41 protein-coding genes (1 of these 41 running past the window's edge) are annotated in these 57,671 nt (G+C 44.4%); 20 read left to right on the top strand and 21 right to left on the bottom strand.

Features of this window, described 5'->3' with window-relative positions:
• Positions 1-142 precede the first annotated feature (142 nt).
• Genes AB6C75_RS05750 through AB6C75_RS05765 form a run of 4 tightly spaced genes read right to left on the bottom strand, consistent with a single transcriptional unit; the run spans position 143 to position 4,746 of the window.
• On the bottom strand, positions 143-2,299 hold the full coding sequence (locus AB6C75_RS05750) for a c-type cytochrome (RefSeq protein ID WP_372047640.1): 2,157 nt from the start codon (positions 2,297-2,299) through the stop codon (positions 143-145).
• Positions 2,296-2,910: a cbb3-type cytochrome c oxidase subunit II gene (locus AB6C75_RS05755; protein WP_009844942.1), complete on the bottom strand. Its 615-nt coding sequence runs from the start codon at positions 2,908-2,910 to the stop codon at positions 2,296-2,298. The genes AB6C75_RS05750 and AB6C75_RS05755 overlap by 4 nt, the downstream gene beginning before the upstream one ends.
• Complete coding sequence (ccoN, locus tag AB6C75_RS05760) at positions 2,911-4,335, bottom strand: cytochrome-c oxidase, cbb3-type subunit I (protein ID WP_372107263.1); 1,425 nt, start codon at positions 4,333-4,335, stop codon at positions 2,911-2,913.
• A gap of 24 nt (positions 4,336-4,359) precedes the next feature.
• Positions 4,360-4,746 carry a cytochrome c gene (locus tag AB6C75_RS05765; protein ID WP_372107265.1) on the bottom strand — a complete coding sequence of 129 codons (387 nt, stop codon included), beginning with the start codon at positions 4,744-4,746 and terminating at the stop codon, positions 4,360-4,362.
• A 366-nt stretch (positions 4,747-5,112) separates the two neighbouring features.
• On the opposite strand from AB6C75_RS05765, the gene AB6C75_RS05770 reads away from it, so the two are divergent.
• Both AB6C75_RS05770 and AB6C75_RS05775 read left to right on the top strand, forming a co-directional pair.
• Positions 5,113-5,580: a hypothetical protein gene (locus AB6C75_RS05770; protein WP_012600765.1), complete on the top strand. Its 468-nt coding sequence runs from the start codon at positions 5,113-5,115 to the stop codon at positions 5,578-5,580.
• A gap of 9 nt (positions 5,581-5,589) precedes the next feature.
• Complete coding sequence (locus AB6C75_RS05775) at positions 5,590-6,615, top strand: diguanylate cyclase domain-containing protein (RefSeq protein WP_372107267.1); 1,026 nt, start codon at positions 5,590-5,592, stop codon at positions 6,613-6,615.
• A 53-nt stretch (positions 6,616-6,668) separates the two neighbouring features.
• Here the strand turns inward: AB6C75_RS05775 and AB6C75_RS05780 are convergent, their stop codons facing one another.
• On the bottom strand, positions 6,669-9,101 hold the full coding sequence (locus AB6C75_RS05780; RefSeq protein ID WP_065679406.1) for a bifunctional diguanylate cyclase/phosphodiesterase: 2,433 nt from the start codon (positions 9,099-9,101) through the stop codon (positions 6,669-6,671).
• 3 nt (positions 9,102-9,104) lie between these two features.
• Positions 9,105-10,136 carry a PotD/PotF family extracellular solute-binding protein gene (locus AB6C75_RS05785; RefSeq protein ID WP_372107269.1) on the bottom strand — a complete coding sequence of 344 codons (1,032 nt, stop codon included), beginning with the start codon at positions 10,134-10,136 and terminating at the stop codon, positions 9,105-9,107.
• A 370-nt stretch (positions 10,137-10,506) separates the two neighbouring features.
• On the opposite strand from AB6C75_RS05785, the gene AB6C75_RS05790 reads away from it, so the two are divergent.
• The 5 genes from AB6C75_RS05790 (at position 10,507) to AB6C75_RS05810 (ending at position 13,759) form a co-directional block, all read left to right on the top strand.
• On the top strand, positions 10,507-11,157 hold the full coding sequence (locus AB6C75_RS05790; protein ID WP_017098962.1) for a LysE family translocator: 651 nt from the start codon (positions 10,507-10,509) through the stop codon (positions 11,155-11,157).
• Between the two features lie 306 nt (positions 11,158-11,463).
• The gene (locus AB6C75_RS05795) at positions 11,464-12,243 is read left to right on the top strand and encodes a PhzF family phenazine biosynthesis protein (protein ID WP_372107270.1); all 780 of its coding nucleotides are present in this window, start codon (positions 11,464-11,466) and stop codon (positions 12,241-12,243) included.
• Between the two features lie 70 nt (positions 12,244-12,313).
• A complete protein-coding gene (locus AB6C75_RS05800) occupies positions 12,314-12,817 on the top strand; it encodes a YgjV family protein (RefSeq protein ID WP_009844950.1) in 504 nt (167 codons plus the stop codon).
• Between the two features lie 106 nt (positions 12,818-12,923).
• Positions 12,924-13,238 (top strand): cupin domain-containing protein, encoded by a 315-nt coding sequence (locus tag AB6C75_RS05805; protein ID WP_017098960.1) that lies wholly within the window; start codon positions 12,924-12,926, stop codon positions 13,236-13,238.
• A gap of 53 nt (positions 13,239-13,291) precedes the next feature.
• The gene (locus tag AB6C75_RS05810; RefSeq protein ID WP_009844952.1) at positions 13,292-13,759 is read left to right on the top strand and encodes a GNAT family N-acetyltransferase; all 468 of its coding nucleotides are present in this window, start codon (positions 13,292-13,294) and stop codon (positions 13,757-13,759) included.
• A gap of 127 nt (positions 13,760-13,886) precedes the next feature.
• Here AB6C75_RS05810 and AB6C75_RS05815 read toward each other — a convergent pair whose 3' ends face one another.
• Positions 13,887-14,384, bottom strand: a complete 498-nt coding sequence (locus AB6C75_RS05815; RefSeq protein WP_372107272.1) for a fasciclin domain-containing protein — start codon at positions 14,382-14,384, stop codon at positions 13,887-13,889.
• 481 nt (positions 14,385-14,865) lie between these two features.
• On the opposite strand from AB6C75_RS05815, the gene AB6C75_RS05820 reads away from it, so the two are divergent.
• Positions 14,866-15,360 (top strand): GNAT family N-acetyltransferase, encoded by a 495-nt coding sequence (locus AB6C75_RS05820; protein ID WP_372107273.1) that lies wholly within the window; start codon positions 14,866-14,868, stop codon positions 15,358-15,360.
• 105 nt (positions 15,361-15,465) lie between these two features.
• On the opposite strand, the gene AB6C75_RS05825 is transcribed toward AB6C75_RS05820, so the two are convergent.
• The gene (locus tag AB6C75_RS05825; protein ID WP_372049060.1) at positions 15,466-16,119 is read right to left on the bottom strand and encodes a DUF2057 family protein; all 654 of its coding nucleotides are present in this window, start codon (positions 16,117-16,119) and stop codon (positions 15,466-15,468) included.
• A 288-nt stretch (positions 16,120-16,407) separates the two neighbouring features.
• The gene (locus AB6C75_RS05830; RefSeq protein WP_012600756.1) at positions 16,408-17,970 is read right to left on the bottom strand and encodes an arylsulfatase; all 1,563 of its coding nucleotides are present in this window, start codon (positions 17,968-17,970) and stop codon (positions 16,408-16,410) included.
• A gap of 346 nt (positions 17,971-18,316) precedes the next feature.
• On the opposite strand from AB6C75_RS05830, the gene AB6C75_RS05835 reads away from it, so the two are divergent.
• From AB6C75_RS05835 to AB6C75_RS05875, 9 genes are all read left to right on the top strand, one after another.
• Positions 18,317-19,864 (top strand): arylsulfatase, encoded by a 1,548-nt coding sequence (locus AB6C75_RS05835; RefSeq protein WP_029222847.1) that lies wholly within the window; start codon positions 18,317-18,319, stop codon positions 19,862-19,864.
• A gap of 191 nt (positions 19,865-20,055) precedes the next feature.
• The gene (locus AB6C75_RS05840; protein ID WP_372107275.1) at positions 20,056-22,455 is read left to right on the top strand and encodes a tetratricopeptide repeat protein; all 2,400 of its coding nucleotides are present in this window, start codon (positions 20,056-20,058) and stop codon (positions 22,453-22,455) included.
• A gap of 183 nt (positions 22,456-22,638) precedes the next feature.
• Entirely contained in the window at positions 22,639-23,622 is a 984-nt protein-coding gene (locus AB6C75_RS05845; RefSeq protein WP_372049058.1) for an AAA family ATPase, read from the top strand.
• 12 nt (positions 23,623-23,634) lie between these two features.
• A complete protein-coding gene (locus AB6C75_RS05850; protein WP_372107276.1) occupies positions 23,635-24,597 on the top strand; it encodes a DUF58 domain-containing protein in 963 nt (320 codons plus the stop codon).
• Positions 24,598-25,140 carry a DUF4381 domain-containing protein gene (locus AB6C75_RS05855; protein ID WP_372049057.1) on the top strand — a complete coding sequence of 181 codons (543 nt, stop codon included), beginning with the start codon at positions 24,598-24,600 and terminating at the stop codon, positions 25,138-25,140. It abuts the gene before it with no gap.
• The gene (locus AB6C75_RS05860) at positions 25,133-26,212 is read left to right on the top strand and encodes a VWA domain-containing protein (protein ID WP_102249222.1); all 1,080 of its coding nucleotides are present in this window, start codon (positions 25,133-25,135) and stop codon (positions 26,210-26,212) included. The genes AB6C75_RS05855 and AB6C75_RS05860 overlap by 8 nt, the downstream gene beginning before the upstream one ends.
• Positions 26,205-27,929, top strand: a complete 1,725-nt coding sequence (locus AB6C75_RS05865) for a VWA domain-containing protein (RefSeq protein ID WP_372107278.1) — start codon at positions 26,205-26,207, stop codon at positions 27,927-27,929. Before AB6C75_RS05860 ends, AB6C75_RS05865 begins: the two co-directional genes overlap by 8 nt.
• Positions 27,926-29,320 (top strand): BatD family protein, encoded by a 1,395-nt coding sequence (locus tag AB6C75_RS05870; RefSeq protein WP_372107279.1) that lies wholly within the window; start codon positions 27,926-27,928, stop codon positions 29,318-29,320. The genes AB6C75_RS05865 and AB6C75_RS05870 overlap by 4 nt, the downstream gene beginning before the upstream one ends.
• A gap of 78 nt (positions 29,321-29,398) precedes the next feature.
• Positions 29,399-30,304: a LysR family transcriptional regulator gene (locus AB6C75_RS05875; RefSeq protein WP_372107281.1), complete on the top strand. Its 906-nt coding sequence runs from the start codon at positions 29,399-29,401 to the stop codon at positions 30,302-30,304.
• A 196-nt stretch (positions 30,305-30,500) separates the two neighbouring features.
• On the opposite strand, the gene AB6C75_RS05880 is transcribed toward AB6C75_RS05875, so the two are convergent.
• Both AB6C75_RS05880 and AB6C75_RS05885 read right to left on the bottom strand, forming a co-directional pair.
• A complete protein-coding gene (locus tag AB6C75_RS05880) occupies positions 30,501-32,183 on the bottom strand; it encodes an alkaline phosphatase family protein (RefSeq protein ID WP_372107283.1) in 1,683 nt (560 codons plus the stop codon).
• A gap of 180 nt (positions 32,184-32,363) precedes the next feature.
• Positions 32,364-33,152 (bottom strand): formylglycine-generating enzyme family protein, encoded by a 789-nt coding sequence (locus AB6C75_RS05885; protein WP_372107284.1) that lies wholly within the window; start codon positions 33,150-33,152, stop codon positions 32,364-32,366.
• A gap of 136 nt (positions 33,153-33,288) precedes the next feature.
• On the opposite strand from AB6C75_RS05885, the gene AB6C75_RS05890 reads away from it, so the two are divergent.
• Both AB6C75_RS05890 and AB6C75_RS05895 read left to right on the top strand, forming a co-directional pair.
• Complete coding sequence (locus tag AB6C75_RS05890) at positions 33,289-34,620, top strand: anaerobic sulfatase maturase (protein ID WP_372107286.1); 1,332 nt, start codon at positions 33,289-33,291, stop codon at positions 34,618-34,620.
• Positions 34,621-34,707: 87 nt separating this feature from the next.
• The gene (locus AB6C75_RS05895) at positions 34,708-35,784 is read left to right on the top strand and encodes a hypothetical protein (RefSeq protein WP_372107287.1); all 1,077 of its coding nucleotides are present in this window, start codon (positions 34,708-34,710) and stop codon (positions 35,782-35,784) included.
• Positions 35,785-35,898: 114 nt separating this feature from the next.
• Here AB6C75_RS05895 and AB6C75_RS05900 read toward each other — a convergent pair whose 3' ends face one another.
• The 10 genes from AB6C75_RS05900 to AB6C75_RS05945 form a co-directional block, all read right to left on the bottom strand.
• The gene (locus AB6C75_RS05900; RefSeq protein ID WP_009844969.1) at positions 35,899-36,951 is read right to left on the bottom strand and encodes an ABC sulfate transporter permease; all 1,053 of its coding nucleotides are present in this window, start codon (positions 36,949-36,951) and stop codon (positions 35,899-35,901) included.
• A gap of 1 nt (position 36,952) precedes the next feature.
• Positions 36,953-37,429 carry a hypothetical protein gene (locus AB6C75_RS05905; RefSeq protein ID WP_009844970.1) on the bottom strand — a complete coding sequence of 159 codons (477 nt, stop codon included), beginning with the start codon at positions 37,427-37,429 and terminating at the stop codon, positions 36,953-36,955.
• Between the two features lie 9 nt (positions 37,430-37,438).
• A complete protein-coding gene (locus AB6C75_RS05910) occupies positions 37,439-40,642 on the bottom strand; it encodes a response regulator (RefSeq protein ID WP_372107289.1) in 3,204 nt (1,067 codons plus the stop codon).
• Between the two features lie 215 nt (positions 40,643-40,857).
• Complete coding sequence (locus AB6C75_RS05915) at positions 40,858-41,232, bottom strand: hypothetical protein (RefSeq protein ID WP_372107291.1); 375 nt, start codon at positions 41,230-41,232, stop codon at positions 40,858-40,860.
• A 109-nt stretch (positions 41,233-41,341) separates the two neighbouring features.
• Entirely contained in the window at positions 41,342-43,480 is a 2,139-nt protein-coding gene (locus tag AB6C75_RS05920) for an ATP-binding cassette domain-containing protein (RefSeq protein WP_372107293.1), read from the bottom strand.
• A complete protein-coding gene (locus tag AB6C75_RS05925; RefSeq protein ID WP_372107295.1) occupies positions 43,477-45,063 on the bottom strand; it encodes an ABC transporter transmembrane domain-containing protein in 1,587 nt (528 codons plus the stop codon). Before AB6C75_RS05925 ends, AB6C75_RS05920 begins: the two co-directional genes overlap by 4 nt.
• Positions 45,053-46,477, bottom strand: a complete 1,425-nt coding sequence (locus tag AB6C75_RS05930) for a TolC family protein (protein ID WP_372107297.1) — start codon at positions 46,475-46,477, stop codon at positions 45,053-45,055. Before AB6C75_RS05930 ends, AB6C75_RS05925 begins: the two co-directional genes overlap by 11 nt.
• A complete protein-coding gene (locus AB6C75_RS05935; protein ID WP_372107299.1) occupies positions 46,452-48,683 on the bottom strand; it encodes a response regulator in 2,232 nt (743 codons plus the stop codon). The genes AB6C75_RS05930 and AB6C75_RS05935 overlap by 26 nt, the downstream gene beginning before the upstream one ends.
• A gap of 3 nt (positions 48,684-48,686) precedes the next feature.
• On the bottom strand, positions 48,687-50,036 hold the full coding sequence (locus AB6C75_RS05940; RefSeq protein ID WP_017099383.1) for an HlyD family type I secretion periplasmic adaptor subunit: 1,350 nt from the start codon (positions 50,034-50,036) through the stop codon (positions 48,687-48,689).
• 3 nt (positions 50,037-50,039) lie between these two features.
• Positions 50,040-50,402 (bottom strand): hypothetical protein, encoded by a 363-nt coding sequence (locus AB6C75_RS05945; RefSeq protein ID WP_017099384.1) that lies wholly within the window; start codon positions 50,400-50,402, stop codon positions 50,040-50,042.
• A gap of 186 nt (positions 50,403-50,588) precedes the next feature.
• Here AB6C75_RS05945 and AB6C75_RS05950 point away from each other — a divergent pair, with 186 nt between their 5' ends.
• On the top strand, positions 50,589-57,671 hold the beginning of the coding sequence (locus AB6C75_RS05950; RefSeq protein ID WP_372107301.1) for a tandem-95 repeat protein. It continues 14,442 nt past the right edge of the window; only the first 7,083 of its 21,525 coding nucleotides appear in the window; its start codon is at positions 50,589-50,591; its stop codon lies beyond the right edge, outside the window.

The raw sequence follows: 57,671 nt of genomic DNA on the forward strand, positions 1-57,671 counted from the left end.
ACAGCTCGGAAGGATCCTTCAACCGATCACTTTGGCTTTAACTGATCGGCATTAGACACGCTGGTCTCCTTTTAATTGATTAAGCCGTGATAGAAGTAACGTATTGTTGCTGCTTACCGAGTAAATTGAATACGTACAGAACCTAGCGAATGTTAATGTTCTTGTCTCGACTTTCGTACATTTCAGGTGTGGTGTGTAACCCTCCAGCGTAACCTGCAGCTTCAAGAGTTTCTCTTACCTCTCGAACGTGCTCTGCCGTTACTGGTTCCTCTCTATCTCCAAGGTGCAATCGCACGAAGGTGATCAACTCAGCCAATCTTTGATCCGACAGTACATCTTCAAAGCTTGCCATTGGCATGAAGTTTCTGTCTTTGTCGAGATAGGTGGGTTGCAGGCCACGCACGGTTACTGCGATGGTGTTGAATGGATCGCTGTGCATGATGATGCCGTTATTCAACAGAGTAGGGGCGATAGGGTCACGTCCCTTACCATCGTCACCATGACAGGCTCCACATGTCTGGCGATACGTGGTGTAAATGTCAGTCGCGTAAGAGTCTTCATCAAACCCTTTGGGCTGCAACGGAACGGCGTCACTGCTGATGGTGTTGTTGATGTCACCACTGAGTAGGTAATAGGACATCGACTCGATATCTTCACGCGTCATCAGGCTTAGGCTGTTTTTTACTACGTCTGCCATGCCCGCAAAAGCAGTCCCTTTGTCTGAGTGACCCGTGTGTAAGAAATCGGTCAGTGTCGCTTCATCCCAACCATCGACATACAGCTCGTTGGCCGTGATATCGGGCGCATTCCAACCGTCAATCAAGTTACCTTGGAAAATACGTTCGGGTATCAGAGCTTGAGCAATGTTTCGAGGGGTATGGCACTCAGAGCAGTGTCCAAGACCAGCAACCCAATATTTCCCTTGTTGCCATTTCTCAACGTTTTCGACTTCCGATTTAAGTTCTTCAGGCACTTGATAGTCAATCGGGTCGGTATCCATGAACACAATGTTCCACCCGAGCAGACCTAGGCGTATATTCGAGGGAAACATCATGCTGTTGTCGTCATTGCGGCGAGGCACCGCGGTGATTGACTGCATGTATTCCCACAAGTCGAGCATGTCTTGGTCGGTGAGGTATTGATAAGAGGTGTAAGGCATTGCAGGGTACAGGTAACCATTCTTACCTTTGCCTGCAACTAACGCGGCTCGGAAATTATCAAAATCGTAAGTACCAATACCTTCCGTTGTATGGGGTGTAATATTGGTTGAATATACGGTGCCGAAAGGGGTCACAAACGGCAGGCCGCCAGCAAAAGGTTCGCCACCTTCGGCACTATGACACGCGACACAGTCACCGGCATAAGCGAGGTATTCACCACGTTCAACAGACTGAGCTTCTAGGTTCGCGAGTCTTTGCTGCTGCTCTGAGCCCGCATGTCGAATGTAAGCACCCAGTGCGAGTATCTCGTTTTCCGTAAACTGTTTATCAAACGCAGGCATCAGGTTGTTCAAGCCTTTGTTGATAGTGTGTTGTATCTCTTCAATACTCCCTCCGTGCAGCCAGATATCATCTGAAAGATCAGGGACGCCGATCGCCGGATTCGCGACAGAACCATCGGCGTGACAAGACGAACAGTATTTTGCAAACAGCTCTTTGCCGACTTTGACTTTCACCTCTGGAACATCGGTATGGCGTTGATTGATCGAAGCTAAGTAGTAAGAAACCTTAGCCACTTCATCGGGGCGCATTATCTCGCTCCAACCCGGCATCGCGCCATTTCGCCCTTTGGCGATCGAATGAATGATCGCTTCATCACTACCACCATATAGCCATTCTTGGTCAATAAGGTTAGGGAAGTGTTTCTGACCTTGAGCGTTATCGCGGTGACAAGCCGCGCAGTGAGTTTGGAACAAGATTTGTCCGCTGTTTACTATTTCGGGTATGCCAGACAATCCTTCGAGGGTGGTTTCCGTTGTTTGAGAGAATTGCTCGTTTAACGTTGTGCTGGGTGAGCTGAGTTTGTCGTCACTTTGCTTCCAATCGACTAACCCTTCCCATTCACCAAGCCCGGGGTAGAGCACCAAATAGCCAGCAGACAATAGAAAGGCAATAGCATAGCTAACAAAGAGTAGTTTTGGCGGTGGCGCATCTTTTTCTTCAATCCCATCAAAAGTGCCAAGGGTGTGGTCTTGATCGGCTTGGTGATTGCTACGCCAATATTTAACGACAACAGACACCATAAGAACGAAGAAGATTAAGGTTAAAATTACCGCCCATAGATTCCAAAATGCACTCATTGTGATACCTCCTGTGACGTATCTTTACCAAGGCTTTGTAGATAGCGGATCAGAGCTTCACCTTTGGTTTTCCCTCTTACTTGTAATCTGGCATCACCTATTTCTTGGTCAGTATAAGGAACGCCAAGTATGCGGAGGGTTTCCATTTTGTCGCTTATGTCGTCGCCTGACAGAGTCTGTTCAAATAACCAAGGGTAGGCGGGCATGATCGATGTCGGTACGACTTTTCGAGGATCAATTAAGTGAATAGCATGCCACTGGTCAGAATACTTTCTACCTAGGTTAGTGAGGTCCGGCCCCGTGCGCTTAGAACCCCACAAGTTAGGAAATTCGTAGATGTCGTCTGCTTCTTTGTTGGGACGACCATTACGTTTCACTTCTGGTTCTAGAGGGCGAACCATTTGGGTGTGACACACATGGCAGCCTTCACTGATGTATATGTCTCGGCCTGCTAACTCTATCGGTGTGAGTGGCATCGCTAAGCTGCCTTTGGCAATGTCGTCTCCGCGGACAATACTAGGCACTACCCAAACCAACAGAGAAAAGGAAGCGACGACAACAGTGGTCAAAATTAAAATGACGATTGAATGTGTAAAGTCTTTACTCATCATTTAAGCCCCCTCATTAACGGCGTGTTTAGCGTTATGTACTACTGGCATACGAACGGTTTTAAATAAGTTAAATGCCATTAGGAATAAACCGAGAACAAACAGCGCACCACCAAAGAATCGTAAGAACAACCAAGGTGCTTTAAAGTCCATAGCCTCTACAAAGCTGTATATCAGTTCGCCATTTTCATTTTGAGCGAGCCACATATATCCCTCGCCGATGCCTGCGATCCAAAGTGCTATCGCATAGATGGCGACGCCAGCATGAGCGAGCCAAAAGTGCCATTTAATCAGTCGTCGTGACCAAAGATCGGTTTGGCCCCATAAGCGCGGAATGAAATAGTAAAAAACCGCTATCCCTGACATTCCAACCCATCCAAGAGCTGCGGAATGTACGTGACCGATGATCCATTCGGTGTTGTGTGCCACCATGTTGAACCAGCGAATAGCGAGTAGGGGACCTTCGAATGTCGCCAAGCAGTAGTAAAGAATTGCTGAGAAAAAGAATAAAAGAATGTAGTCGGACTTCAGCTTTTCTTTGTTTTGTAGAAGGGTCATTGCGCTATTGAAAGCACCCGCCCAGGAAGGGAGCCACAGGATCAAAGACATTACGATGCCGATGTTCTGAATCCAGATAGGAACGGAAGAGTAAACCAAATGGTGCGTTCCGGCCCACGTGTAAAAGCCGACCAAGCCCCAAAAATGGATCACAGACAAACGGTACGAGTAGATAGGTCGATCCGCCGCTTTAGGTATGAAATAGTAGTTCATACCAATCACACCAGCGGTCAGCAAGAAGCCGACGGCATTATGTCCCCACCACCATTGAACAATCGCATCTTGAGCGCCTGCAAACACAGAGTAGGACTTCATCGCCAACACAGGCATCGCGAGGTTGTTCACGATGAAAATCATTGCAACGACGATGATGAAAGCAGCAAAGAACCAGTTAGCCACGAAGATATGGCTGACCTTTCGTTTAGCAAGGGTGCCAAAGAACAACACCGCATACAGCACCCAAACCAACACAATCATCAAGTCGATTGGCCACTCAAGCTCCGCATACTCTTTTGAGCTGGTGTGGCCTGCGGGTAAGGAAATGACCGCAAGCAATAGAATAAATTGCCATCCCCAAAATACCATCCATGAAAGGCTTTTATTGAACAACTCACAATGGCCTGTTCGCTGGGCAATGTACAAAGATGTCCCCATCAAGATGTTCACGACGAACCCGTAAATCACCCCAGATGTATGTAGCGGGCGCAGTCGACCAAACTGGAAATATTGAGAATCGAAGTTTAAGACTGGCCAATACAATTGCGCGGCGAGAATCACTCCGATGATCATACCTACGATTGCCCACACTAAAGACGCGATGATGAAGTACTTAACGACCTTAATGTTGTATTGCGGTGTCACTTGTTCCATAACAAGGCTCCTTGCCTAAAGCTTTTATTCGCTGTCTGTTTTTGAGTCGCTAACTGAACTTGATTCCTTGCCGAGCATTGAATAGAAATAGGAAATGTCGCGGATGTCTTGGTCTGAAAGTGTGTCGGCTTGTTGCTGCATGAGAATTGCCAAACCACTGGTTCTTTCCCTTGTCTGATAGTCTTTTAACGAGGAAATGAGATATCCCACCTTTTGACCGCGAAGGTTCGGGTAAGGGTCTTGTGTTGAGATACCATCAACGCCATGACAGGTCATACACACCTTGGCTTTTTGTTTTCCTAACTCGAACTGCTCGTCGTTGGATTCTGCGTAAACTGGATTCATGACCGCCGTCATTAGCAGAATGGAAAGTGCGGTTATGGGGTTAAACTTTTGCTTATTTAATCTCATTACGTATTCCCTTATCGAAGAAAAGAGCGAGTGCTTGATGACCCTCAGAAAACACTCACCTTGGTGTAAAGGTTATGCATGCATAAGCGTTCTCGCTACTTACTGACTCATATTTATTGTCAATTTTGTTAGTCAGTACGTATTCAGTGGCAGGATTGGATTACTCATTGTCTTTAAAAAACAGGGATTACTTGTATGAACGCTAATTAAAGTCTTATTGAGATAAGGGGAGGTGTTGTTCGCAACTGGTTACAGGAATGAAACATTATTTGAGAAAGATTCGAACAGCATCATTGAGAAAATAGACAATGTCTAAGCAAGTCAAATGACCAATATGAACTAGACTCAAATTAGTGACCTTTTAAAATGGAGTTTAAAATGAGAGCTGCACTTCTGTTTATCCTTTCACTGTGTTCATTTTCTATTTTTGCAGCATCGGAACTGACAATATTCGATCACTTAGGGCAAAAGCATCAATTCAGTCGAGAACAACTGTTATTGCTTCCTCAAAAAGAAATCACCACGTCATTACCTTGGCTGGATGGAGAATTGGTTTATAGTGGTGTGGCCTTACAAACGGTGCTTGAAACTATGGATTTACCCATGGCCTCGCAGGTAACTTTTGTTGCACTAAACGATTATAAAATAGCGGTGCCCAAAGAAGACTTTGACGACTACCAGCCGATCATTGCGATTAAACAAAATGGCCAATTTATGTCAGTCAGAGAAAAAGGTCCGTACTGGTTGATATATCCACTTTCTTCGACTCCAGACATTGATAACACTGACTTCCATGCCAAGATGATCTGGCAGATACGCGATATTCATTTGTAAGGACTTAGTATGAAAAAGCTGTTGTCATTGACTGCAATTAAAGTCGTCGTGTTATCTTTAGCGGCAGTGGTACTCACCATTAATATCTACAGTGTGACCCGCATTAACGATATCAATAAGAGTTTTTCCACCCGACAAAATGAGGCAACGTGGTTCGTTTTTCAATTGGTGAAAGAATACGCCAATTTCTTGATGGTAAGCCGTTCTGAAACTATTGATTATGATGAGTTATGGTTAGCGTACGATATTACGTGGAGCCGTTTTGACATATTAATTAACAGTACTGAGTCCTCCAATTTCATCAAGTCAGCAAACTTTAAACCTTATTTTAGTGCGGAATTTGATAAATTTAAGAGCTTGGAATCCTCAATTAAACTGGTCAGTCAAGGGTTGTTGCCCAAGGAATCTCTGCAGAAAAAAGTCGATATTTGCTACCACACACTCGTCGATTTTATTAATGACAAGTTTCGATTACAAAGCCCTGTGATTGAAGAAAATACCTCAATGGTTGATAACTTGGTTACCGTTCATCGGATCAGTAGCGTTTTTCTTGTTGGCATCTTGTTATTGACTGGGATTATTTTTTATATGGACTTTTCTATTAAAAGAAAGCTCTACTCTACGGATTTTATTACAGGATTTCGCAATCGAATTTCGTTGATGAAATTTGTTAAGAATAGCTACTCGAAGGACAAAAACTTTGATCTCTATTTTGTCCGAATCAGAAATCTTACCGAGATTAATCAAAAATATGGCCTTGAATATGGGGACCTTGTGGTGAGCTCGGCTGCTAAGTCTTTGACCACCAAGATCCCTGAAAGCACCATTTCATTCCGTAGCAGTGGAAGCCAGTTCTTATTCTTCATTCCTGATCATTTGTACGCGAGTGACGAAATTCAGGGCAAGTTTAACGATGTGCTTAGTGATTACATCTCTGCAGGTAACTTAGAATTGATGATTGACGCCGTAGTGAGGCACAAGAAGAACATAAGCTCTAAAGACATGATGGAGCTGTTGACCTCGATGCAAGGCTAAGCTTCTACAAGGTTTGGTCGTGGTTATTAAGTAGTCATGCTTTCGGAATACGACTACTGTTTCTGATTAAGTGCCACAATCCTTTCGTTAGAGCTTGGTTCTAAAAGGGCTTGCTGATCCAGAATAGTTTGCGGATTGTGGTCACGAACAAATTCAATGAACTCAATGTAAGTGAGTGGTTGGCTGAAAAAATAACCCTGTATTAGGTCGCAGTTGGCTTTTTTAAGGTGATGATATTGTTCGAGAGACTCGACACCTTCACCAACAACGAAGGTGTCACAAGAGTGCCCTAAGTTAACCATGGATTCGACCATCTTTCGGTCAGCTTTGTCGTCGACGATATTATCGATAAAGCTTTTATCAATTTTAAGCTCATCGACAGGGTAGTGAAGAAGTTGGTTAAAAGCTGTATAGCCAGTACCGAAATCGTCAAGAGACACTTTTAAACCTAAGCTCCTGATACTTTCGATAGTCTGCACTGTAAGTTTACTGCTTTTAACGTAACTGGTTTCGGTAATTTCTATAATGATGTTGGCTGGTGGTACTTGATAACGCTCGATTACCTTTCGAATATTGTCTGCAAAGTTACGATTGTAAAGTTCCATTGCTGATATATTTATTGATAAGCTACCTGTGTACTTGTGAATTTCAGAGAGCTCTTTATAGCTTTTTATTGCGGTACTAATGACCCACATGTCGAGTTTGGATATCAAGTTACTTCTTTCGGCGACCGGAATAAACTCATCCGGGCCAGCCTTTATATCAAATAGAGCAGGGCAGCGAATCAGACATTCTGCTCCGTCAATCTGAAGTGTCTTAGCATTGAAAATAGGCATAAAGCGAAGTTCAAAGTTGTCGCTTTCACAACACTCCAATAGCCTTTTTTCGATAACGTCATGTCTTTCTAGTGAATGAAGTAGTTCTTCGCCGTAAACGATTCGGCTTTCTCCATCACTGTGCGCTTTGGCATTAATCAGCATCTCATCGATGCATCGGTGCCATATCTCCTCGAACTTAGGGGTATCGACGGGTAGTACACCTGTTGCAATTGAAAGCCTGAAACCATAGTAATCGAGGAAAGTCGTGCCTGTTAGGGTGTTGTTAATGTTCTCAATTTCTTCGTTTATTGATTGGTGCTCACCCATTTCCAATATGGCAATGAATTGGTTTCCTCCTAGCCTTGCAACTGAATAGTCGCTGCAACTGAAACCGAAAGAGGATTGTTGATTCTGCAGGGTTTCTCTTAGTGTTTTGGCCAGACTAACGAGTACATTGTCACCTACTTTTGCACCATATAAGTCATTGATTTTACGGAAGTCGATAATGTCCCAGCAAACCAGATAGCAATGAGGACTTATCGAGCTTTTTAGACGCACATCGAGGTGTCGGATGAACGAGCGTCGGTTGGCTAATTTGGTTAATTGATCAAATTCAGCTTCGAATTTCAATTCTGTTAATGAATCAATGTAGGCGTTTTTTAGACCATCAATTTCACTGTGCCCGGATGAACGTTTGAAATACCTCAGTTTAAGTCCGCCAATGGATATCTCGTGTAGTAGATCTTTGAGTGGACGTACTAATTGGTAGCGCACCACCATGTGTACGATGAGCATAATAATGAATAGTGTCGTCAAACCGCCAAGTAAGGTCTGCTGAGCTATGATAGATTTTTCCTGATTGAATTTTTTTTCGCGAATATTAACCTGAGCGAGGAAGTGACGGCTGTTCATCTCAACTTTGATTCTGTCTTTGGTTTGTTCAAACGATTTGATAACAAACTGCGTATTCTCTATGTGTGCAGTATTCGATGATGGCTCAATCAGAAGCTGCATATTGTCATCATCGTTGTATTTTATTAGTAAGTTGGATAGTTGTTTTAATGGACCATCTGCAATTAGTATGTATCGATTTAAGCTGTCGTTTGCACGTTTGTCTTGTGGGAGCAAGTAAGGGTCGATTGCAATAACGTAAGCGTATCTAAGTTCACCACTCACAGAGATATATGAGAAGCCTTTATGAGACAGCTCGTTTTTATTGATTAACGAGGTATAGATATCGAAGATTTTTTCATAGATGTTATCGGGGATCTTTAACCCTTCGAAAGGGTCTGCTCGTAACGTAGATAGCGTTAACTGAAACTTAGGATCAACGATATAGATGTTACGTTGACCAAATTGATTAACGTGACTTTGGTTTAAGACACGAAGCACTCTTTTTTCCAGCAGGGACAAGGTTGTGTAGTCACTAGGGTTTTGAATATATCGCAAGAACTGTAGCGATGAACCTATATCTTTTACAAGCAAAGATAGACCAAGTTGCTCGTATTCAGCCGCCACGAGCGCGGTGTTCACATCAGATTGTACTTCGTCTAAGTACATGTGTTTCGCGTGGTTAGAGGCTAAGTGGTAAGTAACCATTCCGCCTATTGCAAATACGAACAATAAAGTAGGAATGAGCACAAAGTAGAGCTTCTTTAATACTGGCATTAATTATCTCAAACTGTCGACAATGCGGTTACGAATTTGAATGCTATTGGGTTCGAGTTGCTGATACAGATAGCTGCGTTCTAAAACCTCTTTGCTAGGGAAAAGCTCCGGATCATTTTGGTATTCTTGCGTTGTTAAGGCTTTTGCTTTTGAGCTTGGAGTTGCAAACCATGAATCCATTGCGTTTTGAGCGGCGATCTCGGGTTGCGACAAGAATGATAGAATCGTTGTTGCTTGTGCAGACAACTCTCCGTTATTAATCGCAGCAATGCACTCTAACCATAACGTTGTGCCTTCTTGAGGTACGATGTAAACCCAAGAGGCATCAGGCTCCAAATCATTGAGTACATAACTGTCACCAGAATAACCGTAGGCAAGGTCGATGTTAGCAAGACGTTCGGGTTGGCGAATATAGTCGATGACGTATTCGTTGCTTTCTAGGTGTGGCTTTTGAGCTTGCAGGGTTTTATAGGCAACGCGAAGTTCCTGCTCATTATTGGTGAATGGATCAAATTGATTTGCTAACAGTGCAGTACTCACCAAATCCGTAGGTTCGTAATACATACTTATGCGGCCACTGCTGTTCGTGTCTGGTTCGAGAATAGCGTTCCAAGAGGTGGGAGCGTTTAGTTTGTCACTGCGATATAAGATTCCCACAGTCCCCCAAGCGTAGGGAATGCCATACTCGCCACATCCTTCAACCCACCGTGAATCTATGTTACCAGCAATGGATTGTTGTAACTCACTGAGATTATGAAACAGGTTCTGCTTGGCTAACGCATTGAGCTTTACACTTTCTATAATGACTAGCTCAAATGCGCCACGACGTTCGCTTAATAGCACTTCATCTCTGATCGACTCATCAGAAAAAAACTGCTGTTTCAAAGAAATGCCGTACGTGTCACTTAGTTGGGTCACGACACTATTGGATAGAAATTCATCCCAATTGTAGAGATAAATATCATTTTGTTGGCTAAACGCTGTGCCAGTTAAAAAGGATGATGACGCAAGAACTGAAACATAAAATGCTTTCACTGACGGATTCCTTTCCTACTTTGCTTAACTAAATCGTAGCCCAAATTTTGCGACATAGCTCAAATTTAGGTCTCTAATTTCAGTTCAACCTAACGCAATGCATCTAGGTGTGAAAATCCTATGACCTAATTGGAACTAAAAGTAAGCTTTGAGCACAAAATCACTACGTTAAATCAAGGGGATATCAACCTTTGACCGACGAACGCCTGAATAAGTGCACGAATGACTCATCTACTTCTGATTTGGCACGACGAAAACACGGGATTTGTTTGATTATTAGGTTGCTAGTAAATATATATTCATCTACTTGAGCATTTTTTCGTTAGTTATGCAATAGTAGGGCATTAATTGAACGATAGGAGGTTGGTTTATGGATGCAGGTTTAGTTGGGATTTTTGTTACCGTGGCGATTGCTCACTTTTTGGCGCTATTGAGCCCCGGACCAGATTTTGTGATTGTGGTAAAGAGCGCTGTTAAAAATAAGGGAAGAAAAGCACTCGGCGTTGCATTCGGTATTGCCAGCGCCAATGCGGTTTATATTGCTTTATGTTTGGTTGGTGTCGGCTCGATCCTAGCGGCATCTGTTTCCGTTATGATTGCACTTAAGATAATTGGTGGTGTATTTCTTGTTTATCTTGCCGTTCAAGCGATAAGAGCGAAGAAATGTAACTACAGTAATATGGATGTTTCCGAAGGAGATAGCTTCAACCAAACGACTTTTCTTAAAGAATTCGTCACGGGTTTTCTATCTGGAATCCTTAATCCCAAAAACCTATTGTTCTATTTGAGCTTATTTACGGTTGTGTTGAACAATGACATTGGCTTCATGTTTAAGTTAGGCCTAGGTATTTGGATGACGGTGGTTGTCTTTATTTGGGATGCGGCGATCATCTTCCTGTTATCGACGCCTAAAGTGCGTCAAGAGTTTACGCGCGCTGCTTACTATATTGATAAAGTGACAGGAGTTATGTTGGGTCTGCTTGGCTTGACCATTGTGAAATCTGCTCTGGTACGTCAGTAGATTCAATAAAGTTACCATTGCTGAGTAACCCGTTTGTGGCACGATACAATGCCTATGTGCCGCGAATGTGTGCTTGTTTCCTACCAGGGCTGATACGTTTTATCTCTTATCTGCCCGATATTAAACCCTCAGCTTAATCCACCAATTCTTTTCATAACTGTTTGTTTATCATTCCTTAGTTCTTAAATAAGTATTAATAATGTTGCTGTTGAACACTTGTAGCTCGGGGTGTTTGTGCTTATTGTAGGCTGCAATGTCAATTCAATATCAGAGCTAGGAGCCATTGTGAATTTAGAGATATAACAAGTGGATTCGTTCACAACTAAAGCTTTTAAAGGAAACCCTGCAGGGGTTTGTATTTCACAAGAACCTTTAGAAGAGTCGTTGATGTATTCGATTGCTGAAGAGATGGCAGTATCAGAAACGGCATTCTTAGCCCTCAATACGATGACGTTGAAATGGTTCACACCAGAAGTTGAAGTCAAATTATGCGGCCACGGTACGTTGGCAACAGCGCATGTGATGAAGGAAAGAGGGTTAGTCAATGCGGGTGAGGTTGTGACGTTTGATACGCTTTCAGGGAAGCTATCTGCCACAGTTTGTGACTCCACAATCGAGCTTGACTTCCCAAGTACTGTGCTTGATCTTGGATTGGATGCTAATAAAGATTTGCTGGAATATTTAGGGCTGTGTGAAGACCAAGTCGTGTCATACAGTGAGTTCGATACCAAACAGTTTATTGAGGTTGTCAGCGAACAAGTTTTATTAGATTTAGCACCAAACTTTGATGCTCTAAAGCGTATTAAAGGTCGAGGCGTTGTTGTGACGGCATTGTCGTCGAACTCTGAGCTTGATTTTGTTTCGCGCTATTTTGCGCCGTGGGTGGGTGTTAACGAAGATCCCGTTACGGGTTCAGCGCATTGCGCTCTCACACAGTACTGGTCCGAGAAACTAAACAAAGCGCGTTTCAATGCTTACCAAGCGTCGCGCCGCGGTGGGTATGTATCGACAGAGCTATTACCGAACGGTCGTATAAAACTGATAGGGTCTGCAACCACCGTAATCAGTGGTACTTTAAAAGTCTAAACTTCAATATCATTCATAAAACAGCAACGTCATAATTTAAATCTGCTAGGTCACTACTTAAGGAATAATCGTGTCAGCTTTTTATCTTTCTCAGGTATTAGTCGCAATTGCTATTTGTTTCGATCTTCTGTCTTTTCAATTTAAAGAGAGGAAGAAAATCGTCACATGCTTGTTTTTTGCAGGCGTTCTTATTTCTAGTCATTTCATTTTGCTCGAACAATGGACAGCGGCAAGTTTGATGATCATCGCGACCATTCGATATTTGACGAGCGTGTTTTCTACGTCACCAAAATTTAAATATTTGTTCAGTTCCATGTCAGTAGTCGCAACGGTTGTGACTTACTCGGGGCTCACTAGCATATTGAGTTGCTTTGCTTCCGTATTTCAAACCTTTGCAGCCTTCAATAAAGATGACCGTCGATTAAGAGAGTTGATGATTATCGGAACTAGCTTTTGGTTGGTTCACAATTACTTAGTTGGTTCTCCAACTGCTGTACTGATGGAAGCGCTATTTATCTGCAGTAACTTGGTTGGCTATTATCGTTTCTATTTCAGAAAAAGTGCTGTGGCTTAGGGCTTAGGGCTTATAGCTTAGGAGCTCAGGAAGCTAGGCTTTAGATAAAACGATAAAACGATAAAGCAATGCACCATATTCATCTAATAAGGATTAGGAGAGAGCGATGTCAAATATCTACTCGGATGTGCCTTCGTCAATACCCGACGAAATCTTCAACGACATCATTACTACTGAGAATGTGCGGATTGAAAGAATAATATCTCATGGGCACAGTTCTCCAGAACAAGGTTGGTATGACCAAGATGAAAACGAATGGGTTATGGTGCTAGAGGGGCAAGGTGTTATTGAGTTTGAAGACGGACGTGTCGTTACCTTGTCTAAAGGGGATTACATCAATATTGCCGCGAGAGAGAAGCACAAGGTTGTTGGTACGGATAGAGACGTTGTGACTATTTGGCTAGCTGTGTTTTATCGTTAGTATTGCTATCAAGTAGTGAATAGGCAATCAGCAATACATGAAAGGACTGTGTCGTGGTTAGAATTCGAAATTACCAAGTTAGTGATGCCAAAGCATTATGGGAGATCTATTTCCATACTGTTCGAAATATTAATGTTCGTGACTATTCTCAAGAACAAGTTGAGGCTTGGGCACCAAGTGACTTTGATTCCGAGGTGTGGGAAAAGTGTCTGCATCGTATCCAACCTTTTGTAGCGGAGTTGGATGGCCACATTGTTGGCTATACTGACTTGCAACCGAATGGGTTGATAGATCACTTCTTTTGTCATCATGAATATCAAGGTAAAGGTGTAGGGCGAGCTTTGATGGAGCATGTATTCGAGATTGGTCGATTTCGTGGTGTATCGAGATACTTCTCTGAGGTGAGTATTACCGCTAGGCCTTTCTATGAGCACCTTGGCTTTAAGTTAGTGAATGAACAGGAAGTCGAAATACGTGGCGTTAAGCTGACTAATTACGTGATGGAGAAAACCACTAAGTAGCCATTAACGTTATGTCTAGTGTAGGTAAAATTGGATATGCTCAACGCTTAGCCCAGTAGGTTAAAAAGGGTGTGAACTGTCACACCCTCAAAGAGTTTGGTTTGCCTGAGACTTTCTTTCTATTTGATTATTTCGGGAGCAAGACCGTATCAATTACGTGGATTACACCATTGCTTGATTCCACATCTGCCGCAATCACTTTTGCATTGTTAACCATAACCGTGCCATCGCTTACGCTTATCATCACGTTTTGACCTTGGATTGTTGTCGCTTTATCTATTTTCATAACGTCTGCCGCCATCACTTTCCCTGCGACTACATGATAAGTTAGCACTGCGAGTAGTTTGTCTTTGTTTTCCGGTTTCAAAAGCATATCGACAGTACCATCTGGCAACTTGGCAAATGCTTCATCGGTTGGAGCGAAAACGGTAAAAGGTCCTTCTCCTTTCAAAGTATCTACAAGTCCACCCGCTTTAACAGCAGCTACAAGTGTATTGAAAGAGCCATTTCCTACTGCGACATCGACGATATCTTTTTTCATCTCATGATGATTGGCGTTAGCGAATGCACTAAAAAAAAGTGCAGCGACAAGAAGAGATAGAGACTTGCTAATTTTATTAATCATGTTGGAATCCTTTGAGTTTGTCCGTTATTTTCGTCAGGTATTACGAAAGGCTCAAAGCGATGGATCAATTTATACCAATCACAGTAAGTAAGTGATCAAAAATAGCGCAGGAAAAAAGCTTGAGAACAAGGCTGCTCTTTTCAATAAATAGTTTCGATAAGTAGTTATTCTACAATCAAAAAACCTAACGACGTTATCGATATTTTTAACAAGCTAGGGTGAACAGTTATTTACTACGATTGGTATTATTATACCTTTGAGCTATTTGCTTCGAGAGCGAACTTTACTCTATGAACAGGCGAGTGAGGGCCTTCAATGGTGCATTTTTAGTATTTGAGTTTGTTATTTATGGGCTGTGGCGACTGTTTTATGGGCTATGACGATTATTCAATTATTTCTGTCACTTACGGTTGTAGCTACTCGTTGCTATCCGTAATATGAAAATTAGCTTAAGGATAGAAATAGACAGTAAGGAATCACTTTGGAAATACAAATTAGACATCTTGAAACCACAGACAACCAAGACATTTTTGATATTTATCGTCATTCATCAGTATCAGAAAATACCTCACAAAAACCTTTCCTTAGCTCTGAGCAAGTGGAGCGATTGTTTGGTCATTCAGACCATTTCACTTTAGTCGCAGAAGTGTCAGGTAAAGTCGTTGGGCACATTACCTTATTCATGACGACTAAGGTGAGAGACCGACATAGTGCTGGCTTAGGGATTGCGATTCACCCTGATGCACACGGCAAAGGGGTTGGGAAGGCATTAATGAAAGAAGCGATTAATCAGGCTGATAATTGGCTTAATCTGGTCCGTCTGGAGCTAGAGGTTCATGCCGATAACAACGCTGCCATTGCTTTGTATGAACGAGTAGGTTTTCAGTTAGAAGGCACTAAAAGGCTGAGTACATTCAAAGGCGGGAAATACATTGATATGTTGTTGATGTCGAGGATTCGACCTGATTATCGTTGATTGTTAGACCTATAACGTCCTATTTAGATGAAATCAAAGAAGCTGGCAGTGTGCCAGCTTCTTTGGTTTGAACGAGATATTTTATAGATTTGTTCGTAATCGAATCTACTTGTTCACGTAATCTTTGAATTTCTGCTTCGTTTCAGCATCGGCTTTTTCGTACCAAAAATACAACATTTCTTCAGCTGTGTTAGCCGCATTTCCATCAATTTTTGCTGGAAGTGTTACAGGTTGAACAACCGCCGCTGTTGCGCCTGCTGTTGTACCTATAGCTAGCGCAGCAATGCCGCCTTTCTGGTTGTATTCTTTTGCTTCTTGAGGGTATTTACGTCCAATTTGCATACCGTCTTTAACTAGCTTGTCTTGCTTAACGCTGATTTCATTCTGGTTCTCGTCAACAAGGCTCCACTCTAAGTTCTTAAACCCAGATTTTGCTTCTGCTGTGTTGCGGTATTTTGGCAGGTCGAAAGTCACTGTGGTATCAGTCGCATCGAATGTTGCGATAACAGCGTCGCTGTCTACGAATTCACGATCGTTACCTTTATCAAATGCAAGTTGATATTGGAACACGATTTGGTTTTGGCCATCTGGTAACGTCAGTGTTTTATGAGAAGAGAATAAGCCGCCGTCTAAGTCAGGCTTAGCTTCGTTAACCGCTAGAATATCAACACTGGATGGAACTTGGATTTCAACGTCAGCTAATACTGAAGGTGCAGCAACGATAGCTGAGAGTAGGGCAATGCTTTGGATTGTCTTCATAATCATACAGTTGTTAGGGTGAGTTAAAATACAATCGCACGCATATCTCTGTATTTCAAGTGATGTCCGTGGGATTTGAAAAAATTTGCGTAATCTTAACGTAACGGTCATAAACGAGGCGAGTTACAAGGCTATGCGAGTAAATGTATGCGGATAACCTTGTTCGTCACTCGTTTGATAAAGGCTTATGTGGGACAGTTTTCATTGTTGATATACTGAAAAGCCGTGATAGCACTTGAGCTATCACGGCTTGGTTTCGCTTTCCTAGGTTGGTTAAGCTTTAGCTAATTATTTAGCTTGCGCTGCTGCCGCTTCTAGTTGCTTAAGTTTACCTTGAAGCATGTACGCATTCTGGTTGAAGTTACCAGGGTTCAACACTTGGCTTTGCTGCATTGGGTAGTCAGGTAGTGTGTTCATGAACTCTTGTACTTTGCCGCCTACTGGTACGAATAGCCACATATTGTCTGCCATCCAGCGTAGGTACATGCCCGATTCGTGTGGTGCTTTTTCGAATGGGTCAGCACGTAGGTGAACGACTTGAGGCCAGTTTGGTTGGAAACGAACTGCATCAACAATGTTCCCGTCCATTACTGCGAAAGAAATCTTGAAGTCATTCCAACGTACCGCATTTAGTTCAGCGTTAGCAGAGAAGTAAAGCATGCTGTCACGAGGGCCTTTCTCTTCTTTACCTTGGAAGTAAGGTAGGAAGTTGTAACCATCTAGGTGTACACGCCAGTTTTTACCGTTGTAAGTAGCACCTTTATCAGAAGCAAGCTTCTCAACCACTTTATCATCACCAGCGGCTGCTAGTAGAGTCGGGATCCAGTCTTGGTGACCCATGATGTCGTTGATCTTAGTTCCCGGTTTGATAGTGCCAGGCCAGCGAACTAACTGAGGAACGCGCATACCGCCTTCGTAAGTTGTACCTTTCTCACCGTGGAAGTAAGTTGCACCACCATCAGGCCAAGATACTGTCTCTGCACCGTTATCGGTAGAGTAGATTACGATGGTGTTGTCTGCGATCTTAAGCTCATCAAGCTTGTCTAGAAGGATACCGACTTGGTCATCGTGCTCTAGCATGCCATCAGCGTAGATGCTGATACCAGATTTACCTTGGTATTTTTCTTGTAGACGAGTCCACACGTGCATACGAGTCGTGTTGTGCCAGATGAAGAATGGTTTGTCAGCTTTCACTGCTTTTTCCATGAATGCTAAAGATTCTTCTAGGAACTCTTCATCCGCATGCTCCATACGCTTACGCGTCATAGGGCCTGTATCTTCAATCTTACCGTCAGAAGTCGACTTGATTACACCACGAGGGCCAAAGTTCTTACGGAACTCAGGATCTTTAGGGTAGTAGTATGTCTCTGGCTCTTCTTCCGCGTTTAGGTGGTAAAGGTTACCGAAGAACTGGTCAAAACCGTGGTTCGTTGGAAGGTGTTTGTCTTGGTCACCCATGTGGTTTTTACCGAACTGAGCTGTCATGTAACCCTGTTCTTTAAGAAGGTCTGCGATAGTTGGAGCCCAATCAGGGATACCGTGGTCCGAACCTGGCATGCCGATAGTCAATAGACCAGTACGGAAAGGTTCTTGACCGGTTAGGAATGCAGCACGACCAGCAGTACACGATTGTTGACCGTAGTGGTCAGTAAATAGTGCTCCTTCGTTAGCAATACGGTCGATGTTAGGTGTTTCGTAACCCATCATACCGTTGTTGTATGCACTGATGTTGAATACACCAATGTCATCACCCCAGATAGCAAGAATGTTTGGTTTTTCTGCTGCTGTTGCCGCTGAAGAAGCTGCTAATAAGCCAACACCTAATGCTAGTTTATTAATTTTAGTACCCATAAGGACTCCAATTCACTTTTAAGATTAATGCGTTAGAACAACACATCGATGAGCAAATGTTATTCTCAAAATTCCGTTCCGTCCTTTTATAGTGCTTATAACCAATCGTTATGATGTCTAGTTAACTTGTTGATTCATATGAGTTCTAGTGTGTTGCCAGAACAACCCCTTAGTTTGTATGTGTGATCCTTATCATGTTTGTTGCCGTAAACCTTATCGATGACTTCTGTATCCATATCTCGATGAAAATGACAAAAATATTAATAGCTTAGGTAATCTCGCGTATGCGCAAAAAATGAACTATACGTTGTAGGGCAGGATGCAAATAACTTACGAAGAGGTTTCTATGACAGCGAAGTATGGCGCTAAACGTCGATTAGCGATTTTGGGTACAGCAATGATGGCCGCGTCTAGCGCCACTTTTGCAGCAGAAAAGCCAAATATATTGGTCATTTGGGGGGACGACATTGGTCAATCCAATGTGAGTGCGTACACATTTGGCTTAATGGGTTACCGCACTCCAAATATTGATAGCATCGCCAAAGAAGGCATGATGTTTACCGATTATTATGCGGAGCAGTCTTGTACCGCAGGTCGCTCAACGTTCATCACGGGTCAAAGTGTTCTTAGAACGGGTTTAAGTAAAGTAGGCCTTCCAGGAGCAGACATTGGTTTGCAAGCGGAGGATGCAACGATTGCAGAAATGCTTAAACCTATGGGGTACATGACAGGTCAATTTGGTAAAAACCACCTTGGCGATAAAGATGAATTCCTTCCAACAGCACACGGGTTTGACGAATTTTTTGGCAACCTTTACCACCTGAATGCTGAAGAAGAACCGGAGAATGAAGATTACCCAACTGACCCAGAGTTCCGTAAGAAATTTGGCCCTCGTGGTGTGATCAAATCATTCGCTGATGGCAAGATTGAAGATACAGGCCCATTAACGCGTAAGCGTATGGAAACGGTCGATGAAGAAACACTAGACGCGGCACTTGATTTCATGGATCGCGCAGTGAAAGCGGATAAACCATTCTTCGTTTGGTGGAACGCAACAAGAATGCACTTTAGAACGCACGTGCAGCCAGATAGCAAAGGCGTAACCGGTATCAGTAACTACGCTGATGGTATGGTTGAGCACGATCGACACGTTGGACAACTATTGAAGCAAGTGGATGAGTTGGGAATCAAAGACAACACCATCGTTTTCTACTCAACGGATAACGGTCCACACATGAACTCTTGGCCTGATGCCGGTACAACTCCGTTCCGTGGTGAGAAAAACACCAACTGGGAAGGCGCATATCGTGTACCAGCAATGGTTCGTTGGCCAGGAAAGATTGAACCGGGCAGTGTTTCAAATGAAATAATGCACCACATGGACTGGATGCCAACCTTCGTTGCAGCCGCTGGTGATGATCAGATCAAAGAGAAACTACTGAAAGGTCATACTGCGGGTGATAAAACGTTTAAAGTGCACCTAGATGGTTACAACTTCCTTCCTTACCTAACCGGTGAAGAAGAGAAAGGCCGTCGTTCGGAGATATTCTACTTTACCGATGACGGTGACCTTGCGGCACTTCGTTACAACCAATGGAAAGCGGTGTTCATGGAGCAGCGCGCGACGGGTACCATGCAAATTTGGGCAGAACCGTTTGTAACGTTACGTCTTCCTAAGCTGTTTAACCTCCGAATGGACCCATACGAAAACGCAGATATCACATCGAATACTTACTATGACTGGTTGTTAGACCATGCTTATATGTTTGTTCCTGCTCAAGCGTATGTTGGCAAGTTCTTAGAAACCTTTGCTGAATATCCACCACGCCAAAAAGCAGCGAGCTTTAGCTTGGATCAGGTTATGGAGAAACTTCAAGAGAACCATAATAAGTAAGCTTTGGTTTATTGAAACTGCTAACACGAAAGAGCTCTTCGGAGCTCTTTTTTTATGCGCATATCGATGAGTAAATACCAGTCGTGAATATGAGTCACAACAATCAAGCTCACTGCCACTAAATAATTGTAAATTCATTGTTTTTACGTCTACCTTATTAAGCATAAGGATGTATAAAAACAAGGAATGTTATGTCTGCATGGTTGTGCTCACTAGTGAACGGATTGAAACACCAGCGAGTTGCAGTATTATCCGCAATGTTGTCTTTACCTATGTTGTCGACACTCAGTGTCAATGTGTATGCTAATGAACAAGCTCCAACGACTGAAGCTACGCTTATTGGTTCAGGAACTTTAGATGCCAGCTCTCCCAAGGCTACGTATGTCGGTTCTGAAGCATGCGTTGACTGTCACAGCGAAGAAGTGGAAGCGTGGCAAGGCTCTCATCATGATATGGCGATGAAGCACGCCGATGATGAATCTGTGTTGGGCAACTTCGACGATCAAACCGTGACTCATAAAGGAAAGCCCAACCGTTTTTTTCGCAAGGGAGATGAGTTTTGGGTCAACATCGAAGGGCCGGATGGCCAATTCAAAGATTACAAAATCAGCTATACCTTCGCCTTTGAACCTCTACAACAGTACATGGTTGAGTTTGAAGACGGACGCGTACAGTTGATTCCTTTCGCTTGGGACTCTCGCACTGAGGGCGAAGGCGGTCAACGCTGGTTTAACCTCTACCCGGATACCACCAACACTGATGAATTCTACTGGACCAATAGCGGTCAAAACTGGAACTTCATGTGTGCCGATTGCCACTCAACGAACCTAGAGAAAAACTACGACAGCGCGAGTAATACCTATAACACTACTTGGTCTGAGATTAATGTCGGTTGTGAAGCCTGTCATGGCCCTGCAAGCGAGCACGTTAAACAAGCCCAGCTAGCAAATTACAAGTCAGTAAAAGCCAACGGCGAAAAGGATGTTCAAGCCTCCGCGCATTATGGCTTTGATCGCGACTTGTCGAAATCGGTGCAAGAATGGATCTACCAAGAGGGCAACTCAACCCTACAACCAAAAGACATCATCCATACCAATCAGGTTCAAACCTGTGCGCAATGCCACAGCAGACGTACTCAGTTAAATGAAACTGGAGATCACGTTAACGGGTCTTTCTTTGATGAGTATCGTCTAAGTTTGATTACTCCTGAGCTTTACCATAACGATGGTCAAATCTACGATGAAGATTACGTTTACGGATCTTTCTTGCAATCAGTGATGGCTGAAAAAGGCGTCACATGTACTAACTGTCACGATCCACATACTGCAGAACTGAAAATTGCCGAAGAAGCGGTGTGTAGCCAATGTCACATTGCATCAGAATACACGCCTGAAAAGCACACATTCCATGAAGCGAATACCGAAGCTTCACAATGTACCACTTGTCACATGCCCGAGACGACTTACATGGAGGTCGACCCAAGACGCGACCACAGTTGGCATATCCCGCGTCCTGATATTAGCCAACACATTAAAACGCCGAACGCTTGTACTAGCTGTCATGAAAACCAAACCGACCAGTGGGCAGATAAGCAAATCGGTGAGTGGTTCCCAGATTCTAAGTATCGTAATCAGCAGCACTTTGCCGTTGCCTTTTATGCTGACTCAATAGGGCACAGAGGGGCAGAGGATGCGTTGGCATACTCGGCTCAGGACTCCAGCTTGAGCAATATCATTCGTGCATCGAGCTTAGAACGTTTGGGCGGCAATACGGGTAAGAATACGCTTATCTCGCTAGCAAGAGCGGTGAAACATGATGATGAAATGATCCGTTTGGGCGTTGTGCAAGGCTCGTCTGGTTTCCCATTCACTGACCGTTGGCAAATTCTAGAGCCACTACTGAAAGACCCTGTATTGTCGATTCGTTCAGAAACCGCAGGAGCGCTTGTGCGTTATTGGGGTGAGATGAACCCTCTACAGAAAGATCAAATCAAACCTGCCTTGCAAGAGTACATTGAGATACAACAATTTAATGCCGACAGAGGGTTTGGACGTACGAACCTAGGTAATGTTTACCGAGATTTAGGTCAGCACGACAAAGCGATTGAGTTTTATCTAGGTGCTATCGACATTGAGCCTTACTTCGAGAACAGCTATGCCAACTTGGCTGATTTGTATCGAGCGCAAGGTAACGAAGCAAAAGCGCTGTCGACATTGAAGCAAGGCATTCAAGCTCAGCCGAAATCGAGTGTATTACCATACAGCGCAGGATTATCTCTGCTTCGTGTGAAAGATTACGACCAAGCAACCGACTACCTTAAACAAGCCGCTGAAACTGCGCAAACCGACCCACAATATTGGTATGTGTACGGATTGGCTTTGGAGAAATTCGATGTGCTTGCGGCAAGTAAATCACTGCACAAGGCTTACCAATTTAGCCGTAACCCACGGCTCCTGTATGCCCAGTGTGAAATCTTAGCGCGTAATTACCAACAACCCGGCGTACCTAAAGCGTTTGAGCAATGTGTTTCATCATTGAGCAAAGTGGCGCCACCAGAGGCAGTTAACCAGTTGAAAGCAATTATCCAGTAGAGAGCACTTAGCAAATAGAAAGCAGTTAGTCAGTAAAAAGCTATTAGCAAGTAGAAAGCTGGGCTGAAATAAAGCGCCAGAATTGACGTGGCTATGGCGCTTATAATTTATGGTGCTTATAACTAATAGTTATGGGGCTTGTGAGTAGGATGTACACAGCCAGATTGAATAAAGGGAAGACCTATGAACCATGCGCAACAAGCATTAAACCAACTGATTGAAGAGACAGAGAAAAGTGTTATCGGTCAGAGTCACGTCGTTCGTGCTCTCGTTATAGGGTTATTGACCAATGGCCATGTGCTTTTAGAAGGGCTTCCCGGTACAGCAAAAACTCGCTCGGTGAAGTCATTAGCGAATTTACTGAACACCAGTTTTGGTCGAATTCAGTTTACGCCAGATCTTCTGCCATCCGATGTGACGGGCACTGAAGTGTATCAAGAGCTTGATGGCAAGCCTCAGCTGCATTTCCAACCGGGTCCTATTTTCAATAGCATCGTTCTGGCCGATGAAGTAAACCGTGCGCCCGCGAAGGTACAAGCGGCACTGCTTGAAGCGATGGCGGAAGGGACGATTACGGTGGGTGGTCAAACTCATATTCTGCCAGATCTATTCATGGTGCTAGCCACTCAAAACCCAGTAGAGCAAGAAGGTACGTATCCACTGCCTGAAGCACAAATGGACCGTTTCATTATGAAAGTGACGGTCGGCTATCCAGAAGATGAAGCTGAACGCGACATCATTCGACTTGTGCGCAGTGAGGAACTCGGTAGCGAGACGAGTTCGGAATTAGTCACTCCAGAGCATATTGAACCTGAGTTGGTACTTGAAGCTCGCCGCCAACTTCCAGATATTGCCGTTTCCGATTTAGTTGAGAACTACATTGTGGCTTTGGTGATGGCGACTCGTAAGCCAGAGCGTTACCCAGAATCAAACCTATCAAAGTGGATTGAGATTGGCTCAAGCCCGCGTGCTTCTATTTCATTGGATAAATGCGCTCGCGCTTATGCGTGGTTGCAAGGGCGTGACCACGTCACGTTGGACGATGTGCGTGCCATGTTGCCGACCGTATTAGGCCACCGATTCTCGTTGTCTTACGATGCATTGGCCGATGGTATTGACCATCAAAGAGTGGTTGAAGAACTGCTTGATAATGTTGAGATTGGATAACTAGGGGGCGTCATGGCTAAGCCAACACAAGCTCCTAAACCGCAAGGCCTTGATCCTCGACTGTACTGTGACTATTCAAGGTTAGTGCGAATCCAGGCTCAAGCTGAGTCGTTTTCTCTGTTGCCTCATCTAAAGGCGGGCAGTGTATTGTCGGGCCGACATAATTCCCTGTTCCGTGGTCGTGGTTTGAATTTTGAGGAATTACGTCATTACCAATTGGGTGATGATATCCGTAATCTCGATTGGAAAGTAACGATGCGAACGGGTAAGCCTCATGTTCGTAGCTATACCGAAGAGAAAGACCGAAATGTAATGATCTGTGTCGATCAGCGCAGTTCGATGTTCTTTGCTTCTCAAAACACCATGAAATCGGTTGTTGCGGCCGAAGTCGCGGCATTGTGTGGATGGCGAGTCCTGAAAGATGGTGACCGTGTTGGCTTTGTTTTAGCTTCTCATCAAAAACTCTTCCACACCAAAGCACAGCGTTCACAGTCTGATTTACTGGCTCAGTTAAAGCACCTTACTAAAGCAAATCAAAGCTTAGACGTGAGTGTGAGTGACAGCGAAGGAGTCGGGTTCAGTCAATGGATTGAACTGATAAAACGAAGGAGATTAAAGCAGTCGACCTTGATCTTTATTAGCGATTGGCGCGACTGCCAAGAACAACATCTAGACCGACTAAAGCAGTTACAGCAACACAACGATATCTTGGCCATAATGGTCACAGACCCATTGGAACAATCATTACCTCAAGATCTCGCAAGCGCAAATTGGGTGGTGGGTGATGGTCGCTTTCAACTTAATCTCGATAGCCAATCTAAGGTTAACCTCGCAAGTGAAAGCCTTGCTCAAAAGGCTGCACTCCAGAAACAGTCCCTTGCTAAATTAATGGCGATGAAAAACCTCCCTTATATCGAATTAGATACGTCTGGAACTCATATTTCTCAGCTTCAAAAGCTGGTGGGAGGGCGTTAGATGGCCGTTGAACATACGCCTCCAAGTACTTATATCCTTCGCGATCTGCACGATGTCGCCATTCCCGAGAGCGTGAGCTGGATGCCGCAAACTATTGGCTGGAAGATCCTTGGCGTCATTCTGTTATTGGTCGCTGTCTATCTGGCTTATCGTTTAGCGCTAAGGTGGTGGAATAACCGTTATCGCAAAGAAGCGCTTCAAGAACTCATGGTACTGGATGCAAGAGACAATAACTCAACTGAACGAACCTTTAAAGTCCTCAAAGTGGTACTTCGTTACCTAGACAGCAGCAATGCAAAGCTGTTTGGAAAAGCCTATGTAAACCGTCTGAACGCTTATCTGCCTGTTAGCGCTAACACAAGTGAAAACAGCAATGCGTTCTTTGCCGATGAAGTTTCGGAATTATGGATGCAAAGCCTAATTGACCCTAATGTGCGTCTGAGCTTTGAACAGCGATTAGAGGTAATTCAAACCGCGATGATGTGGCTAAAACTTCACAAGCCGAATGTACAGGTAACGGTTGAGGGGCAAGACAATGTTTGATGTTTTATCTGCCAGCTTTGAATTTGCGCACCCACTGTGGTTTATCGCACTACCTTTGCCTTTACTCGTTTACTTCGCCGTACCTGCTTATCGCACTAAACAAATGGCCATCAAGGTGCCATTTTTCAGTGAGTTGGTTGAAGCGATTGGCGAGGCTCCATCAGAAGGTGCAAGCCAATTAACACCAAGCTGGTGGCAACGCACTACGCTGATCATTACCTGGGTATTAGTGATCTGCGCATTAGCGAAACCTACCATTCTTGGTGAGCCACAAGTTCGTGAACAATTAGGTCGCGACGTGATGGTGGTTGTCGATTTGTCTGGCTCAATGGCTGAACAAGATTTTACGTCTAAACAAGGGGATAAAATCTCTCGCTTAGATGCGACCAAAGAGGTGTTAGCCGATTTCGCGAAAACCAGAAAAGGGGACCGACTCGGTTTGATCTTGTTTGGTGATGCAGCGTTTGTACAAACGCCATTTACCGCCGACCAAGATGTATGGCTTGAACTGCTTAATCAAACCGATGTCGCGATGGCAGGGCAAAGCACGCACTTAGGTGATGCGATTGGTCTTGCGATTAAGGTGTTTGAGCAAAGTGAGAAGCAAAGTGCTGCCGTTCAAGATTCAAGTGTTGATGCCAACGTGAAAGAGAAAGTCGTGATCGTATTAACCGACGGTAATGACACCGGAAGCTTTGTTGAACCTATCGATGCCGCCAAAGTCGCCAAGGCGAAAGGCGTTCGTATTCACGTTATCGCCATGGGTGATCCTCAAACCGTGGGAGAAGTGGCGTTGGATATGGAAACCATCAAACGAGTAGCGCAAGAATCCGGTGGTGAAGCCTTTGAGGCACTTAACCGCGACGAACTTACCAAAGCCTACGCTCAGATTGGTGAGCTAGAACCACAATTATATGAAAGTACCACTTATCGCCCTAAACAGGGGCTGCACCATTACTTAATGGCGATTGTTGTTGTGATGTATCTGACTGCCTTTAGTCTGGCGACTTTACGTAGAAGGTCGCTTTTGGCTTCTAAAACTAAAAAATTGAAAGGAGAGGATGATGCCTGATTCTCTCACTCTGCAACAGTTCTTTACCCAGTTTCATTTTATCCGACCTTTGTGGTTGTTGGCCTTTATTCCGATGTTCTTCCTGTTATGGGTTCGTTGGAGAGAAGAGACCAAACCAACGTGGAAAGACATTCTACCTGCACACTTACGTGATGCATTGACCATTGGTGAAACAGGCTGGCGTAGGCAGCTGCCATTGAAGCTATTGGTGGTGATTGTAACTATCGCCATCATTATCTGTTCTGGCCTAACATGGCAACGTGAGGCTTCGCCTTTTGGTGAAGACAAAGCGTCGATGTTGGTTGTGCTTGATAACAGTGAATCTATGCTCGCTAAAGACTTACCACCGAGTCGCTTGGAACGATCTAAGCAGAAGATTAGAGACTTATTAGCAGCTCGGAAAGGCGGTAATACGGGCTTAGTTGTTTACGCAGGCAGCGCACACGTCGCGATGCCCGTTACTCAAGACAGCAAGGTTTTCGAACCGTTTCTTGCGGCTATCACACCTGACATCATGCCTGTATCAGGTAAGTCAGCAGAAGAAGCGTTGCCACTCATAAATCAGCAATTGTCTGGTGAGCTAGGTTCGTCAGTGTTGTTAGTATCGGATGGTGTAAATCCAAGGACCATCAGAGCGTTCGAGAGCTTCTTTAACGACAACCCATATCAGTTGCTCATTCTAGCCGCAGGAAACAGTAATGTGGTGAGCGATAACCCTGTCGACCTAGATTCACTGCGTAACTTAGCGAGTAAGACAGGTGGACGACTGATCGAAGTGACCGTTGATAATTCGGATATCCAACAGCTCAACAACGCGGTTGAAAGAAACATGCAACTCAACGGTGAGTCTTCAATGCCTTGGAAAGACATGGGTTATGGTCTGCTCATTCCAATGGCGATCATCATGTTGTTGTGGTTCAGAAAAGGATGGTTGGTTCAGTGGTGTGTTGTTGGCGTGCTGATTTCAGGCAGTATCTATTCACCAGATACTTTGGCGAAAACGGTCAACTTAACCGCTGAGAAACCAGTTGTGGTGGAGTCGGTTACGGCTTGGGACAAAACAGCTCAATGGTGGTGGGACTTATGGTTAACGCCCGACCAGCAAGGTCAACGCCTGTTGAACCAGAAGGAATACCTTGAAGCAGCAAAACATTTTACTGACCCAATGCGAAAAGGCGCGGCTTACTACTATGCTCGTGATTTTAAGCTAGCTCACAGTGCATTCCTGCAAACCAAAACTGACCTTGGTTTATACAATGCCGCAAGTGCGTTAGCCAGACAGCGAGAATACCTTGCCGCGCGAGATCTTTTGAAGTCATTAAGCGAGAAAGAGGGTCTGTCACCAGAACTAAGAACGGATGTGGAGAACAACCTTGCTGTGCTTAGTGGCATTGTCGAAGAGGTTAATCGCACCAGTGAAAGCCAGTCCGGAACCACAGATGCCCCTGAAGAGTCTTTAGAACTCGAAGACGATAAGCCACGAACGGGTGATGGAGCTGAAGAAGAAACGGTAGCGGAATTGATGCTCAAGGAAACACTTAACGCGAATGAGATTTTGGGCAGCCAAGAACTTGCCGACAAGTGGTTGAAGCGTGTAGAAGCCGAACCTAAGTTCTTCTTGAAATCCAAATTCCAAATTCAGTTAAGAGATCCTGCCCCTTCGATCGAGCAGATGCGAAAACAAGAACAGACGGCAAAACAGGAGCAAATACAATGAGTCGATATGATTTAGCTCTTGAAATGGTTCAAACAAAGGTAGGGTGCTCAGAGTCCTTTAAACTAACCAAGACCTTGCTTGTGTCGATGGTTCTATTGATTAGCACTGTTTTCCCTACACTTGCTTCTGCGACGGATATCTATGATCTGCAGAAGAGTGGTGATGTTGAACTGATCGCTTGGGTTGGAGAAAAACCGAAGTCAGGCGATAAGATAACGCCAGCGAAAGTCAGCGTTAATGAGCAAGTGATTCTGAATATTGAGGTGGCGACCCCTCGCTGGCTAACGGGTGGTACGCGAATTGGCAGCATCGAAATCCCGAATGTTATTGCTAAGCAGCGCAACCAACTCGCGACGAACTACACAGAGCGAGTGGGTGGCACAACATGGTCACGTCAACGTTGGGAAGTGACGCTTTATCCGATGACTTCTGGCGAGTTTGTGATTCCTACAGTGCCTGTTCGTATTCAAGTGTCAGCACCTGATGGCTCAAACGTTGGCGGCACGCTTTACACGCAGCCGATTAAGTTTGAAGCCTCATTACCGTCTGGTTTGTTAAGCGATGAATCGCCTTGGTTTTCAGCGACAGACGTGGATGTTGAGCAGCAATGGCAACGTTCGAGCGAAGACTTAAAAGTGGGTGATGCGGTTACTCGAACCGTGACGATCAAAGCGAAAGACAGTTTGTCGGTGTTACTTCCCAATGTGTTGACCAATGAATCGACACAGCAATATCAAGCTTACCCGCAACCTAATCGTTTAGATGACACACAAGAACGTGGTGACTACCGTTCCAGTAGAATTGAAGAGACGGTTTATGTGATTCAGCAAGGTGGTGAATTTACCTTACCGGAGTTCACATTCCAGTGGTGGGACAGCAAAAATCAGCGTCTTGAGAGCGTGGTAATAAAAGGCGAAGTGTTTGAAGCAAAACACACATTCCAATCCTTCATCAAAGCTTACATGTCGGTCTTTATAAGCGTTGGTTTGGCAGTGGTCTTATGTGGCATGTTATTCGTTACGGCGAAGCGCTATTACAAAAATCGACCAACACCAAGTTGGTTGGTATTGCGTCGTTTGCTTAAGCAAAATAATTGGCCCGCATTGAGAACCTTTATCTATCGTCAATTACGAAACCAAACTTCTCAGCTAGAGCTGAATAAAGCGAAACTGGGTAAAGCGCAACTTGGTAATTTGAATGGACAAAAACGTTGGGTGGAAGACAGTGAATCCCTCCAACAAGGGCGAGAAGACAAAAACGTATTTACTCGTTTGTGGAGAGGGTTACGTAACTTACCCAATGACACATCAAACTCAAGCAATTCTCGTTCAATTTTCGACCGCTTGAAAATCCCTAAAGCCTTGCCAGACTTAAAAGATAGAACTAAGTAGCAAACTTTAGTCATTCGCATCGAACAAAATCGGCAGGCTCTCTACTATAGGGGACCTGCTTCTTTAATATGGAACTGTATGAAAAGCACCGAACTCAATTTAATTCCTATATTTGTTGCTATCTATGAAGAGCAGAACTTATCTAGGGCTGCTAATCGCATGGATATAAGCCAACCTGCTGTGAGCAAAGCGCTTGCACGGTTGCGAGATATCTATGACGAGCCACTGTTTCACCGAACCACATCAGGCGTAGAGCCAACCACATTCGCTATTGATATCTATCCGGCAATGGCCGCTGCGCTAAAAAACTTTACGTCTACCTTATCCGCATCAAGAGATTTCGACCCCAAAACTTCAGGGCGCGTGTTTTCCATTGCCTGCGTCTCGGCGGCGAGCTACGAAATGATGCCAAGAGTGATGCAGTTAATCAGCCAAGTTGCACCTGGTATCGCATTAGAAGTTCACCCTCTATTTACGGAAGATTACGAGTCTGATTTAAGGCTTCAAAGACACGATGTTATTATCGATATGACACCTAAAGGAAGAACCATGCTCAAGCATGAGGTGATTTCTAAAGAGGAACTGGTGGTGGTGTGCCGTAAGGACCATTCTACAATTGGTGATACGATCGATATGGAGCAGTTCCTATCAGTTGAGCATGTGGTTGTATCTCGTTGGCATGCACGTAAAAGCTTATTGAGTTCTGAACACTACAGTGACCTTGAAAAGCGCAGAATAGTCTATCGTGCTGCGGGTGTTGTTGAGATGCTGCCAGTTATTGAGGGCTCTGATTACATCGGAGTGTTACCTATGTCATCGGTGCGCTGTTTTTCTGAAAAGTACGCGGTTAAAACACTACCACTACCATTCGAATTGGAAGACCTCGATATGTGTATGATTTGGCACCCGAGTCGCACTAATGAACCTAGCCACAAGTGGTTGCGGGCTAAGATCAAAGCGGCAGCAAAAGACATATCAAGTTAACCTTTGAAGGGAGTTTAATGGAAAATGTTTGTGCGAATAGCCGTTATTCCTAGCACTGACATACGTTGATTGCCTAACAACAGGCAATCAAAAAGAGCCGCTTATCTGTTTTGACTGAGTCAGTCTGAATTGATAAGTGGCTCTTTTACTTGGTGTGGGTTTCGACATTAAAATGAAGAAACCTCAATGACGTCTATTATTCGGTAATTTCTTGCAGCACTTCTCCAATTGAACCACTTGGTTGAGTGATACCCAGTTTGTTCGAAAGCGTTGGTGCAATGTCGTATGGCGTGACTGGACGTGAGATTTTCTGAGCTTCAACGTCGTAGCCTGCGAAGATGACAGGGACATGTGTATCGTACTTCCATGGCGAGCCATGAGTCGAGGCGATTTGAAGGCCTTCCATGTCGTTAATGTAGCTACGTGGAGCAAATACCACATACACATCGCCAGAACGAGCAGGGTGGTAGTTGTTCTTAATGAGCTGCATTACATGAGTATCAGGCACTCGGTTCGCTGCAATATCGCCGCTTGATACTGCAAACGCCACTCCCTTCACTTTCGCTATTTCATCGGCGATCGCTTCCTGTACTTTAGCTAGGTCAAGTTTCTTCTCTGCGATTAAATCGTGATTCAGATAAATATAAGGCTGTGCGTACAAGCGTATTGCGTCTTTGGATAAACCAAACTCATCTTTTAGCCGTTTCTCTACGCCACTCGATAGCAGTGTGTCTTTATTGAAGTATTGAGCTTGATTGAAGCCAAGCGCATTTGCCGCAGGTGAAGATTCAGGTACACCGTGGTCGGCAGACAACACAATTAATGTATTATTTAGCCCGACTTGGTTATCGACGGTTTTAAGAAGCTTAGCGATCGTCTTATCAAGTCGGATAAGGTTGTCTTCTGTCTCTAGGCTTTCAGGGCCGTATAAGTGCACCACGTAGTCGTTTGATGAAAAACTTACAGACAGGTAATCGGTCACGTCACCTTGGCCTAGCTTCTCTTGCATCAACAGTGTGCTTGCAAAGTTTTCTGTGATCTCGTCACCGGCCGGGCTAACGGTTAGCGTTGTGCTGTAGTACTTGTAACTTGCAGGGCCATAAGGGTGAGGAAAGGTGCGTTGGAAGTCACCGAGTTTCACTTTGTGTTCGGTATCGTGCTCTTGAAGCGTGTACTTTTCACGTGGTAATGAGAGCTCCCACTTCTGTTTCGAGTACTGAGCAGCAATCGCTTTCTCGTTCCAACGTGATACCCAATCTGGATACTCGTCGTAGTAATAGTTGCTGGTGACAAATTCAGATTGCGCTTTGGAGAACCAGAAGGCTTTACCACTGTGTCCCGCCAATGAGATTGCGCCGCGGTCTTTCACTGATACACCGAACACTTTTGATTTGCCACTATTGGAAATCGTCAACTCGTCACCAAACGTGGTGGAAAGTATTGGCTCTGGAGAGCGTCCATCACCTTGTGCTGTCTTCTGCGTTGGGTCTATCTCTGTTGCTTTGTCGACACCCGCACCAGAGGTCAGCATTTTGTAGTTGCCGTCTTCTACGTTATACACCAAACGCTCTTCGCTACGGTCATACCAAACGTTACCTACCATGCCGTGTACGCTCGGTGGAGCGCCGGTTGCAAGCGACACATGGCCCACGATCGTTTCCGTGTTGCTATGTTGATAGTTCGCGTTGGTGTAGTAAGTACCGTCATCCATTAAGTACCGGAAACCACCTTCACCGAAGTTGTGCTTATATCGTTCGATAAGATCTGCGCGCAGGCCATCTACCGTGATTTGAAGGACTAGATTTGGCTTCTCTGCTGCTGAGACAGGGAAGGCACAGAGTAACGCGAGTGTAAGTCCTGAAAGCTTGGTGTATTGCATAGAAGTTCCTTATTCAGCGTTGCCGCAGAGTTCTAACGTTTGGTCAGATTTCTAACGTGTGTCAAATTTCTAATGTGTGTATAGTGCAAGTCGTATTTTAGTATTGCTTGTGAAGATTGTTGATTCATAACCGTTGGCACCTTTAGTTAGTTCATGTCTTTAACTAGCTCACAGCTTTAGCTAGTTCGTATCCTTAACTAAACGCAAGCCCATGTCCGACATAGTGATCGATTGGCTTGCGAAGTCGCGACGGTAACTTTCAGATTCATTTTCGTCATAAGCAAAGCTGCCACCGCGAACCGATTTATGTGATAAACCAACGTCGCTGTGTTTTGCGTTGTTAGGATTGTCTGTTGGACCGAATCGATAGAAGGTGTCATCGAAGGCATCAATCACAAACTCACCCACGTTTCCGGTCATGTCATATAAGCCTAGTTCATTTGGCTTCTTTAGCCCGACTGGATGTGCGCTATTTTTTGAATTTGCTGAGTACCACGCAACATCATCTAAGTTATTGGAACCACTGTAAGTATAGCCTTTGCTCTTGTTGCCACCCTTCGCTGCAAACTCCCATTCAGCTTCAGTCGGCAGGCGGTATTCTTCACCAGTAAGTTCGTTCAACTGTTCAACGAAATAGTTCGCTTGTTGCCAGCTTAGGTTATTGACCGGAACTTGCGGGTTTTGGAAATAACTGAGAGATGAACCCATCACTGATTCGAACAATTCTTGAGTCACCTCAAACTTCGCAATGTAGAAACTATCTACAGTTATATCTCGTGCAGGTCGTTCTGCTTTGGTCGCTTCAGGATCGTTCGAACCCATGGTGAATGTACCACCTTCAACTAGCACCATTTGTTGGTCAATTTGTTGGGCGATGGGGTGTGTAGGCACGCTCGCACAGCCGCTTAGGAAAATAGTCATGGTGACGCTGGTGATCGCCGCTATTTGTTTGTAATTAAAAAATTTCATCACGTGCCTCGAATGTTCGAAATAGAGGGCAATTTTAGCGTTTAAGGTCATTCCTATTGGTTATAAAGGGTATAACATGCCACTGATTGAAATAGGCATTATGATGGCTACAGACACTAAGATAGGTAGATAAATCATGCACATTACTCAAGGTCCACAATACAATGGTAAAGCGTCTAAACGCTTGCATGTTATGGCTAAGCCAATTGGCGCAGCGTGCAACATCGACTGTAAATATTGTTATTATCTAAGTAAGCAAGATTTGTTAGAGTACAAGAAAGGCAGTTCTCCGAGAATGGATGATGAGACGTTAGAAACCTACATCCGACAATATATCGAAGGTCAAAACACGCCTGAAATTATCTTCTCATGGCAGGGCGGCGAGCCAACTATGCTGGGTTTAGCGTACTTTGAAAGAGTGGTTGAGCTACAAAAAAAGTACCAGCCTGAAGGTGTGTTGATTTCTAATGACCTACAAACCAATGGCACACTGCTCAATGACGATTGGGGCCTATTCTTAGCAAAGAATAACTTCCTGATAGGCTTGAGTATTGATGGTCCTGAAATGCTGCACAATGCGTATCGCGTTAACAGAGCAGGCCGTGGCACATTCAAACAAGTGATGGCGGCGGTTGAGTTGCTGCACAAACATCAAGTTAAATTTGCAACGTTGACTTGTGTGAATAACCTCACCAGTCAAAATGCACTTGAGGTGTATCGCTTCCTACGTGATGTGGTGAAGTCTCCACAAATGCAGTTTATTCCTATCGTTGAACAGAAAACCTTTAGAACGGTTGCGCCACAAATATCCCAAGTGAGTGAGCAGCTAAAACAAGGCGACAAACGCCTGATCCCCGGCCATAAAGACTCGATCATGGAATCGTGGTGCGTGTCGGATTTAGCTTGGGGTAACTTCCTGATCTCTGTGTTTGATGAGTGGGCGAAGAACGACATCGGTAAAGTGTTCGTTCAGTATTTTGAAGCGAGCTTAGAAACGTGGATTGGTCGTCCGAATCCGCTTTGCACTCTGAATGAGATCTGCGGTAAAGGCCTAGCGATGGAGCCAAACGGTGATGTGTTCTCTTGTGACCACTACGTTTACCCTGAATACAAAATTGGCAATATCCACCACGAGAAGCTTGATGATTTAGCGTACAGCGCACCACAGCAAAAGTTTGGTTTTGCTAAATCACGCACAATGACCAGTCAATGTCAGCAGTGTGAGTACAAGTTTGCGTGTCATGGTGAATGTCCGAAAAACCGCTTTATCAAAACTCGTGCAGGCGAACCGGGCTTGAACTACTTATGTGCAGGCTGGCACAAGTTCTTTTCTCATGTCGACAATTCGATGGCTTATATCGCTCGTGCGATGGGGCACCCAGTGGCTCATGGCAAATTCAGGGACTCAGTATTGATGGCACATCGTGCAAAACAGGCGCAACAAGCCACGTTCGAGACCAAGTTTTAACTTGTTCTTTGGATCAAAAGGTCCAAGATAAATTTAATCAGATACGAGTCTAAGGACAGGCTAAGTTCTCCAGTTTAAGGTAATACTATGATGAAGAAGAGTTTAGCGACGGCTGTTGCTCTATTAGTTTCAACGTCCGCATTAGTTTCAACGTCCGCCTTGATTTCAACGTCAGCAATGGCTGCCAATAGTGTTCAACAAACCGTTGACGCACCAGCACAAAATATCGATCAAGTGCTCAAAATGACGGACACACAAACCCGCATTCAACAGTTGTCTTACATGGCTCAAGATCAGAATCAATCTGTTGAAAATCGTACTGGTGCACTGCAAGAGCTTACTTCATACCCAAGCCAAAATGCGCTGGTGGCGGTTGCAAGAGGCTTAAAAGATCAAAACCCTGAAGTTCGTGAAGCGGCGGTTATCGGTTCTGAACCTTACCAACTGGAGCATCGTTGGGCGTTAGTTTCCCCCCTGCTAAAAGACACTGATACCATGGTTCGTCACACGGCAACGTCAAATCTGATTCGTGACTTTAATGCGTTAGATGACCAACAAAAAGCACAAATTGAACCACCAGTACAAGAGTTGATTAGCTTCTTGGAAACGCAAGAATCTGAAAAATTTCAACTGTTGTTTGCTGATGTTCTTCGCTGGCACAACGAGTGGGATAAGGCGGAAACGGTTTATCTGGAGCTCATCAACACTCATCCCAGAGACCCACAAGTTTGGTTGAGCTACGCGGACAACTTCCGAGTTCAGAATAAAGATCAACAAGCGGTCGAGCTATTGGATCGTGGTTTGAAGAATGTACCGGACAATGCAGCGATGCACTATTCTAAATCATTAACTTTGGTTCGCCTTGAAGACAAAACAGCAGCAGCCCAAGAGATTGAAGTAGCCGCGAAGCTAGCGAAAGATAACAGCTACTATTGGTACCTAAATGGGGTATTACAAGAAGAGTTGGATATCGACAAGTCGACTAAATCGTTCGAGAAAGCGTATTTGATCTCTGGCTCTCCAGAACAGTTATACGCGGTATGCGATATTTATGTACGCTATGGCAATGAAAAAACAGATGATTGCTTGGGTGAGCTAGGTAAAGTGGCTCCTGATTATGTTATTGAACAGTTGAAAGAGAAACGAGTCGCGCCAAGCTCATAATCTTTAGATGGGTTAATGGTAAGCTGATAAACCGTTATTGAGAAAGCCAGTCGAATATTCGACTGGCTTTTTTGGATCTTAATTGCTGCAAGTGACCATCGATTTGAATTCGAGCTAAAAAACAAAACTCAACATGATGGTGTAGAGCAATGCATCTTTATCGGTTTTAGGGGCGTCAATAAAGGCACCGTTTGACCTACGAGCTTCGAAGAATTGCATTTCACCATTGATAGATATATTTGACATCAAGTCGTAATCTACACCAACTAAGTAGCTATTCCCTTCTAAGTGCTCATTGGCGTTAAATTGCGCGCCGTATACTACGTAAGGTGTGAATACTCCTAAATGGTAACCTAGGCTGGCGTACATGGATGAAGAAACGTCACTGATTTGACCTTCGCTCGCCAATACCGCTTGGCCAAATTCATATTCAGCGCCTAGCGACCAAAGTTGGATGTGTTGGTTGTCTGCTGTTGGAAGCGTGCCAACGTTTTTAATTTTTGTCGTTTGATCGAAATTTGAATCAAGGAAAGATAAGTTCCAACGATAGTTATCACCACTTAATTGAAGGTTTGCACCAAACATTCGATTTGTTTCGAATTCCAGCTCGGTTGTCGAATTGAACTCTACTTCATTCTTATCTTTGATTCCGACAAATGGAGAGAGTTGTAGGGTAGCTTCATCGGTTACATCATGAGTCCAACTCACTTTGACACCGTTGAAAGCGGTAATACCAAGAACGCTGTTATACACCTCTGTCGGTGGTCTTGCCGTCATATAGGCTTGGCCAACATAATAGTATTCAGAGGCAAGGAATAGTGGCAGTCGTAATCGACCAATACTCACATCGAAGTCGTTAAATTCATAGCCCAAGTAAGCCCACTCGAGTTGAGGATCACTCCAATCATATTGGGGTGGTTTGACAACTTGTACGGAAGCTTTAAATGAGTTGTAAAAGTAATCGAGTTGAACTCCAAGTGTGGTATCACAGTCATAACAATTTTCATCGGTAAAACCATTGTTGATGATTAAAGGGGAGTCGTTATCTGATGTTGCCCAAGAAGTAGAACCAAATCCGCTTAACGAAAAATTATCGGTAAGTTCAATAATAGCGAAAGCCGGAGAGGCAATTGAAGCACATAGCACTGACGTAATTATTTTTTTCATATTATTTCTCCGAGCTTATAACGTATAGAACATTGGCATTTTCAGGGAGCGTCGAGAGCGGGGCGTACCCAATTCGATTGGGCTTGTCATCAAGCCAGTCAACCAAGGTTTCGGTGGACGCCGATTTAATCTCTCTTGGATAACGAGCTTTACCTGAGAAGGATAAGCTCGCCCAATGGGCATTCATTTGAGCTGCGTTTTTTCCAAGCAGTTGTTGGTAAAAAACTTCACGTTCGCTGCTGTTTTCAGGCCAATCAGAAAGTTCTACACGTTTACCATCGAGTCGTTTTGTTTTTCCTCTATACAGCTTCCTTGCTTTGTTTATCGATATTTCTTCAAATCCTGAATCTAAAGAGAATATGGCGTAATCTTCTGCGGCATGAGCTGGGCTGAGAAGAAGCAAGTTTCCTAATAGCCCTACCGCGACTGGCAATATGACTCTGCGTGGAAGTGTTTTTATTGTTTTAATCCAATCCATGGGTTTCTCCTAACAAGTCGCACTTTCTATTTGATGGAATAGCTTTTCTTTTCTTACGGGCTTCGCTACGTATCCATCCATGCCTGAATCAAAGCACTTTTGAATGTCATCATCGATAACACTGGCGGTTAGCGCGATGATAGGAGTTTTGCTTAAGCCTAGGTTTTTCTCATGCTCCCGAATCTCCTTAGTTGCTGTGAAACCGTCCATAACGGGCATCATGCAATCCATTAGTATAATGTCGAAACTACTGTCGTTTTGGTACATATCAACGGCAATTTGACCATTCTCTGCAATTTCAAAAGCGTAACCAGCCCTTGTTAGCATGACCGAAGCGACTTTTTGGTTAACTCGATTGTCTTCGACGAGCAGTATTCTTTCAGATTTGCTCGGAACCGGGTTTTGTTCTCTTTCCTCTGGCACAGTCCGTTTAGCTGCAGCATTAAGAATCGGCGTTACGGTCGCGGGTTTTTTCGTAGATTTAGTTTTGTAGGCAACAGGAAGTGGCATTGCTTCAACGGCGGCAAGTACTTTTTCTTTTAACATTTCAAATTTGAATGGCTTTGGCACATAGTCATCCATGCCCACGTCGAAACACCTTTGAATATCGTCATCAATAACACTGGCGGTCAGGGCAATGATAGGGATACGACGCGTGGCATTGGTCTCTTTTTCAACGCGGCGAATATTACTTGTCGCTTCAAAGCCATCCATAACCGGCATCATGCAGTCCATGAGTATTGCTGCGTAGTGAGGGTTCGATCTGAACATGTCCACGGCTTCCTGGCCATTATTCGCAAACTCGAATTCAAAACCACTTTTACCAACATGAAGCCCGGCAATTTTTTGGTTGACCTTGTTGTCTTCGACGATCAGAATTTTGTGTTGTATCTCTAGAGAAGGTTGGCTCGCCTTTGAAAGCTCAACCCGACCCTGTGTATCACAGAGCTCAACCGCTTTAATCAAACGTAAACCGAGTAGGGGCTGTGATACTTGAGCCGTAACACAATTGCCGATGTCAGCCGGCTCGCTCAAAAATGATCGAATCAAGCAGATAGTGATGCCGTTTTGGTGGAGCTTATCTAAGTCACTGGTATAGTCACTGGCTTGGAATGTATCATCTTCAGCAAAGACAACTGTGATTGGGTTAGCGTGCTTTTGAATCGTGAGTTGTTGTGTAAGCTCAGCTGTATCTCTCGTTTGTTGGGTTATTTCTAAACCATAGAGGTTAAGGTCCCATTCTATTCGTTTAGAGAGCATGTTCGCGTTACCTAGAACATAAATGTCGGCGGTTGCTGTGCTTGGTTTTGGCAACATTAAATCAATGGGTAATTCTAGATCGAAGTAGAAACAACTGCCTTTACCTTTGACGGAGTCGAGTTGGATCTGACCACCCATAAGTTCAACAAGCTGAGTACTGATCGCAAGGCCAAGACCAGTACCACCGAATTGTCTGGTCGTTGAATCATCTTCTTGAGCGAACGGTTCGAATATCTGTTTCTGTTGCTGTTTATCGATACCAATCCCCGTGTCTCGCACAGAAAACCTTAGGGTGACATTGTTTTCTGCTTTGTTTAGCGTTTGGATTGACAGGGTAACGCCACCTTCTGCTGTGAACTTCACCGCGTTCGACATAAAGTTCATCAAGATCTGTCTTAATCGGTGATCATCGATCATCACGCGTGCAGGTGTGTCTGGGCTGATATCAACGTTCACTGATATTTTTTGCTCTTTAGCTTTTGGCGCGACAATAGATGCGATGTCGTAAATGGATTCTCTAATCGATGCCGAATGCGGGCTGATTAATAGCATGCCAGATTCAATCTTAGAGAAGTCTAAGATGTCGTTGATCAGGCTTAGCAGTAGTTGGGATGAGGTCTCGATCGTATCTACATAATCACGTTGTGTTGGTGTAAGTGGTGTGTCTGACAGGATCTCCGAAATTCCGATAACGCCATTCAGTGGGGTTCGAATTTCATGAGACATATTGGCCAAGAAGCTACTTTTCGCTTTGCTAGCTTGTATCGCGTGGTCTTTGGCTTCTTCGGCGTCTTCTTTAGCTCGCTCTGCGTCTTCTTTAGCTATCGTTAACTTCTCTTTTGCATGTTCTCGTTCGATGGTGAGTCGCTCTACTTGCTGAGCAAATAGGCTGAGTTCGTCTTTGCCTTGAATCAGTTTGTCCAAAGAAGGGCGGGTATCATCGTTTTCATTTTTTAAGAACCTAAGAACTAGCCCAAGATTGTTGGTGACTTGTTTCGCTAAACTGAGGGTTAATCCCATAACAGTTGCTGCAAGCAACGTGACGATGGAAATAAATAGCGTTCTTTCTGTTTGAGCATCTGAGATCGCTTGAGCTACTTCGGCTTGGAACTCTTGTTTGATCACGTCACCTAAATTCTGCAACAGGCTTAGGCGAGCACTCATCGCATTGAGTCCGGTAGTGATCTCTTGTGGAGTCAATGCGCTTATTGTGGATGAACTATGAAGTGCGTGACGTATCTCTTGGCTTTTCATAAAAGCCTCATCTTTAAACACTTCAATCATGAGTGAAACTTGATGTGTATTGGCATTCAAGGACACAAATCTTTCTAAGAACAAAACTTGCCTAGCATTGAGGCTTTCAACCAACTCGGCTAGTTCAGAATCATACTCTTGATGATTTTGGTAAATATCGAAGAGCGAAGCGCTGAGCTTAAATTCTTCATTTGACCAAAACATCAACCACTCTAGTTGATGCAAGGCGGTGAGGTGCTGTTGAATCTCACGCTTGGTGATATCAAAAGGGACTTTCTCAATGGCCAACAACAATTGTTGGTACAAGTCACTTTGCCACTCAATCGCATCCAGCTTATCGAAACTGTCGGTCGTTTTCATAGTCGACAAGGTTGCCTCACTGAAGTCGGCCAGCAGTTGGTTCACTTCTTCGGAACTGTTTAGAAATATGCTGGGTGAAAGTGCTTTGAGCTCGGCATTTACCTTAGCACTTCGATTAACGAACTCTTCAGTGTTTGGGGCCAAAGTACTTCGATACAAGACAGAGATATCTTCAAGGTAAATTGCTAACTGATTGGTTCGCTCAAAATCGTTTAACTGCGTAGTCAGAAAGTAAGCTTGTCTACCGGCTAAGAAAAGGAGCAATGAGATCGGTAGTAGAACTAAGCCAAAGAGTTTATGTTTAACTGAAAGGTTATTCCAGACCGTAAGTGTCGACATATTAAGGATCCATCCAACTGGTTTTATATAAAAACAGTAGAATAAAAATGCCGATATGGAAACTTTGAAACTGTAAATTTAATGGAAGTGTGGGAGGGGTATAAGTTCTTGTGATTCCACAGCTTATTTTGAAATAGCTTCTCTTGCTAGCAATTTATAGCGTTTGGCGGTCGGTTTGATTTTGATGCTTATTGATGAGTATCTTAAAAAGCGAGTTAATTAGGGTGATTTTTATCGAGACTTAGTTCAAATAGAAGTTGCTCTACCACCGTTTTTGCAGAAGGTTCTAGCGCCCAAACACCGAGCATTCTGTTCAGTGCAGCGCGGTACACTCTGTTTTTGAGTAGGAAAGCGAGCGTACGCGTATCGTTGCTCAGAACATTTGATTGTACGACGGTTAACTCAGCTTTGTTCTCGATATCGATTTTCTGAAGATTGAAAGCGGGTAGAAAGGCACACTCATACCAAACTTCTATGATCTCTCGAAGTTCGATTTCCTCTTCAGGCACATCGCAGCCCTGAAGTTGATGGTTTTCAGGAATTGCGGATAAGTAAGCTACATCAAGCTTGTCTGCAACGAATGTGTACATTTGCTTCCTTTTTATCGGTGATTTTAGAGCGAATCATCTCTCTCACTTATGTTTTTGTCAATTACATCCATTTATCTAACGAGTAATTTGTGAATAAGCATCGTCGTGTTTAACTCAAGCTATTTAAGTATTTGTCTGTTAAGCCAAAATATTTCAAGTTGCCATCAGGTTCTAGAACCAAACTCATATTGGAAGTAGCGATCAAACCGGGATCATTGGTCGAAAAAATGACGGTTTTATTCAGCAACTTATCGCTGAACAGGCGGTTAAAATACTGGGCGTTTTCATTTTCAGCCCCGTTGAACGGTTCATCAATGATTATCAGAGATTGCTCACAGTTGCCTAAACCAAGTGCCAAACGCAGCTTTTGTTGAATGCCATTGGGAAGAGCTTTGCACTTATCGACACTCAATTGAGTCGCCAAGCCTTCTGGCAGCCATTCGTCTAGCTCGAAGAAGCTCACCATCTCCTGCATTTTCTCTGTCGGAATCAATCCATTGTGTAAAATGAAATTGGTCTCCAAAGAACCTTCGAAAATGTGCAAATTGAAAGGGATGTAGTTAATCGACGTGCGATAGCGATAACTGTTGAATTGCTTAATGTTATAGCCATCGACAGACACCGCGCCCTGATAACGATCTTCTAAACCAGCCATGATTGAAATGAGCGTGGTTTTTCCACAGCCAGTCGGGCCACATATGACGACTTTTGCACTGGGAGGTATCTTGAAACCAAGGTTGGTTAACCCTGTTGCTGCCCCTGTGTAACGGTGGCTGACACCACTGCCCACAATACTTCCTTGGAACAGCCGAATAGGCGGGCTTTTTTCTAGCGTTAGCTTGTCGTCATTCATCGACATTAAATTGTTTATCTGTGCCGATGACGCCTTGATGGATTGAAACTTAGAAATTGAGTTATAGATGCCCATTATCGGGCCTAGTGCTTTCCAAACGAGAATAACGGTTGCGAGCATCGCGCCCGCATCAGAAGTGCCTTCCATGACTCCGATTACTGCGGTCACGATACTTGCAGTACCAATCACCTGAATCAAACTACCGCCAGCAGCCTGAATTTTACTGTTGGTTACAGCTACATTCTCCGCATCACTAGTGCTTTGCATATGGGAGGCACTAAAACGAGATTGAACCACGCGCAGTAAAGGCAAACCTTGAATGGTCTTGATACCACGAAGGATTTCATTCCATTGATAAGAGACCATGGCGTTAGCGCGAGAGCTTTTAGATGTAGCTTGTGAGTAGATGTAACGAGAGTAAACACAGAACACCAACATTAATATTAAGCCACCCATCACCACAAGTGCAGCCGTGCCAGACATCAGAGCAATCGCAATGATGAATACAATAACAAACGGCATATCAAAATAGCTAAGCGTTGATTCTGCAGTCACTAAGCGTCGGAACGTGTCGATATCTTTCAAGCGAGCTAACTGAGAAGAGACCCCAGCAGTGGATGTCATCGCATAAGGTAGCCACAGCAGCTTAGATATAACGGCTTGCGAGATGTGCACGGCGAGGTCTTTACCGGACGTGGCAATGATATTTACCCGCATCTTTTTAAAGAAATACTCCGAGAAGCCAACAATAATGGCGAATAAGGTTAACCAATACAGTGTCGCCTCAGAACTCGAAGTCAGTGCGAAGTTATAGACACTCATGATGAAGAATGGCTGCAATGCACCGAGAATACTGATGACGAAGCTCAGAATGATCAGGCTTTTAAGTTCATTGTTGTAACGATAGAAAGCGTATTTTATCCAATTGCTTCTGTCTTGCGATTCCGGAGGTGGTTCGCGGAACAGACGAGAGTACTCGCTAATAGAAATCAGCAAGCAGGGCTTTTTACACATTGGGTATTCAATGGTGTTGTTGTTCGTGTAATCAAACAGCAGCAACTTCCCATCTTTTGTCCCTAAGAAGATGGCACTGAGGTTTTCTATCTCAATAAAGCACGGGTGAGGATATTTATCGATATTCTCGAGTGTCTTTAGTTTGGTCACATCACAGCGGTATCCAAGGCGCTCTATGGTTGCTGTAAAGCTATCGCCGTCTTTGGGTTTTGGAATAAAAGCATCGCTGAGTATAGCGGGCGTGCCTTCCCATTCGAGCGCTATCAAGGTGTAGGCCAAACCACGAATAAGTGGCGATTGACTGTAACGTTCGTCGTATCCACTAGATTCAAAATCCAAAACACGTTGCGGCACATTATTGAAGTCTACTAGGATACTCATTGGTCACCTCCGGTAAGTTTTACGCGTTTGAGGCGGTGGTTAAGTTTATCCATCTTATTGCTGGCGATGATTAAGATTTTGTCATTGGCGCGATAAGCCGTACTGGTGAGAACGACTCTCGCAAACTCCTCATCAAACACACAATCGATGTCATCGAATATCAATACACGCTTACTGGCGAGCAGGGCACGAACTAATAATAAGGCATAGCCAACTTGGCGTGAGAATGGGTTACGCATATGGCCTTTGAGTTCTGTATAAAAGCCGGCAGGAAGCCCATCAATTTGAGCTTTGATGTTCATGGTTTCACACAGTGCAAACGCCGTGTTATTCAAGCTTGGGCGGAAACAGGTGAGGTTATCGATAATCGTTCCTTCTACGAAAGAACTTGTCTTGTCGACCATCAATACACTGTTACGCCAAACGTTGTAATTGATGTCATCCAAAGGCGTGTCGTTAATCATGATATCGAGTTTGCTATCACTGTTCTGACGCGTAATACAGTTAGCGAGGTGGGTCTTACCGGAGCCGCTTTTCCCGGTAAGCAAATAGGTTTGTCCGAGTTCGAATTCGATACGCTGCTTTTCAGAATATTTAACAGAAATACGTTCTACTTCGGTTGTCTCATGTTGATGTTCAACAGAGGCCGCCAGTTCAAGAAGCTCGGCGATGCGCTGTATATGGAGCTTGTTCAATTCCCATCGGCTCGCAGTACGCATCACTTGTTGGTAGGGCGCGAAGTAACGGTTGGTCAGCATGATGATCGCGGCCATGATGCCTTGGCTTGACTCCATATTGATCACGGCTGTTGCCAATACCACAACAACACAAGCAATCGAGAGTTGTTGGATGAGCGCTAAGATCAAGCCAAAATTCGATTCAATCTGTTCGTATTTGATGTTTTCAACTTCGCGCTCTTCAACCATTTGAGTCATCAGGCTTTCAACGCGGTATTCCATGTTTCGCGCTTTAATATCCAGCGGGCTTGAAATGATTTCAATGATCTTGGACGTCGTTAAGCCCTCTATATCGGACTTGTTCTGTAAGCTGCCAATCTTTTGCTTAGAAAGGCTCCAAGCGAAAATAGCTAAAATTAGCGAGGCAATCAGAAGCGTCACGCCAGCCCATATGTTGATAAGGCCAATAATGAGGATGGTAATCACACTGACGGCAAGATTGATCAGCGCTCGAACTGATTCGCCACCAAAGAAGGTTTTAAGCTCTGGAATGGTTGAGATTCGTTCTAGGTATTCGCCCGGTTCTAAGCGGCGGAATTTTGAGATCTCAGCCAAACAGATGGATTGAAATACCTTATTGGTTAAGTTGGTCTCAAACTGCCTCATGATGACAGAGGAAATCTTCTCTTCCTGATTTTTTAAGTGATAGTCGAGGAAGATAGAAATCAAGATAATCGCGAACAATAAGAACAGAGTATCTTGAGCTTGGTTGGGTAATACTCGGTCAAAAATGATCAGAATAGAGAAGGGCAGTACCAAGCCAAACAGGGTCGATATTATCGTTGAGAAAGTCAGATAACACTTATCTGCCATGTTGATCTTTTGCGAAAACTGCTCAGTTTGCATTGCGACCTCCTTTCCTCAATGACTCCGTTGAGAGAAGGTGTTTAGGCACCAAATCTTGATTGTCTCGTCCCTCAATATCGCTCATTAATTGCATGATGCTCTCTATCGATTGAATTGAGAGTATGCCTTTAATTTGCTCAAGCTTGATGGTCTCGATGATGTAGTCGTATCGTGCGCTTTCATAGTCTCTCAAAGCACTGAACAGTTTACTTTCCGCCGCTAGCAAGTCGGTGATGGTACGCGTGCCTAATTGGTAGGCTCTTTGAATCCCTTTATAAGAGGCGTAGTTGGCGCGAATGATGTTTTCGAAACTGCTTATAGACTGCGAGAAATCGTTAATGTTGAGCACTGAGGTATTCACGCTGTTACGTGTGGTATAAAGCGAATCTTGGTAAAGCAGCTCAGTACGTTCGATGGCCGTCGATGATTTTTGATAGCCATAGTAATCAGAACCACCAGACAAGATAGGCACGGCGAGGTTTAAGCCAACACTGGTTGAGTTACTTTCACCTGTTGCTGTAATGTCGGTTTTATCGTAGTTATTGGCATCATCGTGTCGATAGCTGGCTGAAAGCGAAACGGTCGGTAAGAAGTTCGAACCGCTCTCTTTTAAGCTTCTGCGGCTTCTCTCTACGTTTTTCTTTGCCACCAACAAGTCGTTGTTGAGCTTTAACGCCTGATCCATGATCGTGCGTTGCTCGGTTTCGTTGATCTCTTTTAACGGCACGCTTTCGTATATGTCTTGCGACGGAGTGATAGGGTATTGAATTTGAATAGAGAGCCCGTTGAGAATGACACGACGATCTTTCTGCAAGGTTCTTAGTCTGTTCGACACACCTTCTTTCTGAGCAATCACTTCGTACAGCTCACTGGCTGCGGTGTTACCTAGCTCTACATTGCGTCGCATTTGATGTTCACGCGTTTCGGACGATTTAAGCTCAACCTTGGTCGCTTTAATTTGGGCGTTGTTTTTTAAATACTCAAAGTATTGAGACCCGATTTCCGAAATGGTGCTTTGGACTTTGTTCTCGTGTTTAATCTCTTCAATATTGAAGTCGAGTTTTGCCGTCCCATATTTAAAAATGTCACCAAGATTGAATATGGATTGGGATAACGAAAGGCTGTAGCTGTTTGAGTTATAGCTAGAGGTTTCATCGGGTACGCTCGATAGCAAGGTTTCATTCTCGTTCCATGTGGTATCGGCAGCACCATTGAGTGAAGGCAGAAATTTAGAGCGACTGATCCCAATGTTGTATTCGTTCTCTTCCACACCTTTATCACTGGCGCGAAGAGACAGGCTGTTTTGCAGGCCGAGCTCTACCGCTTCAAGCAGGGTCGTCGCCGATGCTGAAGGTGTCGTGCTTAATACAAGTGCAGCCATGATGCTGCTAGTTAAGTTTTTGTACCGCCACATACTTGTTGATCACCTTGATGATTTGGTCGCTTTTATAAGGTTTGCTGATCACGTAATCCATTCCGGCCTCAATACAAGCCTGGTGTTCGTTACTGCTGGTCAATGCGGTTGCCCCTATGATGGTGCAAGGGTTTTTCTCGTTTTCTTGTTCAAACTGGCGAATGCGTTTGGTCGCTTCAATGCCGCCCATACCTGGCATGATGCAGTCCATGAAAATGATGTCAGAACGTTTATTCATGAAGTGCTCAACTGCGTCGGCACCATCGCCAACCGTATCTGGTTCATACTCTTGTTTGGTGAGTATTCGTTTAAGTAAGATTTGTTGAACTCGGTCATCCTCTACGATAAGGAATGAGCTGTTCTCCATCTGCTCTTCTGATGCTTCTGCTTCCATAATGGTGAGTAAGTTCGGAATAAACTCATAAGGAATCGCAGGGGAGTTGATGATCTTATCGACGAAGCTGTGACACTCTTGTGCATGCTGAGTATTGGTTACTGAAAGCAACAGCTTGGTATTTGGGTGACTCTTAAGTTGAGATTTCACCGTTTTACTGAGTGATGGTAACTTGTTGGGTTCAAAAGTATCGGTCAACATGATGGCATCGTACTCACCAAAGGTCTTCGCCGCTGAAAACAACTCATTTGCAGTGCGGATTTCAGTGATATCAAGCCCCAAGTTATTGAGCATTTTCTTCATTACATCGATACGAACTTGTGTATTGGCGCATAGCAGTAAACGCTTGCCGTCGAAGCGAGTTTTCTCTGTATGGAAATTCTTCGCCTTGAGATCAAGCTCGATCTGAAAACGCTCCTGTGTACCCGATTGGAACCAGTGACTTTCGTAATACCCGTAATCTTTTAATACGCTTTTCGCTAAGTCGTCTGTGTTAGCAGTATGGTGTTTATGATCGCTCCAATGGAGCTTATTGAGTTTGGCAACAGAGACATCTAACGTTGAAAGGAAGTTAAGATTGATGGTGACACGTGTATTTTCCATATCCGAAGCGGCGCCAGACTCTATTGTCACGAATAACTTCTTGTTTGATTTAAGTTGGATGGCGTTAGAAAGTTGCAGAAACAAGATCCAGAACAAGCTGGTGGATTGGCCTTCAACACGGTTCGGCAAATTGTCAGAGATAAAGCAGTCGAGTTGACCTTCGTTCCTCTGTACTTTGGCGCTGATATGAATCATCAATTCAGACAACACGCTCAGTAGCGAGAATTCCTTCGACTTACTTTCCGTACCCTGTGAAATCAAACGGTTATAGTTTTCTGCTAACTCAGATAAGGTACTACACGCAGAGGTAATATCCTTCGCCATCAATACGCCGTTTTCATCGGTTTCTTGAACCAGATATTGGACACCGCCGTTGATGGTGTTGGTGATACCGCGGATCTCATACCCGATTAGCGCATACAGTTGTTTGTAGAGGTCGTTATTGCGCTTTTGGTCTTCCAATTTACTGAAGATCAGTTTGAGGTGAGAGTAGATCTGGCGTTGCTTCGGATTGATGCTCACTTCATTCAGAAGCTCTTCGAGTCTTTGTAAGTCGAGTTGTTTCAGCTCTTGATAGAGGGCATCGAACTCATAGTCGATTTCTCGTTCATTAGAGCTGGATTTCTTCAGCTTTAACATAGCAACTGAATTCGATAGGACCGTGATTACTGCCAGTATCACGACCACCATAAACAACCAGATAAAGAACTCGTTTTTCTCTGACATCAAGTCGCTCGCATGGTTGTTGAACATGGTGCGGTAGTTGTCGTCCATTTGTAGGTAGTTGTTGGTCAGTGACAGGTATAAGTCGAGTACGTCGTTGCGTGTTTTAGTGCTGTCGGAAAAGCGATTGATCGCTAATTCAAGTTGGGTGTATTCAGTCGCGCCAACCAAGCTGAACTCAGTTTTGTTCAAAGAGGCTAGCGATCTAAATTCATCTATTTCACGCTTCAAGTTAACTAGATTGAATTCGTTAGTACCACAAGTGTCGGTACTTAAGCACTGCTGTAGAGTTTGAATATCTTGTTCGATGGTCTGATTAAGCTTCTGAGCTTGTATGAGCAGTGGGGCACTTTGCACTTGAGCGACCGAATCTACTTTTGACCAAGAAAAGTATAAATAGAAAGCGAGCGCCGCCAGTACTACGCTGAATAATATGCTCAGACGTAGAACGGGTACGGAAATGTTATAAGAAGGTTTTCCGCTCATTGATTACCTCTCATCGAATGCATCTTCGATGGCTGACATCACCGGTTTTGCTGCGTACTCGATAACGCGACGCGAGCCTGTTTTGACGTCGGCGGTAAATTCCATATAAGGTGATAATTTGTATTGAGTGCCTCCTCGCTCAAGAAAATTTCGATCAATTTCAATCTCTGCCAAATAGAATTCGGCATCTTCTTCTTCGTATGATGAACGGCTAATTGAGGCGATGGTTCCCTCAACAAATCCATATTTTGCGAAGTTATAAGTATCCATTTTTACTTTTACCGCTTGGCCAATTTCGACAAACCCCATGTCTTTACGCGGAATTTTCGCTTCACCGTGTAGGGAGTTATTGATTGGTGCAATATCAGCGATACTCTCGCCGGGTGGTATTACCGCAGAACGGAAGTTGAAGTGTAATTTGTCGACCACACCATCCACTGGTGAGTAGACGATTAAGCGGTCTACCTTATCGGAATGTTGTGGTTGCAAGATCCGTTTTAGTTTGAGGTCTTTATTGGCCTGGATGATCTGTGCTTGGTACTCAGAGTTGCGGTTCTCAACTAAATCTCGATGTTGTTTTTCGAGTTTGTCGAGCTGGAAACGTTCGTTCATGACGGACTCATCAAGGTTTTCAATCTCACGAACCATATTGGATTCTTGTACTTTCATATTTAGAACGTCGACATAGGACGCCATCTCTTCTTTATAAAGCGTGTTTTTGATGTTGAGTTGTTTGCGAATGAGCGAGAGTTGGTTCTCTGAGCTTTTGCGACGCTTTAGCATTGATCCAATCAGAGAGTTTTTGTGTTTAATATCGTGAGTGATCAGCTCTTCGTTGGAGCGGTTCTTCGAGAACTCTTGCTGCCACGTATTCATGTTGACTTGAACTTGTTCTGGGTACTTTTCGATGTAAGAAGCAAAGTTTGGTTCGATCATGTCACGTAAGCTTTCATAACGAATTTTATCGAGTTCCAACTGAATGATTTCAGTGTTCACTGTATCGAGTTGGGTGTTACGGTCGAGTGAGCGGATTCGAGCAATAGGCTGGCCTTCATACACAACTTCCCCTTTTCTCACTAACAGCTCTTCTAAAATACCGCCTTCTAGGTGTTGAACTTTCTCAACATCAGACTCTAGTAACAGCTCGCCACGCACAGAAACGACAATGTCGATGCGTGCTTGTGACGCCACGGCGATAGCCACCAAAGCAAGCAGAAAAATGATGAGCAACGTCTTGTGAACGCTTGTCATCGCACTTGCAAGCACGATGGTGTCATCTGCTGTGACCTTGGAAGCCTCGTTGTTAGAAACGAGCGCTTTTCTGAGGTGATGCTCTATTTGGTTATTGCTCATGACCTACCTCGATGACTCGTCATCTACAACTTCCTTAATATCCAGCAAGTGATTGATTTGTCCATTGACGTTTTGTAGTTCAGTTTTCACATCTTCTAAAAGCGCTTCCGGCGCAGGGAATTCGTGTTTACTCAAATGTTCCAACTTGGCCATTTTGGGCGGCAGGTCTTGGTCGCATAACAAAGTTAAGATGGTTTTCAATTTTTTAGAGTAGTTGTTGAGTTCATCAAAACGATTACCTTTATGAAGCATCTCTATGTTCATCGGTGCGTCCGAAAAGTCCTTATAAAAGTCGCCTAGCAGCAATTGCAGCCCTTTGTGGTTGTTGTCGATTGAACGCAATAAATTCGTCATGTCTATCATCATTCCACTGCCTTAATTGCTTTCATCACAATAACTAAGGATCTTTAAAGGCAGTTTTCAAATTTTTTTTACTTCTTTATGCATAAAAAGAAAAATATGACAAAAGTTGTATAAAAACTTGGTTTTTCAAAATGGTGTCCTTTAATGCCTCTAAATACGATCAGTTAGCTAGTAGCAACGGAGGCTGTAATGGCAGGCGAAAATAACCAAAACAACCAAAATGAAGATCTCAATGACGCGGTAGAACAAACGGACACGAACGACGCGGGTACGCCCTCCCAACAGCAGAATCAACAAAATCAACAGAATACGATTGCGTCGACAATAGCGACGGGTGCTGAAAACACGGATGCGGCCGACGAGGTTAATCAGGCTTTAGAAGACAATCCGAGTGGCGCAGGTAATGCTGAAGATGCGTCGGCTTCTGGTGCGGCTGTTCAAGAAGAGACGCCAGAAAGCGATGGAGATTCAGACGCAGCACAATCCAATGTAGTCGGTGGTGCGGCTTCGGAAGCTGGCTCGGACAATGCTGCTGGCAGTGGTGGCGGAGCAGCAGGTGCTGGCGCTCAAGCAGTAGGTGGCGATAACGCAGAGTCTGCGACAGGTGGAGCAGACGCTGAAGGTAATGAAGAACAAGGCCAAGCTGCACGTACCTCTGCAGCGTCGAGTTCTACATCTTCTGAATCGGGTGAGCAACAAGTCGGTGACGACCTCGATTCACAGACAGTCGAAGAGACATTTGCCGTTGATGTTCAAGCTTCAGATGAAGAGACCATCAGTGAAGTAGAAGATGACTTTGATTCTGAAACAGTAAGCGAAACGTTTAAAATCCAAGTAGAAAGTGAAAATGATGCGCCAGAAGCAGAACAAGATCTGGCTTACATCATGGATGAAGATGGCTCCATAACATTCACTCAAGAACAATTACTCGAATACGCAAGTGATGTAGATGGGGACGAACTGGTTGCATCTAACGTTCAAGTTGGTGCTGATGCAACCGTTCAAGACAATGGTGACGGTACTTTCACAGTAGTTCCTTCAGCTGACTTCAATGGTGAACTTGACCTTACTTTCGACATCAGTGACGGCCAAGAAACGATTAGCAGCGCAATTGATTTAACGGTACGTCCGATTAATGACGCGCCGGTTCCTGAAGATAAAACGTTTGAAATAGAGGAAGATGGCACACTCATCTTCACCGATGCAGACCTATTAACAGGCGCAACGGACATCGAAGGTGACAACCTTACTGTTGAAGGTGTGACCTACGACGGTGGCGACGGTATTCTTACTGACAACGGTAACGGGACTTACACCTTTGCTCCAAACGAAAACTTCAATGGCGATGTAAACTTCGGTTTTGATGTGTCAGATGCTACCGATACGGTGTCTGCAAACATTGATGTGAGTGTTACGGCGGTTGATGATGCGCCAGTGTCTGGTGACTTAGCTTACTCAGTCGATGAAGATGGTTCGATTCGTCTAAGCCAAGAGCAATTGCTTTCTCAAGCTTCTGACGTGGAAGGCGATGACCTAACTGCTAGTGGCCTAACGGTTGGCGGCGATGCGACAGTTACTCAAAACGACGATGGCAGTTTTACCATCACGCCAGATGAGAACTTCAATGGCGACATTGATATCAGCTTTGATATCTCAGATGGCACTAACACGGTTCAAGCTTCTGCCGATTTAACCGTTAACCCAATCAATGATCTGCCAGTTCCTCAAGATCAACAGTTCAGCATTGAAGAAGACGGTACGCTGCAGTTTACTGATGCAGATCTGCTAACCGGTGCAACCGATATTGAGGGTGATGATCTCACGGTTGAAGGCATCAGTTATGAAGGGACTGATGGGGTACTGACAGACCATGGTGATGGCTCATACAGCTTTGCGCCAAATGAAAACTTTAATGGCGACGTAAACTTCGGTTTCGATGTATCAGATGGTACCGATACAGTCTCTGCCAACATCGATGTGAGTGTGACACCTGAGAACGATCCACCTGTTGCTGGCTCTACGTCTTACACAGTTAATGAAGACAATTCGATTACCATTTCTGATGCACAACTATTGGCAACATCTTCAGACATTGAAGGTGATGTATCGATAGACAGCGTGACTTACTCGGGTAGTGATGGTGTCCTTGAAATCAACGGTAACGGTACTTACACCTTCTCGCCAAACGAGAACTTCAATGGTGAAATTGCTCTAGATGTAGTGGTTGCCGATGAAGAAGGTGCAACCGATGCGACAACTGCGGGTATCACCGTACTTGAAGTGAATGATCCGCCAGTCGCAGGCCCAACGTCTTACACCATTGATGAAGACTCAGTACTGACGTTCAGTGAGTCACAAGTGCTACTGAATGCTTCTGATGTAGAAGGGGATGTTGAGCTTGTTGGTATTAATTACAACGGCCCTGACGGTATCTTTTCGGTAAATGGTGACGGCACTTGTAGCTTTGCACCGAACGAGAACTTTAATGGCCAAGTTCAACTTGATGTGACCATTCGTGATGAAGATGGTACAGAAGTTGATACCGTCATCAACGTGGATGTTCTGCCAATTAACGATGCACCAGTCTCGGGTGATTTGGCTTACAACGTTAACGAAGACGGTTCAATCACATTGAGCCAAGATCAGTTGTTGTCTCAAGCGTCCGATGTTGAAGGTGAAGACCTAACCGCGAGCGACCTAACGGTTGATGGAAACGCAACGGTAACCGCTAATGATGATGGTAGCTTCACCATTGTTCCTGATGCGAACTTCAATGGTGACGTTGATATCCAATTCAACATCACGGATGGTACTGACACGGTTCAAGCAACCGCCGATCTTACTGTTAACCCAATCAATGACTTGCCGGTTCCTCAAGATCAACAATTCAGCATTGAAGAAGACGGTACGCTGCAATTCACTGACGCTGACCTGCTTACTGGTGCCACCGATATCGATGGCGATGACCTCACCGTAGAAGGCATCAGCTACATAGGCGGTGACGGTGTATTAACAGACCATGGTGATGGTACTTATACCTTTGCACCAAACGAAAACTTCAATGGTGATGTCAACTTCAGTTTCGATGTGTCTGATGGCACAGAAACGGTTAGTGCAAACATTGATGTTAGCGTGACTCCAGAGAACGATCCGCCAGTTGCGGGTTCAACGTCCTACACGGTGAATGAAGACAATTCGATTACCATTTCTGATGCACAACTATTGGCAACATCTTCAGATATTGAAGGTGATGTATCGATAGACAGCGTGACGTACTCTGGTAGCGACGGTGTCCTCGAAATCAATGGTAACGGTACTTACACCTTCTCGCCAAATGAGAACTTCAGCGGTGAAATTGCACTGGATGTGGTTGTTGCTGATGAAGATGGTGCAACCGATGCGACAACTGCGGGTATTAGCGTTCTTGAAGTGAATGATCCGCCAGTCGCAGGCCCTACGTCTTACACCATTGATGAAGACTCAGTGCTGACCTTCAGTGAATCACAAGTGTTACTTAATGCCTCAGATGTAGAAGGGGATGTTGAGCTTGTGGGTATTAGCTACGATGGCCCTGAGGGCATCTTCTCTGTAAATGGTGATGGCACTTGTAGCTTCGCTCCGAATGAGAACTTTAATGGCCAAGTTCAGCTTGATGTCACCATTCGTGATGACGACGGTGCAGAAGTTGAAACCGTCATCAATGTTGACGTGTTACCAATCAATGATGTGCCAGTGTCTGGTGATTTGGCTTACAGCGTTAACGAAGATGGTTCAATCACACTGAGCCAAGATCAGCTGTTGTCTCAAGCGTCCGATGTAGAAGGCGAAGACCTGACCGCGAGCGACCTAACGGTTGATGGAAACGCAACGGTAACCGCCAATGATGATGGTAGCTTTACCATCGTTCCAGATGAGAACTTCAATGGTGACATTGATATTCAATTCAACATCACTGATGGTACTGACACAGTTCAAGCAACCGCCGATCTTACTGTTAACCCAGTTAATGACTTGCCGGTTCCTCAAGACCAACAATTCAGTATTGCAGAAGACGGTACGCTTCAATTTACAGATGCCGACCTACTCACCGGTGCCACCGATATTGATGGCGATGACTTAACCGTTGAAGGTATTAGTTATACAGGTGGTGATGGCGTACTGACCGACCACGGTGATGGTACTTATACCTTTGCGCCAAATGAAAACTTCAATGGCGATGTGAACTTCAGTTTCGATGTGTCTGATGGCACAGAAACGGTCAGCGCTAACATTGATGTGAGTGTGACACCTGAGAACGATCCGCCAGTTGCGGGTTCAACCTCATACATGGTCAATGAAGACAATGCCATCACAATTTCTGATGAACAGTTGCTTGCAAACTCTTCTGATGTTGAAGGTGCCGTGTCGGTTGACAGTGTAACTTACAGCGGCACAGATGGTGTGTTCCAAGATAATGGTGACGGCAGTTACACCTTCCTTCCTAATGAAAACTTCAGTGGCGATATCAGCCTTGACGTTATTGTTGCCGATGAAGACGGTTCGATTGACGAAACCACGGCGGGCATCACCGTTCTAGAAGTGAATGATCCACCGGTTGCGGGTCCAACGTCATACACCATTGATGAAGATTCGGTTCTGACGTTCAGTGAATCTCAGATTCTTGTGAATGCTTCGGATGTCGAGGGCGATGTAGAACTCGTTGGCATTAACTACGATGGCTCTGACGGTATCTTCACTGTAAATGGTGATGGTACATGCAGCTTTGCACCCAACGAAAACTTCAATGGTCAGGTTCAATTGGGTGTGACCATTCAAGATGAAGATGGCGCAACGGTTGAAACACACATTAACGTTGATGTATTGCCAATCAATGATGCGCCAGTATCGGGCGATTTGGCTTACACCATCAATGAAGATAGCTCCATCACGCTAAGCCAAGAGCAATTGCTAGCAAGAGCAGGTGATATCGATAGCGATAACTTAGAAGCTATCAATCTATCTACTGATGAAAATGCGACCATCCAACACAATGATGATGGCAGCTACACCATCACACCGAACGCAGATTACAACGGTGACCTAGATCTGAACTTCGATATCATCGATAACGATGGTGGTTCAGTTCAAGTTGGCCTAGACATTACCGTGAATCCGGTTAATGACTTGCCACAAGCGCAAGATCAACAGTTCACGATTGAAGAAGACGGTACGTTACTCTTCACCGATGCTGACCTGCTTGCAGGTGCGTCGGATATTGATGGTGATGAACTGTCGATTGAAAACGTACTCTACACAGGTGCAGATGGTGTTCTTAGCGATAATGGCGACGGCACATATAGCTTTGCTCCAAACGAGAACTTCAATGGTGATGTTCAATTCTCATTCGATGTCTCTGACGGTACTGATTCAACATCAGCTGTTATTGATGTCAGCGTAACGCCTGAGAATGATCCACCGGTAGCGGGCTCGACATCTTACACAGTCCAAGAAGATGGCCAAATCACGATCAGTGATGAGCAACTATTGGCAAACTCTTCCGATGTAGAAGGCGATGTTTCACTGTCTGGAGTATCGTACTTCGGTGATGACGGCTCATTTGTTGATAATGGCAATGGTACTTACACCTTTACGCCAAATGAAAACTTCGATGGTGATATTTCACTAGACGTTGTTGTCGTTGACGAAGACGGTGCAACCGCAACCACAACCGCTGGCATCGATGTTATTGCTGTGAATGATGGACCTGAAACTTCGGGCATTCAGGCTGAAGTCGATGAAGATAATTCAATCACCATTACTCAAGAGCAGTTACTCGCTAATGCGACCGATGTTGAAGGTGATGAGTTAACGGCATCTAACCTACAAACCAACGATCCAGATGCGACAACTGTTACTAATGACGATGGTTCATTCACTATTACGCACACAGAAAACTTCAATGGCGAGTTGGACTTCACATACAGCATCAGTGATGGTGAGAATGAAGTTCTGACGACACTCGACTTGACGGTTAACCCTGTCAACGATGCGCCAGAAGCGGGCGATGAAATCTTCATCCAAGCGCAAGAAGACCAAACAGTTGGTGTGACACTTCGTGAAGAACCAGCACTACGTTTAGACCAAGCGCCAGAAAACGGCATCATTGAAGCAAATGTTAATGACGAATGGGTGGTACTGGAAGTAGGACAAGAAGTTCCTGCAGATACCGAAGTGCGCTTTGTTCCAAGTGAAGATGCTCTTGCTGAAGGTACACACACCACACAAATCGGTACGTTTGACGATAACGCGAGTGTGGATGATTGGGGTACAGAAGTTGACCCTTATACGCGTGAGTTCTCAGATGGTGACTTAACGGTAACTGTTCAAAGTAACGATGACCCTCTTGGTGCCTGGAATGGCAACACCCACATTGGTCATGGTATCGGTGATACTGACCGCCAAGGCTTAAGTGGTGATGAGAAACTGACGGTTTCAGTTGAAGGTCAAGACATCAATGAAATCAGTTTCCACCTAGATGGTTTGGGTGGCTGGTTCATGGAAGAGTCTCGTCACTTTACAGAAGTAGAAATCAAAGCGTTCAATGAGGATGGCGACCTAATTGACTCGATGACTTACCACAAAGAAGACCGTGGTACTTTCGAGACAGATTACACGCTAACGGTTGATCAACCAGTGTCCTACTTTGAGCTTGGTACCGTGCAAGGTAATGGTACTTACGTCGTTCAAAACATGACAGTGTCACAAACTTGTCATGATGAAGCGGTGTTTACATCGATTGGTGTAGATGGTTCAGAGATTACTGAAACGGTTGAGTTGAATATCCATGCGGGTGACAACGAAATCGAGTTAACGGCTGATCTTCCGAATATTACTGTCGATACCGATGGTTCTGCCCAGTTTGCTTCGGTTGTGATTACCGAAGAGCAACTACTGGCGCAAGCATCTGATATTGATGGCGACGACCTTGATATTGAAAATCTAGAGCTAGTGGGTGAAAACTCAGAGCATGCAACACTCACCGATAATGGTGATGGCACTTGGACGGTAACACCGGATGAAAACTTCCATGGTGAAATCGAACTTGGTTACCAAGTTACCGATGGTGAGCTGACAGACAGCAATATCATCAATATCAATTTCGAATCAGTAAATGATGCGCCAATCGTTTCTGGCCCGATTGTTCTATCGACAGATGAAGATGAAGGTATCACGTTCAGTGCAGATGACTTGCTAGCGAACACCACAGATGTGGAAGGCGATACGCTATCTATT

Origin of the sequence: Vibrio sp. 10N.237.312.B06, from assembly GCF_041464685.1 — a bacterium.
GTDB classification, from domain to species: Bacteria; Pseudomonadota; Gammaproteobacteria; order Enterobacterales; family Vibrionaceae; genus Vibrio; species Vibrio tasmaniensis_A.

Excerpts from the sequence above, each read along its gene's own strand:
- AB6C75_RS05815 (WP_372107272.1), bottom strand. The coding sequence starts at position 14,384 with ATGATTAATAAAATTAGCAAGTCTCTATCTCTTCTTGTCGCTGCACTT.
- AB6C75_RS05885 (WP_372107284.1), bottom strand. The coding sequence starts at position 33,152 with ATGAAATTTTTTAATTACAAACAAATAGCGGCGATCACCAGCGTCACC.
- AB6C75_RS05840 (WP_372107275.1), top strand. The coding sequence starts at position 20,056 with ATGTCTGCATGGTTGTGCTCACTAGTGAACGGATTGAAACACCAGCGA.
- AB6C75_RS05750 (WP_372047640.1), bottom strand. The coding sequence starts at position 2,299 with ATGAGTGCATTTTGGAATCTATGGGCGGTAATTTTAACCTTAATCTTC.
- AB6C75_RS05830 (WP_012600756.1), bottom strand. The coding sequence starts at position 17,970 with ATGGGTACTAAAATTAATAAACTAGCATTAGGTGTTGGCTTATTAGCA.
- AB6C75_RS05945 (WP_017099384.1), bottom strand. The coding sequence starts at position 50,402 with ATGATGATAGACATGACGAATTTATTGCGTTCAATCGACAACAACCAC.
- AB6C75_RS05770 (WP_012600765.1), top strand. The coding sequence starts at position 5,113 with ATGGAGTTTAAAATGAGAGCTGCACTTCTGTTTATCCTTTCACTGTGT.
- AB6C75_RS05930 (WP_372107297.1), bottom strand. The coding sequence starts at position 46,477 with ATGTGGCGGTACAAAAACTTAACTAGCAGCATCATGGCTGCACTTGTA.
- AB6C75_RS05845 (WP_372049058.1), top strand. The coding sequence starts at position 22,639 with ATGAACCATGCGCAACAAGCATTAAACCAACTGATTGAAGAGACAGAG.
- AB6C75_RS05825 (WP_372049060.1), bottom strand. The coding sequence starts at position 16,119 with ATGAAGACAATCCAAAGCATTGCCCTACTCTCAGCTATCGTTGCTGCA.
- AB6C75_RS05790 (WP_017098962.1), top strand. The coding sequence starts at position 10,507 with ATGGATGCAGGTTTAGTTGGGATTTTTGTTACCGTGGCGATTGCTCAC.
- AB6C75_RS05860 (WP_102249222.1), top strand. The coding sequence starts at position 25,133 with ATGTTTGATGTTTTATCTGCCAGCTTTGAATTTGCGCACCCACTGTGG.
- AB6C75_RS05895 (WP_372107287.1), top strand. The coding sequence starts at position 34,708 with ATGATGAAGAAGAGTTTAGCGACGGCTGTTGCTCTATTAGTTTCAACG.
- AB6C75_RS05780 (WP_065679406.1), bottom strand. The coding sequence starts at position 9,101 with ATGCCAGTATTAAAGAAGCTCTACTTTGTGCTCATTCCTACTTTATTG.
- AB6C75_RS05865 (WP_372107278.1), top strand. The coding sequence starts at position 26,205 with ATGCCTGATTCTCTCACTCTGCAACAGTTCTTTACCCAGTTTCATTTT.
- AB6C75_RS05905 (WP_009844970.1), bottom strand. The coding sequence starts at position 37,429 with ATGGATTGGATTAAAACAATAAAAACACTTCCACGCAGAGTCATATTG.
- AB6C75_RS05805 (WP_017098960.1), top strand. The coding sequence starts at position 12,924 with ATGTCAAATATCTACTCGGATGTGCCTTCGTCAATACCCGACGAAATC.
- AB6C75_RS05915 (WP_372107291.1), bottom strand. The coding sequence starts at position 41,232 with ATGTACACATTCGTTGCAGACAAGCTTGATGTAGCTTACTTATCCGCA.
- AB6C75_RS05935 (WP_372107299.1), bottom strand. The coding sequence starts at position 48,683 with ATGAGCGGAAAACCTTCTTATAACATTTCCGTACCCGTTCTACGTCTG.
- AB6C75_RS05890 (WP_372107286.1), top strand. The coding sequence starts at position 33,289 with ATGCACATTACTCAAGGTCCACAATACAATGGTAAAGCGTCTAAACGC.
- ccoN (WP_372107263.1), bottom strand. The coding sequence starts at position 4,335 with ATGGAACAAGTGACACCGCAATACAACATTAAGGTCGTTAAGTACTTC.
- AB6C75_RS05940 (WP_017099383.1), bottom strand. The coding sequence starts at position 50,036 with ATGAGCAATAACCAAATAGAGCATCACCTCAGAAAAGCGCTCGTTTCT.
- AB6C75_RS05910 (WP_372107289.1), bottom strand. The coding sequence starts at position 40,642 with ATGTCGACACTTACGGTCTGGAATAACCTTTCAGTTAAACATAAACTC.
- AB6C75_RS05875 (WP_372107281.1), top strand. The coding sequence starts at position 29,399 with ATGAAAAGCACCGAACTCAATTTAATTCCTATATTTGTTGCTATCTAT.
- AB6C75_RS05920 (WP_372107293.1), bottom strand. The coding sequence starts at position 43,480 with ATGAGTATCCTAGTAGACTTCAATAATGTGCCGCAACGTGTTTTGGAT.
- AB6C75_RS05870 (WP_372107279.1), top strand. The coding sequence starts at position 27,926 with ATGAGTCGATATGATTTAGCTCTTGAAATGGTTCAAACAAAGGTAGGG.
- AB6C75_RS05850 (WP_372107276.1), top strand. The coding sequence starts at position 23,635 with ATGGCTAAGCCAACACAAGCTCCTAAACCGCAAGGCCTTGATCCTCGA.
- AB6C75_RS05755 (WP_009844942.1), bottom strand. The coding sequence starts at position 2,910 with ATGATGAGTAAAGACTTTACACATTCAATCGTCATTTTAATTTTGACC.
- AB6C75_RS05855 (WP_372049057.1), top strand. The coding sequence starts at position 24,598 with ATGGCCGTTGAACATACGCCTCCAAGTACTTATATCCTTCGCGATCTG.
- AB6C75_RS05925 (WP_372107295.1), bottom strand. The coding sequence starts at position 45,063 with ATGCAAACTGAGCAGTTTTCGCAAAAGATCAACATGGCAGATAAGTGT.
- AB6C75_RS05765 (WP_372107265.1), bottom strand. The coding sequence starts at position 4,746 with ATGAGATTAAATAAGCAAAAGTTTAACCCCATAACCGCACTTTCCATT.
- AB6C75_RS05880 (WP_372107283.1), bottom strand. The coding sequence starts at position 32,183 with ATGCAATACACCAAGCTTTCAGGACTTACACTCGCGTTACTCTGTGCC.
- AB6C75_RS05775 (WP_372107267.1), top strand. The coding sequence starts at position 5,590 with ATGAAAAAGCTGTTGTCATTGACTGCAATTAAAGTCGTCGTGTTATCT.
- AB6C75_RS05835 (WP_029222847.1), top strand. The coding sequence starts at position 18,317 with ATGACAGCGAAGTATGGCGCTAAACGTCGATTAGCGATTTTGGGTACA.
- AB6C75_RS05900 (WP_009844969.1), bottom strand. The coding sequence starts at position 36,951 with ATGAAAAAAATAATTACGTCAGTGCTATGTGCTTCAATTGCCTCTCCG.